62 protein-coding genes and 1 tRNA gene (1 of these 63 cut by a window edge) are annotated in these 52,402 nt (G+C 68.1%); 21 read left to right on the forward strand and 42 right to left on the reverse strand.

The annotated features are described in order from the left end of the window. Positions 1-87 precede the first annotated feature (87 nt). A complete protein-coding gene (gene aat / locus HXX10_RS07185; RefSeq protein WP_296521127.1) occupies positions 88-816 on the reverse strand; it encodes a leucyl/phenylalanyl-tRNA--protein transferase in 729 nt (242 codons plus the stop codon). 305 nt (positions 817-1,121) lie between these two features. Here aat and HXX10_RS07190 point away from each other — a divergent pair, with 305 nt between their 5' ends. Further along, positions 1,122-1,502 carry a response regulator gene (locus tag HXX10_RS07190; protein WP_296521129.1) on the forward strand — a complete coding sequence of 127 codons (381 nt, stop codon included), beginning with the start codon at positions 1,122-1,124 and terminating at the stop codon, positions 1,500-1,502. A 385-nt stretch (positions 1,503-1,887) separates the two neighbouring features. Here the strand turns inward: HXX10_RS07190 and accC are convergent, their stop codons facing one another. Genes accC through aroQ form a run of 3 tightly spaced genes read right to left on the reverse strand, consistent with a single transcriptional unit; the run spans position 1,888 to position 4,205 of the window. Next, a complete protein-coding gene (gene accC / locus HXX10_RS07195) occupies positions 1,888-3,243 on the reverse strand; it encodes an acetyl-CoA carboxylase biotin carboxylase subunit (protein ID WP_296521131.1) in 1,356 nt (451 codons plus the stop codon). A gap of 19 nt (positions 3,244-3,262) precedes the next feature. Further along, positions 3,263-3,751 carry an acetyl-CoA carboxylase biotin carboxyl carrier protein gene (gene accB, locus HXX10_RS07200; RefSeq protein WP_296521133.1) on the reverse strand — a complete coding sequence of 163 codons (489 nt, stop codon included), beginning with the start codon at positions 3,749-3,751 and terminating at the stop codon, positions 3,263-3,265. Between the two features lie 4 nt (positions 3,752-3,755). Further along, positions 3,756-4,205 (reverse strand): type II 3-dehydroquinate dehydratase, encoded by a 450-nt coding sequence (gene aroQ, locus HXX10_RS07205; protein ID WP_296521135.1) that lies wholly within the window; start codon positions 4,203-4,205, stop codon positions 3,756-3,758. 386 nt (positions 4,206-4,591) lie between these two features. Between aroQ and HXX10_RS07210 the strand changes: the two genes are divergently transcribed. From HXX10_RS07210 to HXX10_RS07250, 9 genes are all read left to right on the forward strand, one after another. After that, positions 4,592-5,158, forward strand: a complete 567-nt coding sequence (locus HXX10_RS07210) for a phasin family protein (protein ID WP_296521137.1) — start codon at positions 4,592-4,594, stop codon at positions 5,156-5,158. A 420-nt stretch (positions 5,159-5,578) separates the two neighbouring features. Beyond that, complete coding sequence (locus tag HXX10_RS07215) at positions 5,579-7,600, forward strand: acetyl/propionyl/methylcrotonyl-CoA carboxylase subunit alpha (RefSeq protein ID WP_296521139.1); 2,022 nt, start codon at positions 5,579-5,581, stop codon at positions 7,598-7,600. 273 nt (positions 7,601-7,873) lie between these two features. Beyond that, on the forward strand, positions 7,874-8,728 hold the full coding sequence (locus HXX10_RS07220; RefSeq protein ID WP_296521141.1) for a MaoC family dehydratase N-terminal domain-containing protein: 855 nt from the start codon (positions 7,874-7,876) through the stop codon (positions 8,726-8,728). A gap of 189 nt (positions 8,729-8,917) precedes the next feature. After that, complete coding sequence (locus HXX10_RS07225; protein WP_296521144.1) at positions 8,918-9,841, forward strand: CoA ester lyase; 924 nt, start codon at positions 8,918-8,920, stop codon at positions 9,839-9,841. 256 nt (positions 9,842-10,097) lie between these two features. After that, positions 10,098-11,315, forward strand: a complete 1,218-nt coding sequence (locus HXX10_RS07230; protein WP_296521146.1) for a CoA transferase — start codon at positions 10,098-10,100, stop codon at positions 11,313-11,315. A 206-nt stretch (positions 11,316-11,521) separates the two neighbouring features. Then, entirely contained in the window at positions 11,522-12,604 is a 1,083-nt protein-coding gene (locus HXX10_RS07235) for a hypothetical protein (RefSeq protein ID WP_296521148.1), read from the forward strand. A gap of 235 nt (positions 12,605-12,839) precedes the next feature. Further along, complete coding sequence (locus HXX10_RS07240) at positions 12,840-13,937, forward strand: DUF2336 domain-containing protein (protein WP_296521149.1); 1,098 nt, start codon at positions 12,840-12,842, stop codon at positions 13,935-13,937. A 49-nt stretch (positions 13,938-13,986) separates the two neighbouring features. Beyond that, positions 13,987-14,451, forward strand: a complete 465-nt coding sequence (locus HXX10_RS07245) for a gamma-glutamylcyclotransferase family protein (protein WP_296521151.1) — start codon at positions 13,987-13,989, stop codon at positions 14,449-14,451. Then, positions 14,448-14,756, forward strand: coding sequence for an acylphosphatase (locus HXX10_RS07250; protein WP_296521153.1), 309 nt, complete (start codon positions 14,448-14,450; stop codon positions 14,754-14,756). The genes HXX10_RS07245 and HXX10_RS07250 overlap by 4 nt, the downstream gene beginning before the upstream one ends. A 130-nt stretch (positions 14,757-14,886) precedes the next feature. Here HXX10_RS07250 and lipB read toward each other — a convergent pair whose 3' ends face one another. Beyond that, positions 14,887-15,663 (reverse strand): lipoyl(octanoyl) transferase LipB, encoded by a 777-nt coding sequence (gene lipB / locus HXX10_RS07255; RefSeq protein WP_367141940.1) that lies wholly within the window; start codon positions 15,661-15,663, stop codon positions 14,887-14,889. Between the two features lie 80 nt (positions 15,664-15,743). Here lipB and HXX10_RS07260 point away from each other — a divergent pair, with 80 nt between their 5' ends. Continuing rightward, on the forward strand, positions 15,744-15,986 hold the full coding sequence (locus tag HXX10_RS07260) for a FliM/FliN family flagellar motor switch protein (RefSeq protein ID WP_296521155.1): 243 nt from the start codon (positions 15,744-15,746) through the stop codon (positions 15,984-15,986). A gap of 293 nt (positions 15,987-16,279) precedes the next feature. Here HXX10_RS07260 and HXX10_RS07265 read toward each other — a convergent pair. From HXX10_RS07265 to HXX10_RS07275, 3 genes are all read right to left on the reverse strand, one after another. Then, positions 16,280-16,364 (reverse strand) — tRNA-Leu (locus tag HXX10_RS07265). Between the two features lie 494 nt (positions 16,365-16,858). Beyond that, complete coding sequence (locus HXX10_RS07270) at positions 16,859-18,388, reverse strand: polysaccharide deacetylase family protein (protein WP_296521157.1); 1,530 nt, start codon at positions 18,386-18,388, stop codon at positions 16,859-16,861. Between the two features lie 121 nt (positions 18,389-18,509). Further along, complete coding sequence (locus tag HXX10_RS07275) at positions 18,510-19,316, reverse strand: polysaccharide deacetylase family protein (RefSeq protein WP_367141938.1); 807 nt, start codon at positions 19,314-19,316, stop codon at positions 18,510-18,512. Positions 19,317-19,528: 212 nt separating this feature from the next. Here HXX10_RS07275 and mgtE point away from each other — a divergent pair, with 212 nt between their 5' ends. Together mgtE and HXX10_RS07285 are read left to right on the forward strand one after the other, a co-directional pair. Further along, entirely contained in the window at positions 19,529-20,938 is a 1,410-nt protein-coding gene (gene mgtE / locus HXX10_RS07280) for a magnesium transporter (protein WP_296521159.1), read from the forward strand. Positions 20,939-21,062: 124 nt separating this feature from the next. Further along, positions 21,063-23,357 (forward strand): bifunctional diguanylate cyclase/phosphodiesterase, encoded by a 2,295-nt coding sequence (locus HXX10_RS07285; protein ID WP_296521161.1) that lies wholly within the window; start codon positions 21,063-21,065, stop codon positions 23,355-23,357. A 104-nt stretch (positions 23,358-23,461) separates the two neighbouring features. Here HXX10_RS07285 and HXX10_RS07290 read toward each other — a convergent pair whose 3' ends face one another. After that, positions 23,462-25,081, reverse strand: coding sequence for an inorganic phosphate transporter (locus HXX10_RS07290; RefSeq protein ID WP_296521162.1), 1,620 nt, complete (start codon positions 25,079-25,081; stop codon positions 23,462-23,464). Between the two features lie 257 nt (positions 25,082-25,338). Here HXX10_RS07290 and HXX10_RS07295 point away from each other — a divergent pair, with 257 nt between their 5' ends. From HXX10_RS07295 to HXX10_RS07320, 6 genes are all read left to right on the forward strand, one after another. Next, positions 25,339-26,163: an aldo/keto reductase gene (locus HXX10_RS07295; protein WP_296521164.1), complete on the forward strand. Its 825-nt coding sequence runs from the start codon at positions 25,339-25,341 to the stop codon at positions 26,161-26,163. Positions 26,164-26,241: 78 nt separating this feature from the next. Next, positions 26,242-27,060, forward strand: coding sequence for an aldo/keto reductase (locus HXX10_RS07300; protein WP_296521167.1), 819 nt, complete (start codon positions 26,242-26,244; stop codon positions 27,058-27,060). A gap of 226 nt (positions 27,061-27,286) precedes the next feature. Next, a complete protein-coding gene (gene queC, locus HXX10_RS07305) occupies positions 27,287-27,994 on the forward strand; it encodes a 7-cyano-7-deazaguanine synthase QueC (RefSeq protein ID WP_296521465.1) in 708 nt (235 codons plus the stop codon). After that, positions 27,991-28,563: a VUT family protein gene (locus HXX10_RS07310; protein WP_296521169.1), complete on the forward strand. Its 573-nt coding sequence runs from the start codon at positions 27,991-27,993 to the stop codon at positions 28,561-28,563. The genes queC and HXX10_RS07310 overlap by 4 nt, the downstream gene beginning before the upstream one ends. A gap of 157 nt (positions 28,564-28,720) precedes the next feature. Further along, complete coding sequence (locus tag HXX10_RS07315) at positions 28,721-28,915, forward strand: hypothetical protein (RefSeq protein WP_296521170.1); 195 nt, start codon at positions 28,721-28,723, stop codon at positions 28,913-28,915. 47 nt (positions 28,916-28,962) lie between these two features. After that, positions 28,963-29,688: a YdcF family protein gene (locus HXX10_RS07320; RefSeq protein ID WP_296521172.1), complete on the forward strand. Its 726-nt coding sequence runs from the start codon at positions 28,963-28,965 to the stop codon at positions 29,686-29,688. On the opposite strand, the gene HXX10_RS07325 is transcribed toward HXX10_RS07320, so the two are convergent. The 17 genes from HXX10_RS07325 to HXX10_RS07405 form a co-directional block, all read right to left on the reverse strand. Beyond that, positions 29,689-30,609: a tyrosine-type recombinase/integrase gene (locus tag HXX10_RS07325; protein ID WP_296521174.1), complete on the reverse strand. Its 921-nt coding sequence runs from the start codon at positions 30,607-30,609 to the stop codon at positions 29,689-29,691. It abuts the gene before it with no gap. Between the two features lie 154 nt (positions 30,610-30,763). After that, entirely contained in the window at positions 30,764-30,940 is a 177-nt protein-coding gene (locus tag HXX10_RS07330) for a hypothetical protein (RefSeq protein ID WP_296521176.1), read from the reverse strand. After that, on the reverse strand, positions 30,937-31,374 hold the full coding sequence (locus HXX10_RS07335; protein WP_296521179.1) for a deaminase: 438 nt from the start codon (positions 31,372-31,374) through the stop codon (positions 30,937-30,939). The genes HXX10_RS07330 and HXX10_RS07335 overlap by 4 nt, the downstream gene beginning before the upstream one ends. Then, the gene (locus HXX10_RS07340; RefSeq protein ID WP_296521180.1) at positions 31,371-31,571 is read right to left on the reverse strand and encodes a hypothetical protein; all 201 of its coding nucleotides are present in this window, start codon (positions 31,569-31,571) and stop codon (positions 31,371-31,373) included. Before HXX10_RS07340 ends, HXX10_RS07335 begins: the two co-directional genes overlap by 4 nt. Further along, positions 31,568-32,050 (reverse strand): TIGR02594 family protein, encoded by a 483-nt coding sequence (locus tag HXX10_RS07345; protein WP_296521181.1) that lies wholly within the window; start codon positions 32,048-32,050, stop codon positions 31,568-31,570. Before HXX10_RS07345 ends, HXX10_RS07340 begins: the two co-directional genes overlap by 4 nt. After that, on the reverse strand, positions 32,041-32,403 hold the full coding sequence (locus HXX10_RS07350; protein WP_296521183.1) for a helix-turn-helix domain-containing protein: 363 nt from the start codon (positions 32,401-32,403) through the stop codon (positions 32,041-32,043). Before HXX10_RS07350 ends, HXX10_RS07345 begins: the two co-directional genes overlap by 10 nt. 115 nt (positions 32,404-32,518) lie before the next feature. After that, positions 32,519-32,878 carry a VRR-NUC domain-containing protein gene (locus HXX10_RS07355; RefSeq protein WP_296521184.1) on the reverse strand — a complete coding sequence of 120 codons (360 nt, stop codon included), beginning with the start codon at positions 32,876-32,878 and terminating at the stop codon, positions 32,519-32,521. Then, positions 32,865-33,377, reverse strand: coding sequence for an HD domain-containing protein (locus HXX10_RS07360; RefSeq protein WP_296521186.1), 513 nt, complete (start codon positions 33,375-33,377; stop codon positions 32,865-32,867). The genes HXX10_RS07355 and HXX10_RS07360 overlap by 14 nt, the downstream gene beginning before the upstream one ends. Beyond that, positions 33,374-33,643, reverse strand: coding sequence for a hypothetical protein (locus HXX10_RS07365; protein WP_296521189.1), 270 nt, complete (start codon positions 33,641-33,643; stop codon positions 33,374-33,376). The genes HXX10_RS07360 and HXX10_RS07365 overlap by 4 nt, the downstream gene beginning before the upstream one ends. After that, positions 33,640-34,122 carry a hypothetical protein gene (locus HXX10_RS07370; protein ID WP_296521191.1) on the reverse strand — a complete coding sequence of 161 codons (483 nt, stop codon included), beginning with the start codon at positions 34,120-34,122 and terminating at the stop codon, positions 33,640-33,642. Before HXX10_RS07370 ends, HXX10_RS07365 begins: the two co-directional genes overlap by 4 nt. Beyond that, positions 34,119-34,685: a hypothetical protein gene (locus HXX10_RS07375; protein ID WP_296521193.1), complete on the reverse strand. Its 567-nt coding sequence runs from the start codon at positions 34,683-34,685 to the stop codon at positions 34,119-34,121. Before HXX10_RS07375 ends, HXX10_RS07370 begins: the two co-directional genes overlap by 4 nt. A gap of 273 nt (positions 34,686-34,958) precedes the next feature. Further along, the gene (locus HXX10_RS07380; protein ID WP_296521195.1) at positions 34,959-37,133 is read right to left on the reverse strand and encodes a DNA polymerase; all 2,175 of its coding nucleotides are present in this window, start codon (positions 37,131-37,133) and stop codon (positions 34,959-34,961) included. A gap of 46 nt (positions 37,134-37,179) precedes the next feature. Then, on the reverse strand, positions 37,180-38,022 hold the full coding sequence (locus HXX10_RS07385) for an ssDNA-binding protein (protein WP_296521197.1): 843 nt from the start codon (positions 38,020-38,022) through the stop codon (positions 37,180-37,182). Positions 38,023-38,073: 51 nt separating this feature from the next. Continuing rightward, positions 38,074-38,703, reverse strand: coding sequence for an FAD-dependent thymidylate synthase (gene thyX, locus HXX10_RS07390; RefSeq protein WP_296521199.1), 630 nt, complete (start codon positions 38,701-38,703; stop codon positions 38,074-38,076). A gap of 199 nt (positions 38,704-38,902) precedes the next feature. Next, positions 38,903-39,448 (reverse strand): Lar family restriction alleviation protein, encoded by a 546-nt coding sequence (locus tag HXX10_RS07395; RefSeq protein WP_296521201.1) that lies wholly within the window; start codon positions 39,446-39,448, stop codon positions 38,903-38,905. Next, the gene (locus HXX10_RS07400; RefSeq protein ID WP_296521203.1) at positions 39,448-40,560 is read right to left on the reverse strand and encodes a DUF2800 domain-containing protein; all 1,113 of its coding nucleotides are present in this window, start codon (positions 40,558-40,560) and stop codon (positions 39,448-39,450) included. Before HXX10_RS07400 ends, HXX10_RS07395 begins: the two co-directional genes overlap by 1 nt. A gap of 73 nt (positions 40,561-40,633) precedes the next feature. Further along, a complete protein-coding gene (locus tag HXX10_RS07405; RefSeq protein WP_296521205.1) occupies positions 40,634-41,293 on the reverse strand; it encodes a hypothetical protein in 660 nt (219 codons plus the stop codon). A gap of 97 nt (positions 41,294-41,390) precedes the next feature. Between HXX10_RS07405 and HXX10_RS07410 the strand changes: the two genes are divergently transcribed. Both HXX10_RS07410 and HXX10_RS07415 read left to right on the forward strand, forming a co-directional pair. After that, on the forward strand, positions 41,391-41,780 hold the full coding sequence (locus tag HXX10_RS07410) for an Arm DNA-binding domain-containing protein (protein ID WP_296521208.1): 390 nt from the start codon (positions 41,391-41,393) through the stop codon (positions 41,778-41,780). A 127-nt stretch (positions 41,781-41,907) separates the two neighbouring features. Further along, positions 41,908-44,577, forward strand: coding sequence for a VapE domain-containing protein (locus tag HXX10_RS07415; RefSeq protein WP_296521210.1), 2,670 nt, complete (start codon positions 41,908-41,910; stop codon positions 44,575-44,577). On the opposite strand, the gene HXX10_RS07420 is transcribed toward HXX10_RS07415, so the two are convergent. The 16 genes from HXX10_RS07420 to HXX10_RS07495 all read right to left on the reverse strand — a co-directional run. Continuing rightward, entirely contained in the window at positions 44,560-44,829 is a 270-nt protein-coding gene (locus tag HXX10_RS07420; protein ID WP_296521212.1) for a hypothetical protein, read from the reverse strand. The two genes, HXX10_RS07415 and HXX10_RS07420, sit on opposite strands and share 18 nt — an antisense overlap. 10 nt (positions 44,830-44,839) lie before the next feature. Next, entirely contained in the window at positions 44,840-46,465 is a 1,626-nt protein-coding gene (locus tag HXX10_RS07425; protein ID WP_296521215.1) for a helicase-related protein, read from the reverse strand. Positions 46,466-46,801: 336 nt separating this feature from the next. Beyond that, the gene (locus HXX10_RS07430; protein WP_296521217.1) at positions 46,802-47,410 is read right to left on the reverse strand and encodes a 3'-5' exonuclease; all 609 of its coding nucleotides are present in this window, start codon (positions 47,408-47,410) and stop codon (positions 46,802-46,804) included. 11 nt (positions 47,411-47,421) lie between these two features. Next, entirely contained in the window at positions 47,422-47,802 is a 381-nt protein-coding gene (locus tag HXX10_RS07435; RefSeq protein WP_296521220.1) for a hypothetical protein, read from the reverse strand. Next, positions 47,799-47,996: a hypothetical protein gene (locus tag HXX10_RS07440; RefSeq protein ID WP_296521222.1), complete on the reverse strand. Its 198-nt coding sequence runs from the start codon at positions 47,994-47,996 to the stop codon at positions 47,799-47,801. Before HXX10_RS07440 ends, HXX10_RS07435 begins: the two co-directional genes overlap by 4 nt. Further along, a complete protein-coding gene (locus HXX10_RS07445) occupies positions 47,993-48,328 on the reverse strand; it encodes a hypothetical protein (RefSeq protein ID WP_296521224.1) in 336 nt (111 codons plus the stop codon). Before HXX10_RS07445 ends, HXX10_RS07440 begins: the two co-directional genes overlap by 4 nt. A 388-nt stretch (positions 48,329-48,716) precedes the next feature. Beyond that, on the reverse strand, positions 48,717-49,997 hold the full coding sequence (locus HXX10_RS07450; protein WP_296521226.1) for a site-specific DNA-methyltransferase: 1,281 nt from the start codon (positions 49,995-49,997) through the stop codon (positions 48,717-48,719). Next, positions 49,997-50,350, reverse strand: coding sequence for a hypothetical protein (locus tag HXX10_RS07455; protein WP_296521227.1), 354 nt, complete (start codon positions 50,348-50,350; stop codon positions 49,997-49,999). The genes HXX10_RS07450 and HXX10_RS07455 overlap by 1 nt, the downstream gene beginning before the upstream one ends. Beyond that, the gene (locus HXX10_RS07460) at positions 50,347-50,487 is read right to left on the reverse strand and encodes a hypothetical protein (protein ID WP_296521229.1); all 141 of its coding nucleotides are present in this window, start codon (positions 50,485-50,487) and stop codon (positions 50,347-50,349) included. The genes HXX10_RS07455 and HXX10_RS07460 overlap by 4 nt, the downstream gene beginning before the upstream one ends. Further along, the gene (locus tag HXX10_RS07465) at positions 50,484-51,119 is read right to left on the reverse strand and encodes a hypothetical protein (protein ID WP_296521230.1); all 636 of its coding nucleotides are present in this window, start codon (positions 51,117-51,119) and stop codon (positions 50,484-50,486) included. Before HXX10_RS07465 ends, HXX10_RS07460 begins: the two co-directional genes overlap by 4 nt. 109 nt (positions 51,120-51,228) lie before the next feature. After that, a complete protein-coding gene (locus tag HXX10_RS07470) occupies positions 51,229-51,417 on the reverse strand; it encodes a hypothetical protein (protein ID WP_296521232.1) in 189 nt (62 codons plus the stop codon). Continuing rightward, complete coding sequence (locus HXX10_RS07475; RefSeq protein WP_296521233.1) at positions 51,414-51,650, reverse strand: hypothetical protein; 237 nt, start codon at positions 51,648-51,650, stop codon at positions 51,414-51,416. Before HXX10_RS07475 ends, HXX10_RS07470 begins: the two co-directional genes overlap by 4 nt. Next, positions 51,647-51,940: a hypothetical protein gene (locus tag HXX10_RS07480; protein WP_296521236.1), complete on the reverse strand. Its 294-nt coding sequence runs from the start codon at positions 51,938-51,940 to the stop codon at positions 51,647-51,649. The genes HXX10_RS07475 and HXX10_RS07480 overlap by 4 nt, the downstream gene beginning before the upstream one ends. Continuing rightward, positions 51,937-52,182, reverse strand: a complete 246-nt coding sequence (locus tag HXX10_RS07485) for a hypothetical protein (protein ID WP_296521238.1) — start codon at positions 52,180-52,182, stop codon at positions 51,937-51,939. Before HXX10_RS07485 ends, HXX10_RS07480 begins: the two co-directional genes overlap by 4 nt. Before the next feature lies 1 nt (position 52,183). Beyond that, positions 52,184-52,351, reverse strand: a complete 168-nt coding sequence (locus HXX10_RS07490; protein WP_296521240.1) for a hypothetical protein — start codon at positions 52,349-52,351, stop codon at positions 52,184-52,186. Further along, positions 52,348-52,402, reverse strand: partial view of a hypothetical protein gene (locus tag HXX10_RS07495; protein ID WP_296521241.1) — the 3' end only. The gene runs 227 nt beyond the window's last position; the window shows 55 of its 282 coding nt (coding positions 228-282); its start codon lies off the right edge, out of view; the stop codon is at positions 52,348-52,350. Before HXX10_RS07495 ends, HXX10_RS07490 begins: the two co-directional genes overlap by 4 nt.

The following is a 52,402-nucleotide window of genomic DNA, read 5'->3' on the forward strand; positions in this document are numbered from 1 at the left end:
CGAAAGAAGCTCTTCTTTCAAGCGATGGATGCGCGGGTCGAGCCCGCGCATGACGAGTCGGAGCTTCTGAAGGCCGGTATCAGCCGATCAGACGGCGGGCCCGCCCGTCCCGGTCCCGCCGGGCGGGGCCGCTGCGGGGGCCGTGGCCGGCCGCGCCAGCTCGAGCACGCGCGCGCCGGCAATCGGCTGGTCGACCGGCAGTGCCGCGAAGTCGGCCTCGCCGACCAGCGCCGCCGCCAGGAGCTTGTGATAGGCGCGGCGCGACACCTCGACGGCGCCGAAGCGGCGCAGATGGTCGGTGACGAACTGGGTGTCGAGCAGCCGGAAGCCGCCGGCGCGCAGCCGCGCGACGAGATGCACCAGCGCCACCTTGGAGGCGTCGCGGCTGCGGTGGAACATGCTCTCGCCGAAGAAGGCGCAGCCGAGACTCACCCCGTAGAGTCCGCCGACCAGCGTGTCGCCGTCGTAGACCTCGACCGTGTGGGCGCGGCCGATCTCGAACAGCCGGCCGTAGAGCTTGCGGATCCGCGTGTTGATCCAGGTGCGGGTGCGGCCGGGCCCCGGCTCGGCGCAGCCGTCGACCACGGCCTCGAAGTCGCGGTCGGCCACCACCCGGAACCGCTCGGACCTGATCGTGCGGGCGAGCCGCGAGGAAATCTGCAGGGCGTCGAGCGGGATGACGCCGCGCTGCTCCGGCTCGATCCAGTACAGCGCCGGATCCTCGGCGCTCTCCGCCATCGGGAAGATCCCGCAGGCATAGGCCTTGAGCAGCACCTCGGGGGTGATCTCGACCGATGCGGTGTCGCGACGGGCCATGGGTCGATCAGCTCGGGTTTGCGGCTCGGGTTGGCGGCACGGTCTGTCGATTCGTTGCGGCTCGGTCGGTCGACTCGATGTCGTAGCGCGATGCGCGCGGCTCGTCTCGTGTCGTCGCGCGGCGCGACCGATGCCCGGTGGATACGCCGACGACCGCACCCGCACACCGTGCTTCACCGGTTCGTGAACACCTGGGCGTTAGCGCGTTAACGGGTCGGTAACCGGCCGATATGTAACCTTTTCATAGCAATTGAATCAAATCGTCGACACCCCGGTCGGCAGGTTCGAGGGGCAGGAGTTTGGCCATGAGTGCAGGTGGTTGCCGCAATCGTCCGCCCCGTGTGCTGCTGGTCGAGGACGAGGTGCTGATCTCGATGATGATCGAGGACGCGATGGTCGAGCAGGGCTTCGAGGTCTACACCGCCACCAATGCCGGCGACGCCCTGCAGGTCCTGTCCGACGGGACCCCGGTCGACGTGCTGTTCACCGACATAAACATCGACGGCGACGTCGACGGCAGCAAGCTCGCCCTGCTGGCGCGCGCGCTGCGGCCCGAGCTCGCCGTGCTCTACGCCTCCGGAACCATGCGGGCCGTTCCCGACGCGGTGCCGGGCTCGACCTTCGTGCCGAAGCCCTATGCCCCCAAGGACGTCTGCGCCATGCTGGCCTCGCTGACGCCGGCCTGAGGATTCACCGTCGACTGAAGCCTCGTGCCCCGGGCGCGGCGCAATGCGATGCCAAGCATCGTGATGCGTCGCCGACCCGGGGCCTTTCTTTTGCGCGTCTGCTGTTCGGCGATGGGTTGCGGGGCACCGGGTGCCGAGCCTGCGCCTATGGGCGCTCACTCGAGGCCACAGCGCGTCCGTCGCCATGCGCCCGGCGAAGGCGGGGCATCCGGTCCGCCCGGAGAGATTGAAGAGCCTCGCTGACCCCGGTGGTTACTGGATCGCCCGCCGACGCGGGCGATGACGACCGAAAGCCCTGTGCGCGGCACTTGTCTCAGCGCCGATGAGGCGGCGCAGGCACGACGACGGACAGTGCGTCGTCCGACGCCTCACCCGTCGAATCGTTTCACCCGTCGACGCCGCCGCCGCGGGCCAAAAACTGCTCGAGCCAGTGGATGTGGTAGCTGCCGTCCAGAATGTCCTTGTCGCGCACCAGGGCGCGGAACAGGGGCAGGGTGGTCTCGATGCCGTCGACCACGAACTCGTCGATGGCGCGGCGCAGCCGCATCAGGCACTCGGCCCGGGTCTTGCCGTGGACGATCAGCTTGCCGAGCAGCGAGTCGTAATAGGGCGGAATGACGTAGCCGCGATAGGCCGCCGAATCGATCCGCACGCCCATGCCGCCGGGCGGATGGTAATGCCGGATCTTGCCGGGCGAGGGCCGGAACGACACCGGGTTCTCGGCATTGATGCGGCACTCGATGGCGTGGCCGTGATAGGTGACGTCCTCCTGCCGCAAGGTGAGGCCGGCGCCGGCGGCGACGCGGATTTGCTCGAGGATCAGGTCGATGTCGGTGATCATCTCGGTCACCGGATGCTCGACCTGGATGCGGGTGTTCATCTCGATGAAGTAGAACTGCCCGTCCTCGTAAAGGAACTCGACCGTGCCGACGCCGAGATACTGGAGCTCCTGCATCGCCTTGGCGACGACGCCGCCGATCCGGGTGCGGGCGTCGGCGTTGAGCGCGGGCGAGGGGCTCTCCTCCCAGATCTTCTGGTGGCGCCGCTGCAGCGAGCAGTCACGCTCGCCGAGATGGATGGCGTTGCCCTGGCCGTCGCCGAGCACCTGGAACTCGATGTGGCGCGGCTGCTCGAGATATTTCTCCATGTAGAGGGAGTCGTCGCCGAAGGCGGCCTTCGACTCGGCGCGGGCGGTGGCCAGCGCGATGCGCAGGTCGCCCTCGCTGCGGGCGACCTTCATGCCGCGGCCGCCGCCGCCGGCCGCCGCCTTGACCAGAACCGGATAGCCGGTCTCGGCCGCGACGGCGCGCGCCTCCTCGTCCGACGTGATGGCGCCGTCGGAGCCGGGCACGCAGGGGATGCCGAGGCGCTTGGCCGTGCGCTTCGCCTCGATCTTGTCGCCCATCAGCCGGATATGGGCGGGCTTTGGGCCGATGAAGTGCAGCCCGTGCTCCTCGAGAATCTCGGCGAAGCGGGCGTTCTCGGAAAGGAAGCCGTAGCCCGGATGGACCGCGTCGGCGCCCGTGATCTCGCAGGCGGCCAGCAGCGCCGGGATGTTGAGATAGCTGTCCTTGGCGGGCGGCGGGCCGATGCAGACGCTCTCGTCGGCGAGCCGCACATGCATGGCGTCGGCGTCGGCGGTGGAGTGGACGGCGACCGTGGCGATCCCGAGATCCTTGCACGCGCGAAGAATGCGCAGCGCGATCTCTCCGCGATTGGCGATCAGGATTTTTTCGAACATCGCGTGCCCGGCGTCCGCGTCATTCGATGATCATCAGGGGCTCGCCGAACTCGACCGGCTGGCCGTCCTCGACGAGGATCTGGGTGACGGTCCCGGACTTCGGCGCCGGGATCTGGTTCATGGTCTTCATCGCCTCGATGATCAGCACGGTCTCGCCGGCCTTGACGACGGTGCCGACCTCGACGAAGGGCCGCGCCTCGGGCTCCGGCGCCAGATAGACGCTGCCGACCATCGGCGAGGTGACGACGCCCGGATGCTTGGACGGGTCCATCGGTCCGTCGGCGACCGCGTAGACGCCGGCGACCGCGGCGGCACCCGCCGCCGGGGCCGCGACGGTCGTGGCGACCGCGATCGCCTGGCGGGCGACCCGCACGCGCAGGCCGGCGCGCTCGATCTCGATCTCGGTCAGGCCGGTCTCGCCGAGCAGGCGCGCCAGCGTGCGGACGATCTGCTCGTTGACGGCATCAAGGCCGGGCGCCGGCTGCGGCGCGTCCTGGTCGGCTGTCACGACTTCAACTCCCCTTCACTGCGAGTCCCGCGAGGCCGGCGATGGCGAGCGCGTAGCCTTGCGGGCCGAGCCCGCAGATCACGCCCTTGGCCGCCCGCGCCACATAAGAGACATGGCGGAAGGGCTCGCGGGCATGGACGTTGCTGATGTGGACCTCGATCACCGGCACGGCAATGGCGGCGACCGCGTCGAGCAGGGCGACCGAGGTGTGCGTGTAAGCGGCGGCGTTGAGCACGATCCCGGCCGCGCCCTCGGCCCCGGCCTCCTGGATCCAGGAGACCAGATCGCCCTCGTGGTTGGACTGGCGAAAAACGATCTCGAACCCGTGGCGGTCGCCGGCCTCACGGCACAGCGTCTCGACGTCGGCCAGCGTGGCGCGGCCGTAGGTGGCCGGCTCGCGCGTGCCGAGCAGGTTCAGGTTCGGCCCATTGATGACATAGACGGTGGGCGCCATGAATTGTCCACCGGGGTCGGTGCGCGGCCCCGCGACTGGCGGGTGCGCGGAAAGTCCGGCGCCCGTCTTATAGGGGGCTGCCGGCGGAAGGGGAAGTCTTTCAAGGCCGGCTTGGACGGGTCGGCGGGGCCGGCGGGGGCCGGCGCGGCCGTGCGGGCGGGCGCGGCCGTGCGGGCGGGCGCCCACCCGAACCGAGGCGGGAACTTTTCTGTCTTTCGCGTGTCAGCAAAGCCGGTACACTGTGTCCGAAAGAGGCGGGGTGTCCGAAAGAGGCGGGGAGGCATTGGCCCCCACCGTCCTGGCGGCCGGACCGGTTCCGAGTCCGGGTGAACGACCATTTTCGCGTGTTTCCTGTTCGCGTGTTTCCTGTTCGAAGGATTGTCGGCATGCACGACCAGCATGACTACGGAGCCAACATCGCCGACAAGGCGATCGAAGATCTCAAGAAGAGCATCGACCAAGCGATCACCCAGACCGAGGATGCGATGGAAAAGATGGGCTACGACGTTTCTGCGGCGACCCAGGTGGCAGACGATTATCGCGCCAAAGTGTTCGACTACATGCGAGGGAACGTGAATGCGGCGCTCGACTACGCCGCCAGCATGGCCACCCTGAAGACCCCGGCGGATCTCGCCGGCCTCGCCTCGCGCGACGGGCCGGCCGCGGTGCCGCAGGAGCTGACGGCCGCCGCCACCGCGGCGGAGGAGTACCGCCAGCGGATGTTCGAGTTCATGAAGGCGAACCTGAACGCCGCGCTCGACTACGCCCAGCAGCTCTCCACCGTGAAATCGCCCTCGGAGCTGGTCGAGCTCTCGACCAGCCACGCCCGCAAGCAGTTCGAGACCGTGACGGCGCAGTCGACCGAGCTCGGCATGCTGGCCCAGAAGCTCACGACCTGGAACACGGACACCTTCTCGGGCTTCTCGAAGCTGTTCAATCCGCCGCGGAGCTGAGGCGGCGCGGGCGCGAGGGCGCCCGTGTCGAACGCCCGAAACGGCAGAGCCCGGGGAGAGAGTCCCGGGCGAGCCGGCGGCACCGGTTCGCCACGGCGGAGCCGTCCGCAGGTCTCGACGGGCGCGCCCGTCACCATTTCGGCGCGCGCGTCCCGGCCGGCCGGCTGTCGCGGTGCGGACGGACCTGCGTGACGTGCGCTTCCGCCGGCGTTCCCCGCGCCGGCGGGCTGCCGCCCATTCCCACACCGCTCGACCGAGTTGCGGTGGCGTGGCGATTTTCGCAGGCTTTCCGCGCGATTCCGGGCTCTCCGGAGAACTCTCGGTCACACCGGACGGATAAGCGTTGACTTTTTTGCGGTGCGGCTAGAACGTGAGTTCGCCCCCCTTCACCACCGTTTTTTCGATGCGGACGGCGTGCACATGTTCAAGCGGATCCTGATCGCCAATCGCGGTGAGATCGCCTGCCGGATCATCAAGACGGCACGACGGATGGGAATAGAAACCGTCGCCGTCTACTCCGATGCCGACAAGGACGCCCTCCATGTCGAGATGGCCGACATGGCGGTCCATATCGGGCCCCCGCCGGCCGCGCAGAGCTACCTGGTGATCGAGAAGATCATCGCGGCCTGTCGACAGAGCGGCGCCGAGGCCGTGCATCCCGGCTACGGCTTCCTGTCCGAGCGCGAGGCCTTCGCCGTCGCGCTGGAGGAGGCCGGCATCGTCTTCATCGGCCCGAATCGCGGCGCCATCGCCGCGATGGGCGACAAGATCGAGTCCAAGAAGGCGGCGGCCGCCGCCAACGTGTCGACCGTGCCGGGCTTCCTCGGCACCATCGAGGACGACGCGCATGCGGTGAAGATCGCCGAGGAGATCGGCTACCCGGTGATGATCAAGGCCTCGGCCGGCGGCGGCGGCAAGGGCATGCGCATCGCCTACGACCGGTCCGAGGTGGCGGAGGGCTTCAACCGCTCCAAGTCGGAGGCGAAATCGGCCTTCGGCGACGACCGCGTCTTCATCGAGAAGTTCATCGTCGACCCGCGCCATGTCGAGATCCAGGTGCTGGGCGACAAGCACGGCAACGTCATCCATCTGGGCGAGCGCGAATGCTCGATCCAGCGCCGCAACCAGAAGGTCGTCGAGGAGGCGCCGTCGCCTCTGCTCGATGCCGCGACGCGCGAAAAGATGGGGAGCCAGGCGGTCGCGCTCGCCAAGGCGGTGGGCTACGATTCCGCCGGCACGGTCGAGTTCGTCGCCGGCCAGGACAAGAGCTTCTATTTCCTGGAGATGAACACCCGCCTCCAGGTCGAGCATCCGGTCACCGAGCTGATCACCGGCATCGACCTCGTCGAGCAGATGATCCGGGTGGCGGCCGGCGAGACGCTGTCGATCGCCCAGAGCGACGTGAAGATCTCCGGCTGGGCCATCGAGTCGCGCGTCTATGCCGAGGATCCGTCGCGCAACTTCCTGCCGTCGATCGGCCGCATGGTGCGCTTCCGCGCGCCCGTCGAGCGGACCGCCGACGGCTTCGACCAGGTCACGGTGCGGGTCGACACCGGCGTCTACGAGGGCGGCGAGATCTCGCTCTTCTACGATCCGCTGATCGCCAAGCTGGTCACCCATGCCAACACCCGTACGATCGCCATCGACGCCCAGGCGCGCGCGCTCGACCGCTTTTATGTCGAGGGAATCCGCCACAACATCCCGTTCCTCTCGACCCTGATGCAGCACGAGCGCTGGATCGCCGGGCGGCTGTCGACCCGCTTCATCGCCGAGGAGTGGCCGGACGGCTTCCATCCGCTGCCGGCCGGCGGCGACCGCAGCAAGATCATTGCCGCGGTGGCGGCCGTGATGGAGTTCCAGACCACCGAGCGCAAGCGCAAGATCAGCGGCCAGATGCCGACCCCGCACGTGCCTCACGATCGCCGCCGCATCGTGCTGGTCGGCGATACCGAGATCGAGCTCGAGGTCGAGCGCGAGGGCAACGGCATCGACGTGCACTTCATCGAGAACGGCAAGCGCGGACCCAAGCGCTACACCGAGTCCTCGTGGAAGCCCGGCGATCCCGTGTGGCTCGGGGTGATCGACGACGATCCGGTCGCCGTGCAGGTGCGCGACATCCCGAACGGCCAGATGATGGCCCACCACGGCATCGAGGTGAAGGTTTTCGTCTACAAGCCGTGGGAGGCCTTCGCGATCCGCCTGATGCCGACCAAGGCCAAGCTCGACACCGGCAAGAAGGTGCTGTGCCCGATGCCGGGCCTGGTGCTGTCGGTCGAGGTCACGGCCGGGCAGGACATCAAGGCGGGCGAGACGCTCGCCGTGATCGAGGCCATGAAGATGGAGAACGTGCTGCGCGCCGAGCGCGACGGCGTCGTCGCCAAGGTGCACGCCAAGAAGGGCGACAGCCTGCCGGTGGACGCGATCATCCTGGAATTCGCCTGACGGCGGAGAGGTGGCCGCGGCCTCGCGCCGCGGCGGCGCGCCGCGCCGCGGTGCGATATGACCTTGTCATGTCGGGCGAGGATCGCTCACAATACCCTCATTGATGGACATCTCCGGCGGGACGCCGGAGCATTTGGGCCGGTCCGGGCCGCCGGACCGCGTCGTCGGGGCGTTGCGTGCGTTTGTCGCCGGACGCCGGTCCCGTTGCGGGACGCCAGTCCTATTGCGGGGCCGGCGTCCCGCCAGGGACGCACGCGGCTGGGGGCATGCACGATGGACGGCATCAATCTGCAGGACTGGGTCGGCCGCACCGAGGAGCTGAGCGACCAGGCCTATCCGACGCCGGCGCGCGCGCTCGCCGCGACGCTCGACGATGTCGGCACTGAATTCGCCATCGGCAAGCCGCTGCCGGAGCTGTGGTACTGGCTCTATTTCCTGCCCGTCGTGCCGATGGCCGAGATCGGCAGCGACGGCCACCCGCGGCGCGGGGGCTTCCTGCCGCCGATCTCGCTCGAGCGGCGGATGTGGGCGAGCGGCCGCCACGTCTTCCACGATCGGCTGCGGATCGGCGACGTGCTGCACAAGACCTCGGAGATCACCAAGGTCTCGGCCAAGGAGGGCAAGACCGGATCGATGGTGTTCGTCACGGTCCGGCACGCGATTCGCACCGGGCGCGGCCTCGCCGTCGAGGAGGAGCAGGACATCGTCTACCTGCCGATGCCGAAGGCCTTCACGCCGCCGGCGCCGACCGCGGCGCCCGAAAGCCCCACCTGGAGCGAGCCGTGTCCGATCGATCCGGTGCTGCTCTTTCGGTTCTCGGCCCTCACCTTCAACGGCCACCGCATCCATTACGACGAGCCCTATGCGACCGGGGTCGAGAAGTATCCCGGCCTCGTGGTGCACGGGCCGCTGCAGGCGCTGCTGCTGATGCAGTCGGCCAGGCGCCACAATCCGGGCCGGGTGCCGGCGCGCTACACGTTCCGGGCCGTGCGGCCGCTGTTCGCCTTCGACCGCGTCAGCCTGATGGGCGTCGCCCGCGACGACGGCGGCCACGACCTCTTCACAGTCAACGGCGACGGCCATGTCGGCATGCAAGCGACGGTGGCGTGGGCGTCTGAGGAGCCGTGATCCACTGCCGCGCAGCCCTCTCTTCACCTCCCCCTGGAGGGGGGAGGTCGGCGGCCAAAGGCCGCCGGGAGGGGGTGATCGGCAAAGCCGAGCTTTGCGGCTTCACCCCACCCCGGTCGTCCGTTTCACGGACGCCCGACCCTCCCCCTCCAGGGGAGGGTGGAAGACCGAAACGGAATTGCGCCCGCCATGCCCGAACGCCTCGAACGCTCCGTCCTTCTCGTGCCGGCCTCCAACTGGAGCATGATCCAGAAGGCCGCGGCCGCACCCGCCGACGCCGTGTGCATCGACCTCGAGGACGCGGTCGCGCCCGCCGAGAAGGAGGCCGCCCGCGCCAACGTCGTGCGCGCCTTCAAGGAGCTCGACTTCGGCCGCAAGCTCAAGCAGTTCCGCATGAACGGGCTCGACACAAGCTTCGCCTATCGCGACCTGATCGAGGTGGTGGAGGAGGCGGGCGACCGGCTCGATCTCGTCGTCGTGCCCAAGGTCAGCGCTGCCTCGGACGTGCATTTCGTCGCGACGCTTTTGACGCAGATCGAGGCCGCCATGGGCATCACGCGGCCGATCGGTATCGAGGCGCTGATCGAGACGGCGCTCGCCTGCGTCAATATCCGCGAGATCGCATCGTCGTCGCCGCGGCTCGAGGCGCTGATCTACGGGGCAGGCGACTATGCCGCCTCGTTGCGCATGCCGATGGCCTCGATCGGCGAGCCGGACGAGCACGACGCGCTCTATCCCGGCCACCGCTGGCACCACATCATGCACACCATCGTCAGTGCGGCGCGCGCCTTCGACAAGCGTGCGATCGACAGCCCGTTCGCCGGCATCCGCGACCCCGAAGGGTTCCAGAAGGCCTGCGCGATCGGTCGCGCCATGGGCTTCGACGGCAAGTGGTGCATCCACCCCGGCCAGATCGCCGCCGTCAACGCGACCTTCGTGCCGCCCGAGGCGGAGCTGCGCTGGGCTCAGCGCGTGCTCGACGCCACTGCGGCCGCGACGGCGGAAGGCCACGGCGCCATCAGCCTCGACGGCCGCATGGTCGATGTCGCCTCGATCCGACTGTCGCAGACCATCGTCGCGCGGGCGAAGCTGGCGGGATTGCTGGCGGAGTAAGTTGTCGTGTCTTGGGGCGGTTTGTTGCAGGCCAAGACGACGTTTCGTCGTGAGGCCCCCCTCCCTGTCCCTCCCCCACAAGGGGGGAGGGAACGCAGGAGCCGCAACGGTTTTCGGGCTCGGACTGCCGAGCTGTCGATCGTTGACGGAGTTTCCCCTCGCCGCAACCGGATCCCTCCCCCCCTTGTGGGGGAGGGGCGGGGAGGGGGGTAGTCATACGGAAGAGCGTTCGCGTTTCAAAAAAAGGATTTCGGTCATGGTCAAGGTCTTGGAGGGAATGCGCGTCGTCGAGGGGTCCGCGTTCGTGGCCGTGCCGTTCGCCGGCATGACGCTCGCCCAGCTCGGTGCCGACGTGATCCGGTTCGACCGCATCCGCGGCGGGCTCGACTATCACCGCTGGCCGGTGACCAAGGACAATCGGAGCCTGTTCTGGGCCGGGCTCAACAAGGGCAAGCGCTCGCTCGCCGTCGACATGGCGACGCCGCGCGGCCAGGAGATCGTCACCCGGCTGATCTGCGCGCCGGGGCCCGACCGCGGCATGTTCCTCACCAATCTGCGGGTGCGCGGCTGGATGGACTACGAGTCGCTGAAGAAGCACCGCGAGGACCTGATCATGGTGTCGCTGCTCGGCGACCGGCACGGCGGTCCGGCGGTCGACTACACGGTCAACCCGGGGGTCGGCTTTCCGTCGGCCACCGGCCCGGAGGGCTGGCAGGACCCGGTGTGCCACGTGCTGCCGGCCTGGGACCTGATCACCGGGCAGAAGGCCGCGCTCGGACTGATGGCGGCGGAGCGCCACCGCCGCATCACCGGCAAGGGGCAACTGGTCGAGCTGGCGCTCAAGGATGTGGCGCTGGCGACGCTCGGCCATCTCGGCATCATCGGCGAGGTGCAGGTCAACGGCTTCGACCGACCACGCTACGGCAACGCACTTTACGGCGCCTACGGCCAGGATTTTGAAACCGCCGACGGCCGGCGGGTGATGATCGTGGCCCTCACCAATCGCCAGTGGGACGGGCTGAGGCATACGACCGGGCTGCACGAAGAATTCGATGATCTCGGGGTGCGGCTCGGCCTGCGGCTCTCCCGCGAGGGCGACCGCTTCAAGGCCCGCAAGGAGATCACCGAGCTGCTCGCCCCCTGGTTCCGCGCGCGAAACGTCGAGGACTTCGCCGCCGCGCTCGACGAGCACGGCGTCACCTGGTCGGTGTTCCGCTCGTTCCGCCAGGTGATCGAGGAGGATCCCGACTGCTCCCCCCAAAACCCGATGTTCGTCCGCCTCGAGCAGCCCGGCATCGGCGAGTATCTGGTGCCGGGCACGCCGTTCGAGTTCTCGGAGCTCGACCGCGAGCCGCCGCGCCGTGCCTCGCAGCTCGGCGAGCACACCGACGAGATCCTCTCCGAGATCGGCTATGTCGATCACGAGATCTCCTCGCTGCACGACCATCACATCGTCGCCGGCCCGCGGCGGTGATGTTCGTTCACCCTCCCCTGGAGGGGGAGGGTCGGGCGCGTGCGAAGCACGCGCGCGGGGTGGGGTGAAGCCGCAAAGACCGGCTTCGCCGATCAATCCCTCCCGGACCGCTTCGCGGTCCGACCTCCCCCCTCCAGGGGAAGGTGAAGTGCAGCCGGCGCCTCGCCCGTTGCCTTACGGCCACTCCCTCGCCAAAGTGCGGCCGCATGCGAATCCTCGTCGTCATCGCCCACTATTTCAAGCACGACAGCAGCGCCGATCTGACCAGCGGGCTCGGCAGCGGCCGCGCGCCCTTCGCCAAGATCGCGGCGCTGAACGCCCAGCTCGTCGCGCTGCATCGCTATTTCGGGCCGCGCCGCGCCTCGCTCGATCCGGACGATCCGCAGGGGCGCGGAAAGCCGGCCGACCGGCTCGATATCGTCGTCGTCACCAAGCGCGACGCCAATCTCGTCGACTTCATCGGCCTCGACGCATCGGCCTACACGGTCGAGCACGCCGAGGTCGAGCCGATGATGCTGGCCTTCGAGGCGCAGCGCATCATGCGCGAGCGCGCCGGCGGCTACGACCTCTACGCCTACATGGAGGATGACCTGATCGTCGACGACCCGGCGTTCTTCGACAAGATCGCCTGGTTCGCGCAGACGTTCGGTCCGCAGGCCATGCTGCTGCCGATCCGCTACGAGATGGGCTGGACCGGCACGCCCGCCAAGGTCTCGATCTCGGTGCGGCTGTCGCGCGACGGCGTCGCGCCGTTCCGCCGGCCCGAGCTGGCGCCGTCCGTCACCGGCACCTGGAACGGCCGGGCGCAGACGTTCCGGCTGCCCGGCAATCCGCATGCCGGCTGCTTCGCCGTCACGGACGCGCAGCTCGCGCTGTGGATGGCGCGGCCCAGCTTCTACGACCGTGACGCCTCGTGGTGCGACCCGCTGGTCAGCGCCGCGACGCTCGCGCCCGGAAAGGTGTTCGGCCTCTATATGCCGGCCGAGCCCGATCCGTGGTTCCTGGAGATCGAGCATTATGGCACCCGCTACGCCTCGATCGTCGCGCCGGCCGGCGAACGCTTCGGCGAGCCGCCGCTGCTGGCGCTGGTCGAGGCGGCCGGCCGCGACGGCCCGGGTGCGCTCGCCGACATCGCGGCCAAGACGGGGATGCGGGGCGACACCATCAACGCGCTGATCGCCGAGGCGGGCGAGCTGCGCTGGCGGCTCGGCCGCCTGGAGCGGTCGCGCTCGACGCTGTTCTGGGCGCTGCTCCGCGCCATCGTCCGTCGGCCCAGATCGCCGCGATAGCGTCTTGCGTCGGTCGGTTGCGGTAGCATTGCACGGCATTTTCACGGCCGGCTTAATCTTTTCTTCGTAGTAATACGTGCCCGTCGCGCGCAGATCGTCCGAACACTGGCCGTTTCTCCGTTCAATTCTGTCCTGCATGGCGGATTCTTAGATTTCGACATGCTCCGATTAACCGCACTTTCAGACGTCCGGGATGTACTGGCCGTGGGTGGACCTTGCGGACTTTGGAACGGGCATGGCGGGCGTACCGTCGCTGATCGTCGAACTGGAGCAGACGCTGAGCAGTGGCTCGAGCGTGCAGCGCGCCGATATTCTGCGTCGGGTCAGCGACCTGTTCCTGATGAACGTCGAGAGCTACAGCGACGACCATGTCGCGGTGTTCGACGACGTGATGTGCCACCTGATCGACAAGATCGAGCGGGACGCGCTGATCCGGCTGAGCAAGCAGCTCGCCCCGGCCGCCAATGCGCCGGTGCGCACCGTCCATCGGCTCGCCGAAGACGACGACATCGAGATCTCCAGGCCGCTGATCGAGCGCTCGAAGATCCTCTCCGACGACTTCCTGGTCGAGCTGGCGCTGACCAAGAGCCAGGCCCATCTCGCCGCCATCGCGGGCCGCGAGACATTGCCCGAGAAGGTCACCGACGTGCTGGTCGAGCGCGGCGACGACGAGGTCACCCTCAAGGTCACGGGGAACCACGGCGCCCGGTTCTCCCGGCCCGGCTTCATGAAGGTCGCCGAGAAGGCGCAGTCGGATGGCCGCCTCGCAGAGCGGTTCATCAGCCGCACCGACGTTCCGACCGACGTGTTCCAGCATCTGCTCCGCAAGGCGACCGAGGTCGTCAAGAACCGGCTGCTCAAGAACGCCGACCACGACATGCGGGTGACGATCACCCGCACGCTCGCCGACATTGCCACCGAGGTGGCGCGCGAGCGGGCCGAGGTCGACAAGAGCTCGTATTCGGCCGGCACCGTGATGAGCATCGACCCGGGGCGCCTCAAGGCGCGGATCGGCGAGCTCGCCCAGGCCGGCAAGCGCACCGAGACCATCGAGGCGATGGCGGCGCTGAGCAAGCTGCCGATCTCGACCGTGAAGAACGTGATGCGCCAGGGCGCCACCGATGGGCTGTTGATCCTGTGCAAGTCGATCGCGCTCGGCTGGCCGGACGTGAAGCGGGTGCTGGCGACGGTCGGTGGCATCGAGTCGGACGCCGAGACCAAGAAGGCGTTCGAGCGCTATCTCGGTCTGACCGCCGAGACGGCCAACCGGGTGCTGCGCTTCGTCAAGTCGTGCAAGGCGATCTCCAAGGCCGATTTCCAGCGCATGCTGTGATAGAAGAAGCAGCTCGCGCACCCGCTCGACCGTGCTGGCCGCTTTCGCCATGACGCTGTATTTCGCGTACGGATCCAACATGAGCCGGGCGCTGATGCGCCGGCGCTGCCCCGCCGCCCGCGAGCTCGGGTCGGCGGTGCTGGACGGCTTCCGCCTTCTCATCAACGACGACGGCTACGCGACCGTGGTGCCGTCTGCGGGCGGCCGGGTGGAGGGCGTGCTGTGGCGCCTGTCGCCGCGCGACCGCGCCGCCCTCAACGCCTATGAGCGCACCGATATCGGCCTCTACCGGGCCGTGCCAATGGCCGTCCGGGCCGGTGTCGCGCGGGTGCGGGCGCTCGTCTATGTCGCCCGGTCGCGCCGGGAGGGGCGGCCGCGTCCCGGCTACCATGCGCTGGTCGTCGAGGCCGCCCGCGCCGCCGGCCTGCCGGCGCCGTATGTGCGAACGCTCGTTCGGCTCGCGCCCGGCGGATTTTGCGGGGTGCGGCCGCGCGAGATCGGGGAGATCGCGTGAGCGGGGCTTCGACCGTCGTGCGCCACCTCTTGGTCCGCGGCCGGGTGCAGGGGGTCGGCTATCGCGGCTGGGCCGACGCCGAGGCGCGTCAGCGCGGTCTCGACGGCTGGGTGCGCAACCGGGTCGGCGGCGCCGTCGAGATTCTTGTCGCGGGGCCGCCGGACCTGGTCGCCGATTTCATCACGGCCTGCCGACGCGGTCCCTGGCGGGCCCGGGTGGACGACATCGCGGTCGCCGAGGCGACCACCCGGGAGTTGGACCAGCGCCGCCCGGGAGAGAGCTTTTCGGTGCTGTCGACCGTGTGAGCAAATCGCCTGGTCATTCCGGGACGCACGCGCGAGCGTGCGGATCCGGAATCCAGACGCGAGCACGGCATCCTGGGTTGGATTCCGGGTTCGCGGCTTCGCCGCGCCCCGGAATGACCGCGGCGTTTCCTCAATCGCCGTCCGTCTGTGCGCCCGCCGAAGGCTCCGGCGGCGGGCCTGGCAGGCGCCGCACGGGCCCGAACTGCGCCTCGAACTCCGCCTTCAGGAGCGAATCGACCTCGGGCATGTCGACCAGGTGGCCGAGGTCCCACAGGCTGGTGACGCCGAAGCGCGGGTCGGCGATGCCGCAGGGCACGATCCCGGAGAAATGGCCGAGGTCGGGATCGACGTTGAGGCTGATGCCGTGCAGGCTCACCCAGCGCTTCAGCCGCACGCCGATCGCGGCGATCTTGTCCTCGCGGCCGTCGCCGCGCTCGGGTCGCGCCACCCAGACGCCGACCCGGCCGTCGCGTCGCTCGCCCCGGATGTTGAGGCGCCCCAGCGTGCCGATGATCCAGGCCTCGAGCGTCGAGACGAACCAGCGCACGTCGGGCTTGCGGCGGCGCAGGTCCAGCATCGCATAGGCGACCCGCTGGCCCGGCCCGTGATAGGTGAACTGGCCGCCGCGTCCGGCCGAGAAGACCGGGAAGCGCGCGTCCAAAAGATCCTCGGCGCGCGCGCTGGTGCCGGCCGTGTAGAGGGGCGGGTGCTCGAGCAGCCAGACGAGCTCCGGCGCCGTGCCGGCCGCGATCGCGGCGACGCGCGCCTCCATGACGGCGAGCGCCTCCGGATAGCCCACGGGCTGGTCCGAGACCCGCCATTCGACGGGCGGGAACGCGGCAGCGGCGCGGGTCGCGTCAGCGCCGAGCGCGTCAGCGCCGAGCGAGCCGGTCGGCGGCACCGTGATGACAGGGGCGTTAATCACTTCCTAACCATACCCATGCTGTGTTGGTCCGCAACGGACGACGTCCAGGGAAAGTCATCACAGTGGCCACGCTCAACAGTGTTTCGCTCGACATCGCCGTCGTGCTCGGCTCCACTGTGATGCCGGTGCACCAGGTTCTGCGGCTCGGCCGCGGCGCCATCATCGAGCTGGACACCCGCGAGAACGACGCCGTGCGTATCCTGGTCAACAATCACCCGGTCGCCGAAGGCGCCGTGGTGGTGAGCGGCAGCCGCATCGGGGTCGAGGTGCGCCGCATGCTGCCGCGCGCGCCAGAGTATCGCTGAGGCCCGGCTCGCTTCCATCCCTGTGCGATTCGTCGAGCAGAGGCTGTGTCCCGGCTCGGCATCGCTTTGGTCCGCTCGTCTCCGCGAAAGGCGGGGACCCGGCAGCCACGAACGGATCTGGAGGCCCGCTTGGGCGGGAACGTGCGGAGGGGGCGGCTCTCCGGCACGACGACCATCATGCCGGGTGCGCCGGCATTGCCGACGCGGTCCCGAAAGAAGCGACGATATCGTCGTCTTTTCAGAAGGATGCTTCGCCTTGTTGAAGCCGGCCATGAAGCCGGCAGCGAAGTAATTGGTGCGGTCGAGAGGACTCGAACCTCCACGGGTCGCCCCACTAGCACCTCAAGCTAGCGCGTCTACCAGTTCCGCCACGACCGCATCGGGGATCGATGCCGGCCGTGGACGGCACAGGCATCGAAGCGACGGCGAGGGTGTAACAAATCGATGATGCGGCGACAAGACCGCCGGCGGCCAGGCGGCGGGTTTTCCCGACCGGGTCCGGTATGCCGCAGCGGGGCCTTGCTCGCGACCGTCCCGGCCGGCGGTCGACGCGGCCGTCGTCGACCGGGGAGCCCGCGGCCCGGTCGCACTGCTCGCCGAAGACGCGCCGGGATTGCCGCTTCGGCGCGCTCCGGAATGACGGCGACCTGATCAGCCGGATTTCGGATCAGTCATCTGTCCGGGCTGAGCAGGATGGGCCGCGCATCCATCAACTGACCGGAACGACCGTTGTTTCGGTTGGATGGATTGCCGGGTTAAGCCCGGCGACGCCGCCGAGAGGCGTACGGCCGCAAACGAACATGGCCGGAGAGAGCCGGCCATGACGACGAAAAACAGGTCGTTTCGTGAGGCGAGGGGCCTCACCCCGATCCTTACTGCGAGCCGCCCAGTCCGGGCAGGCTCGAGGTCGAGAAGGGCCAGCGGCCGAGCAGGCCGGGACGGCGGATCGCGCCGGTCGATTCGCCGGCGGCCGGCGGGATCGGCGCCGGTGGCTGCAGGGTCGTCCCCGCGGCCGGAGCCGGCGCGATCGAGATCGGCGCCGAGGTGTGCGGGGCCGAGATCGGGGTGGGCGCCGGGCGCGGCATCGGGGCCGGCTTGAGGGCGGCGACGCGCGGTCCGGCCGCCGCCTTTGGTTCGGCCGGAGTAAAGATCGGCAGCGCCGGCAGCGCGGCGGCGTGGCCGGCGGTGCCGAGGATCGAGCTCGCCGGGGCAAAATCGTTGTCGCGGCCGAAGCTGCCCATGCTCGGCACCGGCAGAACGATCGGCAGCGTCACGGCGCGGCCGCTGGCCTCGTCGTCGGAGTGGCGCGGCCACACCGGCTCGGGCGGCAGCGGCACGGCGTTCCCATGGGCCCGGTAGCTGCGCAGGCGCGAGCGTGCCAGCACGGGCGAGGGGCCGAGCGCATCGACCACGCCGACGCTCTGCGGGTCGTAGGTCGGCAGGATCGGGTCGTCGAGCAACATCTCGATGGTGAATTGCGGAGTCGGCCAGCCGGCGCCGGCCGTCTGGCCGCGCACCAGCCACTGCTCCGGCGAGGTCGCGGTCTTCGGCTGGTCGACGCTCCCCGGCACCACGTGGACGATCTTGTAGCCGCGTGCCTTCAACTCCTTGAGGAGCCCGGGCAGCGCCAGCACGGTGGCGGGCTGGATGTCGTGCAGCAGCAGCATGCCGCGGCCGCGCGCCTCGATGCGCTGCAGGGCGCGGTGCATCACCTCGCTGGCCGGGATGTGCTTCCAGTCGTCGGCCGGGAAGTCGGCGCTCCAGGTCATCAGGCCGCGGGAGGCGAGCAGGCGCTCGACCTCGTCACGCCGCAACAGGCCGGGGACGCGGAAGAACGGCGCTACCGCGGCGCGGTCGCCGAGCGCGGCGCCGACCGAGGCGATGCCGCCCTCGATCTCCTGCTCGGCCTGGGCGATCGGCATCTTGTGGAAGGTCAGCGGGTGGCTGAAGCTGTGCGTGCCGATGGTGTGGCCCGCCGCCTGGATCTTGCGCACCGAGTCCGGATAGGCGCGGGCCATCTTGCCGACCAGGAAATACGTCACCTTCACGCATTCGGAGGCGAGGATGTCGAGCGCCCGGGTGGTGTAGGGCGGCAGCGGCCCGTCGTCGAAGGTGATCACCACCTCCTTGGGCCCGAGCGGCAGCGTCTCGCGATACTGCATCATGCCGAGCCGCATGTGCTCGGCCGGATCGATCACCAAGGTCCGGCTGGTGCCCAGCGCGTTCGGGTTGCCGGGGCAATCGGCTTGCGTCGTCGGGCCGGCCGCGGCCGCCGGGCCGGTCGCGAAAAGCGCGAGCAGCGACAGCACCATCGACGAGGCCGACAGCTTCGCCAGGGCCCGCTTCGACCCTGCCGGCCTCGAAACGGCCAAACTCGGAACCACGACGCGCAACGGGCGCATGATCCTGCCCCTTCCCCCGATCAGTCGGACGGCAAACGTTTTTTTCCCACAGCCACGTGGAATTGGTAACCGCCGAATGGGTAAAATATCGTGTACAGGTGATGAAATAGTGGCCGCGTGCCTATCGGGCATCAGCTCTGTCCGCGGCGGCCGTCCGGGACCGCGGCGGAACCATGTGCACGACCTTGAAACCCCGCGATTTCAAGGCTCTGAGGAAAGCGGGCAGCATCTGCACGGTCTGCTGCCTGGTATCGTGGAAAAGTAAAATACCACCATGGGTCGCCTCCAGGCGGGCCATCACCAGGTCGAGCTGCTGGCCGGGCGCCATGTCGTTCCAGTCGCTCGCCCACAGATCGGCGCCGAACACCGCGATGCCGCGCTGCTCCAGCCGCTGCAGCAGGGCCGGGGTCGCGGCGAAGCCGGGGAAGCGGAAGAACGGCGTGGTCGGCCGGTCGGTGGGCTGTCCGTGCAGCACCGTCTCGACGGCGGCGAAGCCGTGGTCGATCTCGCGCTCGGCGGCGGCCGGCGACATGCGGTCGAGCAGCGGGTGGTCGAAGGTGTGGTGGGCCAGCGTGTGGCCGTCGGCGACGATGCGCCGGAGCAGGGCCGGGTAGGTCTGCGCCTGGCGGCCGAGCACGAAGAAGCTCGCCCGCACGCACTCGCGCGAGAGGGCGTCGAGCACCTTCTCGGTGCGGCCGGCCCGCGGCCCGTCGTCGAAGGTGAGCACCACCTCCATGTCGGCGAGCGGCAGGGTCTGCGGAAAATGCTTGCGGCCGACGCGCGGATAGGTCGCCGGATCGACGGTGAGGACGCGGGCGGTGCCGAGCGCATCGGCGCGGCCCGGGCAGGCGTCCGCGGCCTGCGCGATCGCCGGCCGCGACGCGAACGCGCCGGCCAGAAGGAGGAGCACCAGGACGTGACGAATCACTCGCATCTCCTCCGCGTCTCGCGGCGTCCGCGTCGCGCCGGATCCCGTGCCGGAACCCGTCCGGGACGTCGCCGCAGCGCCGCTGTCTTGGCGTCTCGTCGCACCGTCATAATGGCGTCGCGAGGGATTTGCCACCTCTCCAACCCGCGCGTACAAGCCGAACCGGTCGCGCGCCCCGTTTCTGCGCGTGCGGCGCGATCGCGAGACCCCTGATGCTGGACCAGCCCGAGACGACGACCGAGGCCGGTGCGGCGGCCACATTGCGCGACGAGGACGGCGCCATCCGCGACGACGTCGTGGCACGGGTGCGCGAGGCGATCGAGAGCGTGGACGCCGCGGCGCTGCACGCCCTCGTCGGCGATCTCCACGAGGCCGATGTCGGCGATCTGCTGGAGGCGCTCGATCCCGAGCTGCGGCCGCGCCTGATCGGCCTGATGGGCGCCGATTTCGACTTCACGGCGCTGGTCGAGGTCGACGACACGGTCCGCGAGGAGATCCTCGACGAGCTGCCGCCGCAGACCGTCGTCGAGGGCGTGCGCGATCTCGACAGCGACGATGCCGTCTACATCCTCGAGGACCTGCCCGAGAAGGAGCAGGCCGAGATCCTCGAGCAGCTTCCCTCGCTCGACCAGGTCGCGCTGAGGCGCAGCCTGCAGTACCCGGACGACTCCGCCGGGCGGCGCATGCAGTCGGAATACGTGGCCGTGCCGCCGACCTGGACGGTCGGCCACACCATCGACTACCTGCGCGAGAACGAGGAGCTGCCCGAACGCTTCTTCGAGCTCTACGTGGTCGACGGCGACTACAAGCTGCTCGGCGCCGTCGCGCTCGACCTGCTGCTGCGCACGCGGCGGCCGACGCGGGTCTCCGAGCTGATGGACGCCGGCCGTCGCCGCGTGCTGGCGACGGCCGATCAGGAGGAGGTGGCGCGGCTGTTCGAGCGCTACAATCTGATCGCGCTGCCGGTGGTCGACGAGGCCGACCGGCTCGCCGGCGTCATCACGGTCGACGACGTGGTCGACGTGATCGAGGAGGAGGCCGAGAAGGACATCAAGGCGCTCGGCGGCGTCACCGGCGACGAGGAACTGTCGGACTCGGTCTGGACTATCGCGCGCGGCCGCTTCAACTGGCTCCTGGTCAATCTCGCCACCGCGTTTCTCGCCTCCTCGGTGCTCGGCCTGTTCGAGGGCGAGCTGCAGAAGATGGTGGCGCTCGCGGTGCTCGCCCCGATCGTCGCCAGCCAGGGCGGCAATGCCGCGACCCAGACCATGACGATCGCGGTGCGGGCGCTGGCGACCCGCGAGCTGCACGACGGCAACGCCATGCGGATCGTGCTGCGCGAGCTGCTGGTCGGGCTGGTCAACGGCCTCGCCTTCGCGGTCATCACCGGCATCGCCGCCGCCGCCTGGTTCCGCACCGCGGATCTCGGCATCGTCATCGGGCTCGCGATGGTCTGCAACCTGGTGGCGGCGGCGCTCGGAGGAATTCTCGTGCCGCTTGTCATCGAGCGTTTCCGTCTCGATCCCGCCGTCTCGTCGGGTGTGTTCGTCACGACCATCACGGATGTCGTCGGCTTTTTCTCTTTCCTCGGCATCGCGAGCCTTTGGTTCGGCCTGCACTGATCAGAAGAGCTCCGCCGCGGTCATTCCAATCGTCTGAAATGATCACCAATAGGGCCTATGCTGACTAAGTCTTAACTCGCCGTCTGTTAGGATTGTGGGTCTGAACGACCGCGAAGGTGGTTTTATGGGTTCCGCTGGCGGCAGCGGCGAAAACGTTTCGGACCGTTCGAACCAGCGCGCCGCCGGAGAGGCGGAGCGGGGAACGGCGCCACGTGCCTGGGCGCGGGCGGCGCGGCCGGTATCCGGATCCCTTCTGGCGCTGGCCGCTGCGCTGGCCTGCGGGCTCGTCTCGGTCGGTGCGGTGCTCTATCTGGTCGCCGGGCCCGACGAGAGCGTGGCGATCGAGCGGACGCGGGCCGGCGTGTCCCGGGCCTTCGGCGAGTTCCGTACCGTGTTCGGCGACCACGCGCTGCGCCGTGCCCAGTCTATTTCGGCGTCCGGGGCTTCCGACGTGCTGCCGCTCGACATCGAACGGCAGCTCGCGCCGACCGGCCTGCCGCGCTTCCATCACCGCGCCGCCTATCTGATCCGCAACGACGGCTCGCTGGCCGCCTCCTATCCGTCGGAGCTGCGCCGGGTGCCGGCCGCGCTGACACCCGTGGTCGAGACCTTCCGGGCGGAAACCCGGCCGTCGCGCCCCGGCTCGCGCGCCGAGGTCGCCCTGGTCGACCGGACCGTGCCGGTCCACACCGAGATCGTCCTCATCGAGCAGCAGCCCGCCGTCGCGGCCGTCGCTCGGGTCGGGCGCGGCACTGCCGGCGGCACGCCGTCGCTCACGCTGGTGCTGGTGGCCCCGATGGACGAGACCCTGGTCTCCGGGGTGGGCGAGACCGCCGGGGTGCGCAGCCTGCGTTTCGAGACCGAACCGGGCGCGGTGCGCGGCCCACTGCATTCGCAGACGGATTCGCGCGGCCGCATCATCGGCTGGTTCGGCTGGGAGGCGCCCGTCGAAACCGGCGCACCCGGCTGGTTGTGGCTGCTTCCGGCCCTCGGCGGGTTGGCCTTCCTCGGCTTCGCCGGCCTGTCGCTCTATCAGATCCGCCGTGCCGCCGGCGGGCTCGAGCAGATCGAGGTCGAGCTGCGCCGCATCGCCCAGGAGGACCCTCTTACCGGCATGCCGAACCGGCGCAAGATCATCGCGCTGCTGGGGCACGCCCTGAAGGCGCGCGAACCGGACCAGAGCGTCGTCTTCGCCTGCATCGACCTCGATTCGTTCAAGGAGGTGAACGAGGTTCTCGGCCACGACATCGGCGACCGGCTGATCGCCGAGGCGTCCGATCGGCTGCGTGCCGCGCTGCCGGAGGGCGCCGAGATCGGCCGCATCGACGGCGACGAGTTCGCCGCCGTGATGACGGTGCGGAACGGCGCTGCCGCCGTCGAGGCGGCCAACGCCTGCGCCCACAGCCTCGCTGCGCCGTTCCACATCCGCGGACAGCTCGTCCGCGTCACCGCCAGCGTCGGTCTGGCACTGGCGCCGCGCGACGGCGACAGCCCGCACGAGCTGATCCGCCGCGCCGACCTCGCCGCCCGCGCCGCCAAGAAGGTCGGCCGCGGCCGCGTCCTCGCCTTCCATCACGGGCTCGAGGAGGAGATCAACGAGCGCCGCTTCATCGAGCAGGAGCTGCGCCGCGCGCTCGCCCAGGGCGGGCTGTCGGTCTACTACCAGCCGATCGTCGCCGGCGACGGACTGCGCATGGTCGGCGCCGAGGCGCTGCTGCGCTGGCGCCATGAGCTGCGCGGCAACATCCCGCCGAGCGTCTTCGTCGCGGTCGCCGAGCAGGCCGGCCTGATGATCGAGCTGGGCGACTTCGTCCTCAAGCGGGCGCTCGCCGACGCCCACGACTGGCCAGAGCTGTTCATCGCCATCAACCTGTCGCCTATCCAGGTGCGCGACCGCGGGTTGTTGCGCTCGGTGTCGAGCGCGCTCGCCGAGAGCGGGATCGAGCCGTCGCGGGTGGTGCTGGAGATCACCGAGGGCGTCCTCATCGACAATCCCGAGGAGGCCAAGCAGCGGCTCAAGGAGCTGCGCGCCCTCGGCGTGAAGATCGCGCTCGACGATTTCGGCTCGGGCTATTCGAGCCTCAGCTATCTGCGCCGGCTGCCGATCGACAAGCTGAAGATCGACCGCGAGTTCGTCGCGCCGCTCGGCCGCTCCGCCAATGGCGGCGTGATCCTGCAGGCGATCGTCGCGCTCGGGCGCGCGCTGGGCTTGAGCGTGCTGGCCGAGGGCGTCGAGACCGAGGAGCAGCGGCTGTTGCTGCGGCTCGCCGGCTGCGACGAGATGCAGGGCTTTCTGTTCGCCCGGCCGATGCCGGCCGAGGCCTTCTTGGAGATCACCCGCCGCGGCAGCTCCGGGACTTCGGACGAGGCCAACGAGAGTGACGAGGGCGACGACCTCGCCAACGGCGTGGATCCTTGACCGGGCCGCGTGTGTTCCCCGACGGCAGGTCGGCTCGCGGTCGTATCGCACCCCGGCGAGCGGAAGGGTGACGCGGCGCCGGGCGGCGCCGCGCCGCCTCATTCTCAGAAGATGTTCAGGAACACGATGTAGAGGGTCGCCGACAGCGTGATGGCGGCCGGCAGGGTCAACACCCAGGCGAGCAGCAGGTTGCGCACCGTCGCCATCTGCAGGCCGGAGCCGTTGGCCGCCATCGTTCCGGCGACGCCGGAGGACAGCACATGGGTGGTCGACACCGGCAGGCCGAACATGTCGGCTGCCGCGATGGTGCCGGCCGCCACCAGCTCGGCCGAGGCGCCCTGCGCATAGGTGAGGTGGCTCTTGCCGATCTTCTCGCCGACCGTCACGACGATGCGCTTCCAGCCGATCATGGTGCCGAGCCCGAGCGCGATCGCCACCGCCACCTTGACCCAGAGCGGGATGAACTTGGTCGCGTCGTCGAGGGACTTCTTGTAGGCGTTGAGGGTCGCGACCTCCTGCTTGGAGAGATCGTTCTCCTTGTCCTTCATCAGGAACCGGATCGCCTCCGAGGCCAGATACATGTCGTTGCGGGTGTTGCCGACCGCCTCGGCCGGCACCTTGGCGATCGAGCCGTAGGTCTCCACCTGCTGGCTGATCTCGCGCACCAGCACGGCGAGCGATGGATAGGTACCCTCGTTGATCTTGCGCTGGGCGACGAAGAGCGTCACGGCCGGGCGCGGATTGCCGAGAACGCTGTGGCCGGCCGCCTTGGACTGGATGACGGCCGCAGCCGCCGCCGAGGTGGTGCGGAACTCGACCATCTGGCTCGCCGGCATGGCGCGGTTGAGCGCGTAGGCGGTCGGGATCGTGCCGATCAGGATCAGCATGATCAGGCCCATGCCCTTCTGCCCGTCGTTGGAGCCGTGCGCGAAGCTCACCCCGGTGCAGGTGAAGATCAGGATGCCGCGGATCCACCAGGGCGGCGGGGCGGCGCCCTTCGGCTCGGCATAGAGGCTCGGGTTGCGGACGACGAATTTGAGGACCAGCAGCAGCAGCCCCGCCATGACGAAGCCGAACAGCGGCGACAGCAGCAGCGACCAGCCGATCTCGGTCGCCTTGGTCCAGTCGACCCCCGAGGTGCCGTCCTGGCCGCGGGCCAGCGCATTGGCGATGCCGACCCCGATGATCGAGCCGATCAGGGTGTGCGAGCTCGATGCCGGCAGGCCGAGCCACCAGGTTCCGAGGTTCCAGATGATGGCGGCGATCAACAGGGCGAACACCATGGCGAAGCCGGCGCTGCTGCCGACCTGCAGGATCAGCTCGACCGGCAACAGCGACACGATGCCGAAGGCCACGGCGCCGGACGACAGCAGCACGCCGAGAAAGTTGAAGGCGCCCGACCACACGACCGCGACGTTTGCCGGCATCGAATGCGTGTAGATCACGGTCGCCACCGCATTGGCGGTGTCGTGGAAGCCGTTGACGAACTCGAAGCCGAGGGCGATCAGCAGGGCGACGATGAGCAGCAGATAGGGCAGGTAGGTGGTGGTTTGGGTGCCGGACTCGCCGACGTCGACATAAAGGCTGTAGGCGACGAACAGGAGGCCGGCCGCGAGCGCCCCGAAGAACAGGATCGCCGTGAGCGGGTTGAAGCCGCTGTCCAGCTTCGGCTTGACGGTGGTTTTCGGGAGGTCGGATGTACCCGAGAGTGCGAGATCGGCCATGTCGGTCCTCTGCTGCAGAATGGTTAACCCATTCTGGCGGGATCGCTTTGCACTTCCGTGACAGTCCGTTTTTCGGTGATATCCGCTTGGCGATGTCACGATGCTACCGGCAAGGGGCTTTGCGGCTGCGCGCCGATCTGCTCTCCTTCGCCCAAGGGGAAGCGCCGGCTTCCCCCCGGCCGCGACGCCGTCGCCAGGGGTCGTCCCGGGACGGTGCCCCGACGACGGCCGGTCGCTGACATCCAGGGAGTGAAAGCATGCAGGTCGTCGAAGCCAACGGGGCGCGCATTCCAGCCATCGGGCTCGGGACCATGACGCTCAAGGGCGATGTCTGTGTCGAGATCGTCTCCGCCGCGCTCGGATTGGGCTATCGGCACCTCGACACGGCGCAGATGTACGGCAACGAGGCGGAGGTCGGGCAGGGCCTGAAGGCCTCCGGGCTGAAGCGCGAGGACGTCTTTCTCACCACCAAGGTCTGGCACAGCAATCTCGCTCCCGGCGATTTCGAGCGCTCGTTCGACGAGAGCCTGAAGAAGCTCGACCAGTCCTATGTCGACCTCCTGCTGATCCACTGGCCGAACGCCAATGTGTCGCTCGCCGGCACCATGGCGTCGCTGTGCAAGGCGGCGGCCGACCGGCGCGCCCGCCATGTCGGCATCGCCAACTTCACCATGCCGATGATCGAGGAGGCGGTGCGGCTCGCGACCGTGCCGCTGGTCACCAACCAGATCGAGGTGCACCCCTATATCGACCAGCGCCGCGTGATCGACACCTGTCGCAGGCACGGACTGGCGGTGACGGCCTATTGCCCGCTGGCGCGCGGCGGCGTCCCGTCGGACGAGACGCTGCAGCGGATCGGCGCGGCGCACGGCAAGAGCGCCTCGCAGGTGGCGCTGCGCTGGCTGGTGCAGCAGGGGATCATCCCGATCCCGCGCACCGCGAGCCGGGCGCGGCTGCCCGAGAACCTCGCGGTGTTCGATTTCACCCTGAGCGACGGCGAGATGGCCGAGATCGCCGCGCTGCGCAAGCCGAACGGCCGTCTGGTGAGCCCGCCCCATGCGCCTCAATGGGATGCCGCCTGATCGGCGCGCCCAGGACGTTCGCGGCGGGTGCACCAGCGGATCCTGGCGCAGGTGGCCTCGCCGGAAGGAAGGTACGGAATGGAGTTCGTCTCTGCCAACGGGGCCACCATCCCGGCCGTCGGTCTCGGCACCTGGGAGCTGAAGGGCCGAAGCTGCGCACGCACGGTCGAGCAGGCCCTGCGGGCCGGCTACAAGCTGATCGACACGGCCGAGGTCTACGAGAACGAGCGCGAGGTCGGCGACGGCATCCGCTCTTCCGGGCTGCGTCGCGCCGAGGTCTTCGTCACCACCAAGATCTGGCCCGATCATCTCGCTCCGCGCGAGCTGGAGCGCGCCACCAAGGCGAGCCTGGCGCGGCTGCGCCTGTCCGAGGTCGACCTCCTGCTGGTGCACTGGCCGAACCCGCGCATCTCGCTCGCCGAGACCATCGGGGCGCTGTGCAAGATGAAGCAGGTCGGCTTCGCCCGGAACATCGGCGTGTCGAACTTCACGGTGGCGCTGCTCGACGAGGCCGTGAAGCACGCGAGCGAACCGCTGGTCGTCAACCAGATCGAATGGCACCCGCATCTCGACCAGTCCAAGGTGGTGGCCGCCTGCCGGCGCCACGACATGGCCGTCGTCGCCTACAGCCCGATGGGGCGCGGCGCCGTCTTGTCCGATCAGGTGATGCGCGACGTCGCGGCGGCGCACGGCAAGTCGCCCGCCCAGGTGAGCCTGCGCTTCATCGTCCAGGAGGGCGGCGTCGTCATCCCGCGCACGGCCCGGCTCGACCGGCTGACCGAGAACCTGGACATCTTCGACTTTGTCCTGACGGACGACGAGATGGCGGCGATTCGCGCGCTCGCCCGTCCGGGCGGCCGCATCGTCGACTGGAGCGGGGCGCCGAAATGGGACTGATGGCGTCCGGCCGGGACGACGCGGGCGGTGCGAGCAGACAAACGCCAGCGTGGAGCCGAGCCGTGAAGACCCTGATCGCGGTCTCGATCCCTCCGGGCCTCATGGTGAGGAGCGCTCCCCAGGAGCGCGTCTCGAACTATGGGGCCGCCCCCGCCCTTCGAGACGCGGCCTGCGGCCGCTCCTCAGGACGAGGGCGGTGGCCGGCGGCGGGATCGCGGCCGAGCCGATGACCGGGACCGACGAGACCGCCCTGGTGCTGTTCTCCGGCGGGCAGGATTCGACCGTCTGCCTCGCCTGGGCGCTGGCGCGCTTTTCGCGGGTCGAGACCATCGGCTTCGCCTATGGCCAGCGCCACGCCGTCGAGCTCGATGTCCGCCCGCGCGTGCGCGAAAAGATTGCGGCGCTCGACCCCGTTTGGGCCGAGCGGCTCGGCGAGGACCACATGGTCCCGCTCGACGGGCTCGCCGCCATCTCGGAGACGGCGCTGACCCGCGAGACCGCGATCGAGATTTCCACCGACGGCCTGCCGACCACCTTCGTGCCCGGCCGCAACCTGGTGTTCCTCGCCTTCGCGGGGGCGCTGGCCTATCGGCGGGGCGCCCGCCACCTCGTCGCCGGCATGTGCGAGACCGACTATTCGGGCTATCCGGACTGCCGCGACGACACCATCAAGGCCATGCAGCTCGCGCTCAATCTGGGGATGGCGCGCCGCTTCGTCCTCCACACCCCGCTGATGTGGATCGACAAGGCCGCGACCTTCGCGCTGGCCGAGCAACTCGGCGGGCAGCCCTTCGTCGACGTGCTTCTCGAAGACACCCACACCTGCTATGTCGGCGACCGCTCGGTCCGCCACCCCTGGGGCTATGGCTGCGGCACCTGCCCGGCCTGCCGGTTGCGGGCCGATGGTTTCGAAAGATGGATGTCCAGCCGTTGACGCCGTTCACCCCCGATCTCCGCCGCCGTACCGAAGGCCTTGTCTTCCTTGCGCTCTTCGCGTTGACGATTCCGCTCGCCAACTGGCTGATCCAGCACGCCGGAACGACCTGCGTGCCGCACGGGCCGTGCCTGGTGCCGGTGCTGCCGGGCCTTTCCGCGCCCTCCGGCGTGCTGATGGTCGGCGTCGCCCTGGTGCTGCGCGACCTCGTCCAGCGCCGCCTCGGCGTCCTCGTCTCGGTCGTCGCCGTGCTGATCGGGGCGCTGCTGTCGGCCCTGCTGGCGCCGCCCGCCCTGGTGATCGCCTCGGCCGCGGCGTTCCTCGTCTCCGAGATGGCCGACCTCGCCGTCTACACGCCGCTCGCGCGGCGCCGCATGGTCACGGCCGTGATCGCCTCCGGCCTCGTCGGCCTCGTCGTCGACTCGCTCCTGTTCCTCTGGCTCGCCTTCGGCTCGCTCGATTTCCTGGCCGGCCAGGTGGTCGGCAAGGCCTGGATGGTGCTGCTGTCGATCCCGTTCGTGATCTGGCTGCGCCGGCGCGACGAGCGCCTCGGCCTCTCGCCGGCGTGAGGCTTCCGGCCGCCATTCCGGGGCGCACCACCCGGATCGGCGCTACGCGCCGTCCGAGTGCAGGCTCCGGTGCGAACCCGGAATCCAGCGGCAGGCTCCGGGATCGCGTCTGGATTCCGGCTGCGGCGGCGTCGCCATCTTCCCGGACGACGTCATCGTGGTGGACGAGGACGGCGCCGTGGTGATCCCCAAGGAGCTGGTCGAGCTCGTCGCCCACGAGGGCGCCGAGCACGAGCTCCACGAGAGCTGGGTGTTCACCGAGGTGGAGCGCGGCGTGCGGCTGCCGGGCCTCTCTCCGCCCGACGGCGAGGCCGAGGCCCGCTACGGCGCCTGGCGATCGCGCGCCTGCTGAACGATCACGCGGCCGGCCGGCCGGCGGCGCCGAGCGAGGAGGGGGCCATGTTCTTCCCGGTGTCGAAGCTCCTGGGCTTCTTCGCCCTGCCGTCGAACCTCGTGGTCGTGCTCGGCCTGGTCGGTGTCGTGCTGCTGGCGACGCGCTGGCAGCACACGGGGCGCCGGCTCGTGGTGGCGAGCCTGCTGCTCGTCGCCGCGCTCGGCTGGTCGCCGGTCGGCAACGCGCTTCTGGTGCCGCTCGAGGGGCGCTTTCCGCAAGCAACGGATACGGGCGAGGTCGCCGGCATCGTCGTGCTGGGCGGCAGCGTCTCGCCCGACGTCGCCGAGGCGCGCGACACCGTGGTGCTCAACGAGGCGGCCGAGCGGCTCACCGCCACGGCCGCGCTGGCGCTTCGGCATCCCGGCGCCCGCATCGTCCATTCGGGCGGCGATGCCGGCTTCCTGCTCGCCGAGGGCAACGAGTCGACCGTGGCGCTGCGCCTGCTCGCCGATCTCGGCGTGCCGCGCCAACATCTGATCGCCGAGGATCGCTCGCGCAACACGGTGGAGAACGCGGTGCTCTCCAAAGCGATCGCCCAACCGAAGCCGGGCGAGCGCTGGCTCTTGGTCACCTCGGCCTATCACATGCCGCGCGCCATCGGCGTGTTCCGCAAGGCGGGGTTCGATGTCGAGCCTTACCCGGTCGATTTTCGCACCCGCGGCGCAAGCGATGCCTTACGGCCGTTCCCGTCGGTCGGCGACGGGCTGCGGCGCACCGACACGGCTTTATAACTAGTTGTTTTCGTTGATATTTTCGGCGTCGCTCCCGCACTTTTGGGGGGGTGCGGGAATAGCGCGGGCGGATCCGGACAGCCCGAGGCGCTCGCGATCGGCGCTACGGGTATAGTGGTTGGCCATCTTTTCAGTAGTCCAGCCGCAGGCTGCCTGCAGCTCACTGGTGGTCGCGCCTCCATTAGCTAGATGCGCAGCATACCATTTGCGGAGTCCGTGCGCGGACTTCTCAACGCCCGCATCTCGGCAGGCTTTGGTAAAGCGGTTGCCTGCCCCAATCCTAGACATAGTCTCGCCATGTAGCCCGGCGAAAAAGCTCTCTTTACCCAAGGGGCCGGCTGCCAAGGTCTCGGCCAAGGCCGGGTGTAGGTTAATTGTAACGTCCTCGTGAGTTTTTATTGTCGTGAGTCGAATCACGCCCCCTTGGACGTGTTGCGGCCCGAATAGCACCGCATCGGAGCGCCGGAACCCGGTGTATCGGAGGATGTCAAAGAGTACGCGCTCTCGGGTGCCGAGCGGCCAGTGCTTCGCAAAGGCCGCCACCTCGTCATCCGTCCACGCGGGGAATCCGCCCTTGCGAGTCGAGGGGGGCGCCACCACGCCCGCGGTGGGGTTAACGACGAGGTGCTCCGCGTCGATCGCCCATTTGAACAGGCCGCGCATCGCGTTGAGATAGTGGCGGCCTGCCGATGGGCCTCGCCGGTCACGACCAGCCACGACCTCTTTGCGCCCGATTGACTTGGCCGGGTGGTGCCCGGCAGAGTCGACGACGTGCTGCAGCACCAGCCCATATTTCTGGCGAGTGACGGGTTCTAGGTTTGTCCAGGCGGGCGCCTCGCGGTAAAGGCCGATCAGCCACGCGAGCGACCCCGGCGTCACTGATCGCTTGCCGCGGGCGGAGGGTGCCGGGGTACCCGCCATGGCGGCTTGGTATTCGGCCTTAAACTCCGGGGTTCCGAATTCAGCACGGAGGCGAATCCGGGCGCCCCTATCGGGGCGCACGTACCATACGGTTCGGCCGTGGCGGGTGGTTTCTTTGTGCAGATTAGGCGATCGAGGACGGGGCATGCCCTTACTATAGTACGATCGGCCCGAGATCGTCCACGGGCGGCGCTGCCGCTGGGCCGGCTGTCAGCATGATTTCGATCGTGCCGTCCGGCCGCACCAGCACGGACCCCGCGCCCGTCTGCATCGCCGCCCGCAGCGCGCGGGCGACGTCGGCTTGCGTGACCTTGGCCGGGGTGCGGCTCACTCGGCGGTCCGGACCACGACGCCGGCCTCCCTATAGAGCGTCATTGCCGCCATGAAGCTGTCGCCCCACCGGGTCCACTGCTCATCAGAATAGGTCGGCGCGACCACGCGGACGATCCCGGCCTGGATGACGTGGGCGGCGCACCGGGCGCAGGACAAGAACGGGTGGACGTAAAGCGTGCAGCCCCGCACCGGCCCGGAGGCCGACAGGATCGCGTTCATTTCGGCGTGAACCACCCGCTCCAGCTTCGCGTCCCGGTCCGCGTAGAGCCGCGGATCATCATCGCACCCACGGGGGAATCCATTGTATCCGAGGCCGGCGATCGTGCGATCCGGCCGGACGAGCACGGCGCCGCACTTCGTGCTCGGATCCTTTGACCAGCCCGCGACGTGCGCCGCGAGCGCGAGGAATCGGGCGTCCCAATCGTGCGTCATCGGACGGCCTTCCGCTCAAGGCACGCGCGAGCGCGCCGGATGAAATCGCTGTCCGCGCCGTTCGCGCGGGCGAGATCCTCGGCCGCCGACTGAGATCCGACCTCGGCGACGAAGGCGCGTACCGCGGTGCAGAACTGACTCGGCGGCACGATCGGGGCCGCCGCGAGGCTGGCCACGACGAGCAGGACCGGGGTCATGGCACCCTCCAGGCGATCACGCCGGCTGTCGATCGCACACGCTCGCGGACGCGGCGCCCGTCGTTGCCCGAGATCATTCGGATCCGGCCGCCCTCCACGGCCGTGACGACGCCCACGTGGTGGGGCCACACGGCGATGACGCCCGGCGCCGGGCCGGCAGCCGGACGACCATAGCTCGCATACGCGCGAGCGACCGGGGAGCCGGGCGCGTGGCCGGCGCTGCGCAGCGCCATGTCGAGCATGCGCCCGCACCACACGCGCGCCCACCCGGTCGGATTGCTGCCGAGGTGCCGGCGCATCGCGTCGACCACCCCCAGCCCCGTGCCGTAGGCGGCGCCGCCGGTGGTGGTATCGAACGAGCGCGGCGCGTGCGCATGGTGCCGGTGGTGGATGTGGTGCGCATGGTGCCGGGGCCGAGCGTCCACGGGCGTGGCGGCGAGCACGGTGGCCGCAAAGGTGGCGGCGAGGATCATTCGCATGTCGGGGCTCCGGTGTTGGGATTGCCGGCGACCGGCCGGGGCTGTGCGATGAGGGTGCGCAGGATGGCGGCGCTCTCGGGGGTGACCTCGTATCCCCACCCCCACACCGTCGTGATCGTGCAGCCCTCGGGGAGCTTCTTTCGAATCTTGCACACCATCACGTCCACGATCTTGGGGTCGGGCAGATCGTCCGCATCGATCCGGCTGCGATACATGGCGGCGTGAAGTTGCTGCTTCGTCGCTGATAGTTCCTTCGCCAGCGTCGCGACGATCGGGGCTTCGGTGCGAGTGAAGCCGCGAGGGTCGATATACGAGTGCGCCGACGCGTAGAGCGCCGCCGACAGTTCGGTCACCCGAGCTTGTGACTCGGCGAGCTGACTCCGGAGGTTTGCGACTTCCAACCGCAACGGATCGCGGTCGCTTCGGTGTGTGTCGGGCATGGATGCGCCTTTCTCGTGCTGTCTATTATTACAAATGCGGATTGTCAACAATGCCCCAAACAAATAGCTGCATGCGGGCAGCGGCGAGATTGTCGACGGTCGCGATACCCGCCATCCCGGATGCGAGCAGTTGCGGATGTAACGCCACCTGCGAGGGGGATAGGTGGCCGCCCGGCTGTTTAAGCTCCAGGCCATAGAGCCGACCTTGGCGAAGCAAGAGCAGATCCGGGACGCCCGCCCGAACACCCATCTGCTTAAACCGCTTCGCCTCCTCGGCGCCGCGCAGCCCGCCGTTTGGTGTGTGCCACCAGACAACGTCTGGACGTGCATGCTTCGTGAGAAAGATGCAGACCGCGCGCTGGATTTGGAACTCGTCAATCTTCGGCATAGACTTGATCCATCGCCCGACACCACAGGACAGCGTCGCCCATGGTCAGCACCCGCAGAAGCGCCCGCTTTTCCTCGCGGTAGACTTTCCAGAATTCCGGATCGCGGGCGGCGATCGATCTCGTGTTGTCGATCAGGTCCGCGAGCTTGACCGTCTTCACGCGCGGGTCCGCCTTCGCGAGGTGCTCCAAATCGATCGCCATCCGGACAGCGCGGTTGCCGTCCTCGGGTTTCGATCGTTTGGTGAGCTGGTCGACGTATCTCGCGACCGTCCCGCCGAACAGGTGCACGATCAGGGAGAGCGAAACCTGCGTGTCCTCGACGACGTCGTGCAGCCACGCGGCGGCGACCATCTCGGGAGTGTGAGGGACGCTCTCCACCAGCGCGGCGACCGCGGCGGGGTGGAGAGCGTAGGGCTCGTGGGTGTACTTCCGCCGCTGCCCGATCGCCGCATGCGCAGCGTGGGCGAAGATGCGGGCGTCGTTGACGAGATCGGTCATGTGTGGGGAGTCCGGTTGGGGGAGGCGCGCAGTTCAAAGAAACCATCAGCCTCCGGGTGTTTGCGCATGAACCACCGCGCCAAAACGGACGTCCAATTGTTGTTGCAAACAAACGCCCGGTTGCCGCGCTCAATCTGCGCCTCCCACCGGACGCGGTGCAGCACCGCGTCGGCAGAATATCGAGAGTACCCCGCGGCTCTCGCCGCCAAGGCGAGCCGCTCGAACGCGCTAAACACGTCGAGCGGTATATCGCGATACTGCTTCACGCGGCCCTCGCCGCCGCGACGCGATTCCATAGGTTCGTCAGGTCACCCTCGGTCAGCTTTTTGCCGACGATCTCATTCGGCCGACCGTGCTTCGAAACTTCGCGCAGGAATCCGCTGTGCCGGGCACAGTCGCCGAAAGTCATGGAGAGTGTGCGATCCATCAGCGCACGAAACGCCGCCTTGTGAGAGTCCATCGCGGCCCGGCGCTCCGCCGGCTTTTCGGCGGGGATTGCGCGAGTCGCAATGGGGCGCGGCTCGTAGACGACGGTGTTTGGCTTAGGTTCGACCACCGCGGCCCGCCGGTAGTGGTTTGACCACCAATAGGTGAAAATCTGGCCGAGGAATCCCGGATCGCGCTCGATCACCTCTATCATCGCGTCCCGCACTGCTCTTTCCGAAGCCCGAGGCTCTGAGAGGCGAAGGTCCCGCAACAGCCCTTGCGGGTCTTTATTGAAAGTGAGTTTGATGGCGGGGCTCATGCTGTCTGCTCCATGATGTGTGTTTTGCTCATCTCATTCAGTAGTTCATACGCGGCACGCTCGGCGTTGCGACGGTCTCGGCGCCGGAGAACGCTAGCCTTGCGCCCTTCGTCCTGCAGATTCCTTTCGGAGTAAAATTCTCCACAGACTAGTGTGGCCCGTGGTGCGCCCGACAGTGGGCGGCCCTGAACGCCGCGGCCCCACACTCTTGCCATCTTGTAGTGGGGCACTTGCCGGGTCTCATTCTCAAACCCCATGCGCCGCAGAATCTTCCCGGCACACATCGACGGGATCGAGTAGCCGATCTTGGCGCGAACAAACGATTGAATATCAGCAGCCGTGGCCCATACGGGGCCGTCAATCGCGGCGAACGCCTCGGCGAGGATCGACGCAAGATCCTTGGATGCATGTCCCACGTCTTTTGCCGGGACAGCATGGAGCGGCTTCGGGCAGATTCTGGCGCCGTGGGGTACAAAGAAGCCTGTAGTTGAGAGGCGCCACCACATGCGAGTACGCACCCCGTTGATGGGGGTTTTTCCTGGGCGATAGTGCAGCTTATGCATAGCGTCACCAAGCGTGGAGTCGTTGAAACCACACCCGGAGGCTAGCAATGCCTCTTGGATATCGTCCGACGAAGCCCAGTAACTCGTGCTCGCAGCGGGGATCCCGAACCACGCCCGAGTCAGTAGCTGTATGCACTCCAGAGGCTTTGCGCGTTTGGGGTCAGACCCCTCTATCGCCTTGGCGTATGCCACCCCAATCCTCCTCACTGCCGATTTGATCGTTTCCATATCCCGCAGACTGCCCGAACGAATGCCGATTGTCAACAAATAAATTCAGGAATATCGACGCTTCGGCTTGCCCTCGACGCCGAGGGGGAAATCGTGTGCCCACGCGGGCGGCGTGGTCATGACCTTCATCATCCGATCGCACAGCTCGCCGGCCCGGGTCGCGTCCACGAGCGCGGTCAACGAATCGTAGCACTGGAGGATCAGCTCGTATTCAGGCATGGCCGCGATCTGCATCTCGAAAAAATACATCAGATCGCGCATGCCGCCCTGAATCACGAAGTTGATCAGAACGCCGCCCCAAATCGACACCTCGCGCCACGCGCCCTTGATCCACGAGTGGTAGAACAGTCGGCCCTCGTCATCCACGCCGGCCTCGGGCATGTAGAGCCACCGGCCGGACGGAAGCCACATCTTGAGCCATCCGGCCTCAAACAAAAATCCGACTCGGCCGCGGCACGTGGTGACGTAGCGGCCCGGATATCTGATCGCCTCTACGGCCGCGTTTTCCAGGCCGTTCCACCCGTTGTTCCTCACCTCGGGGTACTCGTCGCGGTAGCCGTAGACGATCGACTTGGCCAACTCCTCGGGGATCTTGTTTGCTTCCGCGACGCGGGACGGGCCGGCGCCGTAGCCGCACGAGAGGACTCCGATTTTCCCGTTCTGGCGCTCCTCGGGGTGGTCCTTTTTGTTGACCTTGAACCCAAAGATTTTGCTGGCCAGCGCGCAATACAGATCCTCATTGCGTCGGTACGCGTCGAGCGCCTTGGTGCAGTCCGAAATCCAGAACACGCCACGCGCCTCGATCGCGGACAGGTCGGGCGATGCGATCAGCTTGCCGGCAGGCGCCTCGATCATGCTGCGGATGTTGTCGGACAGGATCTCTTCGGGGTCGCCCATCTCGCGCAGGGCGTCAAGGTCGGCCGACCGAATCGCGTGGAGCGCCTTCTCCGGGTCGTATCGCATTTTCCATTCGGGGATACGCAGCGGTCGGCCCGCTTTGATGTCCGCGGTTCCGGCGCCCTGGTCGGCCATGAGCTTCGGCCTGAACAGGTTGAGCGGCTGCACGCCACGGCCCGCGAGGCGCAGCGTGGAGGTGCCCGCATAGACGATCTGATGGCGCAGGCGGCTGTCGGGCGACACCATGGCGCGAGCCGTCTCATATTTGGCGACGGACCCCCGGCCCGCCTCCTGCCGAGCGACCGCCACCACGCGCACGGGCTCGGGCAGCGCCGGGTTCGCCAGCGCGGCCGCAACGTCATCCTTGGCCCACGACGGGAAATAGACGCCATACCGCTGCGCCCATTCGACGAGCTGGCCGGGCGCCTTGAGGCTGGTCACGAGCCCGCCGGTGTAGCTCGCAATCCGCTCTGTCACGTCGCTGATGGCGCGGTCGCTGATCGAGATCGCGCCGTTGATCAGGGTCATGTCGAGCGGGATGCCGCGCTCGTTCATCTTCCACACGTGATGCCAGATCGCCCACTCTTCGGGCTCAAGCTCGGGCAGGGCCGAATCCATCATCTGCGAAACGCGCACGTCGGCCGCGTTGTAAACCGCATTGCGAGTGAGCCGGTCCGCATCTTCGAACCATTTGGGGCCTCGAAACTCCTCCAGGCTCGGCAGGGGCAGGGGCGGCAGCTCTTTGAACGGAGCGCCTGACACGACGGCCCACGCGCGCCGCTCCTCATACGCTTTCACCTTGGCCGGATACGCCGCCACCACGGCAGGGTACCGCCGAGCCTTGCTGCTCCACGCGGATCGCGGCTGCCATAGCTGGCGCGACAGGCGGTTGCCCTCTTTGTCCTTGCCCTCGGGCAAGCGCATCACGGCAGCGCCGGCCTCCAGGCTGCCCGGCAGCCCGTGGCGCATCGCCCGCGCCATCGTGCAGGACCACCGCTCGCGTTCGATCGTGACGCCGAGCAGCACCCTGGAGGCAGCCTCGTCGAATGCGCAGTTGCTCGCCACCACGGTTTCGCTCGCGCGCAGGATCGACACGAGCACGGCCGGCGACACGACATTGAGCCCGGCGGCGCGCATCCGCGATTCAAGCACCTCGCGGCCGTCCGACGAATCGACAAATGACGCCGTGCCGTGGAAGCGATCCGTCGCGACCGTCGCGCAGAGCATTTCGGTCGACGGGTGGTGAATGTAGACGTCGAGCCCCCGCTCCCGAAGGTCGATCTCGGATCGCGTCTCGACGTCGAAAATCGTGCGCTTGATCATGCCCGCCCCTCAGAAGGGACCGGGGGCCGAAGCCCCCGGCCGTTCGTCACCGCGGGAACTGCGGCAGGGCAGGACCGGCCGGCGGGGGCGGCGCATAGCCCGGGGCAGGACCAGCCGGCGGGGGCGGCGCGGCAGTGCTGTAGCCCGGAGCGGCCGGCGGCGCGGCAGTGCTGTAACCCGGAGCGGCCGGCGGGGGCGGCGCATAGGCCGCACCATATCCCGGAGCCGGCGGGGTGCCGTACGCGGCCGGGGGTGGAGCCCCGTAGCCTGGAGCGGCAGCCGCAGGCGGCGCCCTCCCGACGACCCCCTTGAACATCTCGGCCGCGCTGCGCTGCGCGCCGCCGATCGCCTCGCCGGGACCGACGAAGCAGACCCCCTCGATCCCGAACTTCACGCCCCGCGACTTATTGTCGTAGCTGAGTGCGTAGACCGATGCCTGCAGAAAGTCGCCGCTCTTGTACTGAGCGACGCCGCCGATGTCCTTGGTCAGCAGATCGACCGCAACGCCGTTTTGCCAGATCGTCACCCGGGGAGGGAACTTCTCGGTGGCAGAGAATTTGATAACCCACTTCCCTTTGCGCCACGGCGACTTGACCAGCTTCGCCGGATCGTCACCATCCTGAATCGGCCACGAGGCGCCGGCCGGGTAGCTGCCGCCGAACTCCGGAACCTGCAGCGCCACCCCCATCGCTGCTGTGGCGAACATCCTGTAATTCTCGCAGAGAGTTGGATCGGGGTTCAGCTTCTCGACCAGCCCGACGAATTCGTAGTGAGGCGAGGCGAGCGGCTGCTTATTGCCGTCCGTGGTCCGCAGCGTGTGCAGGAAGAAATACGCGCCGCGCATCGGCGGTGTCAGGAACGTATCGGACCGGATCGTGTTGTGTGCCATGTCGAAGGTTTCCTTGGTGTCGCTGTCGGCAGTAGTGTTGATTGTCAACAATCAGGCAGAATCAGAATCCACCCCCGTTCCAAAGATCGCCGGCCACGTCTCGGCGAAGTAGGCGCGAAGCGGGATCATCACCTCGCGCATCTGCGGGTGCGCCGTGGGGGCGCAACGGAGCTTGAAAACGTGCAGCCACTCGCGCGGGTTCGCGGTCATGACCAGTTCCGTCTTGAGCGAATTCGGAAGGACGCTGCGGGCCTCTTGGGGCGTGGCGCCAGCCCTGAGCAGTGCGTGATACGTATTCTCGGCCGATTGGCACGCAGCGCCCCAATGAACGAATTGAACGGACGCAAGATCCCAAAAACACGGCTGGATAACCGTGATCTCCGCGCCGAATTTTCCTTTGCTGTAGTTGCAGTATCGCGTCGACTCCTGACTGAACGACGCGATGCGGTGCCGGACCAGTTCGTGAGAGACGCCGCGATCAACAACGAAATGCACCGAGATTGAGCCGTGCTCCAGCACGGACTCGTGTTTCGATTGGGCGAGCCGGGCGAGGAATCCGACGTGGCTGTCATCGGTGATCTTGTCCTCTGATTTGTAGCAGACACGGCCGGCGCGCTCGATCAGCCGCTCCAGGCCGGGCGTGGACGCGATCACCGTGGCGGACGCCGAGACGATTTTCATATTCCGTCCTTTCGTTTGAACGCCGAGCATCGGAACCGGGAGTCCGTCGTCATGCCGGGCTCGATTGAGTCGGACGAATTGCAGACGCCGACCCATTTCTCAGCCTCGTGTCGCTGCCACCCGACACAGCTCTCACAGCAGTTCGGAGGCCACCGCAGCCATGAGGGGATGTATGGCTTCGCGCCCGCGGGGTTGGCGGTCATGGCGAGACTCCAGGGAGCGGGGAGCTTTTCGGTTTGGTCGCCTGCTTCGCGCGGATGCTCTCCATCTTTGTCCAGATGCGCCGCAGCTCAAAGGCGCCGGCTGCGCGCATATCGATGCCCTGCGCAAAGCACAGCGCGGCGAGCGTGACCGCGACCCCGCCGACCTCTTGGACCTTTTCACCAAGAGGGCGACCAAACACGTAGTCCACGAGTTGGTGTGCCTCGGAGGCCGTGCAGCCGCACGCCTGGACCAGCTCTAGCGACTCCTCCACGAACCGATGATTGCGTTCGGCCGTATCGAGTGCGGTATCGCGCCCGAAGCACGCGATGATCCACCGGCCGACTTCCGCCTGAAACGCGCCGGCGGCGCGCTGATTCCACTGTTCGGGCTCGGCCATCGCGCCGCACGTCTCGCACTCGACGTGATGCCGCTGCGTGCCGTCGCCGTTTCGGCCAATCGAGTGAGATACATCTTCGTTGCCACAGAACGGGCAAGGCAGATAGGTGCTGTGCGCGGCGGGCGCTTGGTACTCTGTCGGCATCACTTCACTCCTGTGACGCCCGCGAACATCTCGGCGCTGGTGCGCGTCTTCCATGCGGGGCGGTTGTCGTTCTCGAATGCGAGCACCGGCGATCCGGGCGGGGTGGGGGCGAGCACCTTCAATTCCGCTGCGGTCATGCCGAGCTTCTCGGCCTGCGCCGGGGCTGGCGGATCGAGCGCCTCGATCCCATACCGGACATAAATCAGTTCGCGAGCAGCGTCGGGATCCGCCCACGCGCGGTGTTTGTTCGCGGTCACCAGCTTCATGCCGTCCGGCACGTGGCCGCTGATCGCGAGGTTCGTGTGCGTCTTTTCCAGCGTCTTGAACCAATCGGCGATCGGCTTTTTCATCGCGAGGAAAAGCGCCACCTGATAGTCCGGCACTACCCGGGCGTCTCGGGCGAACGCGACGCCGATGCGCGAGAGCACGTCGGCGGACGCCGGGCAGCGACCGAACAGCGGGCAATATTTGCACTGCTCACCCGCCACGAAACGGAGCGGCTGGTGGGGGATCGCTGCCACGCGCGTGGCGAACGTGTGCAGATCGGCGGCGCTCACAATCCATTGTTTGACGCGGGGGACGGGCAGGAAGCTGTTCGGCTGCACGATGACGATGCGGACCCAATCGACCCGCAGCCCGTGGGTGAGGATCGCCGCCGCGGCGTAAATCATCGGCTGGGGGTTGCTTTCGGCCTGGACGTCCACGAACCCGTTTTTGTAGTCGAGAATCGTCAGGACACGGTTGCGCTCCTCGTAATGCGCGACGTCGCACCGCCCCCAAATTTGATCGGTGAGCCGCACGGTCTGCTCGACCCACAGCCGGCCCGGCGGCAGTTGGGCGACGAAATCGAGCGCGAGCGCGATGCCGTATGCGGCGGGGTGGTCGGGGTCGATCACATCGCGGAAATACTGGCGGAGGTGATCGCCCTTTCGAATCTCGGTGAGAGGAATCAGGCGCTCGATCTCGTCATGCGCGGCTGTGCCCTCGTCGGCCTCCTCGCCGGACTCTTCCGGGGGGAGCGCCGCAATCGCCATCGCGCTCGCGGTGCATCCGCCTTCCTCGGCCCATCGGTGCGACGAGCTGGGGGCATAGATTGCGTGGCCTGCGGACATGGTGGACCCTTGGTAGAGTCGGACGCCGCACCGCGGCGCCCGATCTGTCAGTATAGATGCCGACAATCAACGTTCAGTGAACGCCGATCTGGCCACAGACGCCGGCCAGATCCTTGTCCGGCATGAACTGCACCGAGCAGATCGCATCCGCGAGGCTGGCGCCCTTGGCGATCACGCCGGCCTCGGCCAGCCACGTTGCGTACGCCGCGCCATCGGCGCCGCCCGCCGTCAGCTCTTGCAGCTTGGCCGCGAGCGCCGTGCCGAGCCGAAACTCCGGAGTCGGCACCGGCGGGGGCGGGGGCGGCGGGGGCGGGGGCGGCGGCGGAGGCGGCGGGGCGGCGGCGGCGCCCGGGACCGGGTAGCCGTTGGCCGCATTGACCCGGTTCGCCGCGATCAGCTCCGGGGGGATGCCATGATCGCCGGTCGGCGGGGCGACGAAGGGCGGCGGCACGATGCCGGGCACGCCGGGCGCACTGGCGGCGGCAGCCGGCGGGGTCGGCATCGGCGCGGGGGCGGCGGCAGCCGGCGGACGGCCCCGGCGCTTGGCGGGGGCGGCGGGGGCAGTGGCGGCCTCGCCGGCCGGCGATTCGGGCGTCGCGGTGCCATTGATGAGCGCAGCGAGCGCCACGATCGCGGCGCCCTCGGCCTCCCATATCGACACCAGCTCGGCGGCGGACCCGGCCTCGAACCCGAATTCGGCCGCTCCGATTCGAGTATTAAAATTTATCGTCATAATTGCGGTTCCTGTATTGCGTTGGTGGTGGGAGCGTCTATAATCCGCCTGCGTGCAGATTGTCAACACGCTTGTAAACTGGAGTGGGAGAATTGTCATGGCCACGCGCCCCCGTAAGACGAGTCAAGATCAGGACGTGTTCAACGGAGATATGTTTGAGCGACTCGCCGACGATCTGAAAAGCGGCCACATCCCGAGCAAGAAATACACCCTGTCCGACACGGTCGTGACCGGCCTGCGGGTCATCATTCGCAACACGGGCGGGATCTCGTATCACGTGCAATATACGGTCGGCGACGATCGGCCCTACCTCAAACTCGGCGATTACCCGGACATGAGCGTGTCCGAGGCCCGCAACCTAGCACGCACCGTCACCGGCCTCGCCGGGATGGGAATCGACGTGCAGGACGGCCTCCACGAGCGTCTCGTTCGCGAGTTGAAGGCCGAGGGGTTGAAGTGGCGCGTTGGGCGCCCCCGCCGCCCGTAGTAGCGCGTCGATCGTGGCGCGCTTTATCTAGCGGTTGTGCAGACAATCGGCATGGTGGTTGACAATAAATAGTCAGGCGGCGCAGTATCCAGCCCTTGCGCCCACCAGCGCCGAGGATTGCCCCGCAATGCCGGAAACCAACACGCTACTCGCCGCCCTGCGCCCGTACGCTGCCATGGGGGCGGCACTGTTCCCAATCCCCGCAGGGTCCAAGGATCCCACCGGCATCGTCGGATCGTTCGCGGACGATTGGTCCCCCGATCCGGCGCAGTGGATGCGGTGGGCGGCCGAGCACCCAGGTTGCAACTTCGGGATCGTCGCGGGCCCGTCGAATCTGATCATCGCGGACATTGACGTCGCCGAGCTTGGACGTGATCGGGCATGGCAGGTGTGGGCCGAGTGGTGCGCAGCCAACGGACTGCCCGCGCTCGCCCCGCACGTCCAGTCTGCGCGTGGCGGGTGGCACGTGCTTTTCCGGCTGCCCGAGGGCGTAGAACCGAGCGCACTGAAACAGGTTGTGCTCGTCGGGCGCACGGACGGCAGCAAAAAGGCCGTGATCGATTTGCGCGTAGGGAACGGCTACGTCGTCGCCGCCGGCAGCTACTACAACGGCGAGCCGAAGGGCGAGCAGAGCGGCAGTTACGTTTGGCTGACCGAAGCCCCGCCACACCCGGCGCCCGCGGCCTTACTGCAGCACTGCGCCCGCGTGGCGCGGACGCCGAGTGCCTCCACGGTCAAGATCGGCACGCGCGAGCCCGCGGACGTTGCCGCCCTGGTGCGGTGGCTGAACGAGCGCGGGGTATTTGTCGCCTATGACGAATGGATCGGCATGGGGATGGCCCTGCGGATCGAGTTCGGCGACGACGGAATCAAAATCTGGCGCCTCACCCACGACGCGAACGTGACGGCCGAGGCCGAGGCGTCGCATTGGGACAGTTTCGCCACCGAGCCCGTCGCCGATTCGCAGACGCTCAGCACGTGGTTGCAAAAAGCCAACAACATGGGATGGACGGGCAGCGTTCGGCGAACCGCGGCGGCCATGTTTGCGGGGATCACCGGATCCGGCATGCCCGGCCCGGCGCCGATCGCCGCGGCCGTCACCGGCGCACCGGCGCCCGCCGGCTATGAGGACGCGACCGCGCTCATGGCCGCCCGCGGCACGAAGCAGGCGGCGCTATGGGCGCCGATCGTGGAGGCGGTGCCGCGCGCCGAGCGGGCGCCCGAGCACCCGACCATGCCCGACAGCGGCCACCCGCTGCGCGACGCGATCAATGCGGCGATCCCCGGGATCCTCGCCACCGGCGATCTCGACGCGCTCGCCGTGGTGCGCAACGTCCACCCCGAAACGGCCGCCGCCCTGGTGGGCGCCCTGGAGGCGGCCGGCTCGCCGGTGGACGCCGCTGAGCTGTCGATCGCGGCGCTCGCGCTGCAGGACGACGTTGAGCACGGGCTCAAGGCGTTCGCGGATTTCCAGCGCGACGCAAAAACCGGGCTGCCCGAGAACGACAACAGCGACAATGTGGGAGTCTTCCTGCAGTTGATCGGCGCCGAGGTGCGGTGGAACGGGTGGCTCGATCGCCCTGAGATTCAAGGCTTCGGATACCGCGAGTGGACGTTCATGGACGACTACGTGGTGGCGCGGCTGCTGACTCGCGCGTGCCGTACCGGGATGCGCTTTCGCCCGGCCGAGAAATTCTTCTGGAATGCCGCCGTCACGCTCGCGCGGGAGAACCACGTCGACCCGGCGCTCGATCTGCTCGCCGATCTGGAATCGAAATGGGACGGCGTGCTGCGGCTCGACACGTGGCTGTCCGTCGTGTGCGATGTGACGGATGACGCCTACCACCGCGCAGTCGGCGCCAACGTGATCGGCGGCATGGTCCGCCGGATGCGGCACCCCGGATGCAAGCACGACACCATGGCGGTGTTCATCGGTCGGCAGGGTAGCGGCAAGTCGACCATGGCCTCGATCCTCGCGCTGCGGCCCGAGTGGTTCACGGACGCGATCTTGTTCGGCACGGAATCAAAAGAGCTGGTCCTCGCGCTCGCCGGCAAATCGGTGGTCGAGATTTCCGAGATGGGGATGCGCAACGCCACCGGCGTGACGCACGTCAAGGCGATGTTGAGCCGGCAGGTGGACGAGGGCCGGACGGCATACGCGCGCTCAGTCACCACACGCCCGCGCCGCAACGTGATGATCGGCACCACCAACGACGAAAAGCCGCTATCCGACCCGACCGGCAACCGGCGATTTCTTCCGGTGTGGGTCGGCGCCGAGCAGAATCTCGATTGGCTGCAGGCCAACCTCGCGCAGATCGTGGGCGAGGCGGCCGTGCGCGAGTCGACGGGCGAGACGTTCGCGATCCCGCGGGACACATGGGCGCGGGCGTCGGAACAGCAAGAGCGAGCCCGGGGCGAGAGTGACATGGACACGGTGCTGCAGGATCATTTCGGGCTGACCAAGGAATCCGAGATCGCCTATGTGTCCGCCAAGGATCTGGTGGACGTCGCCAAACTGTACGGCTGGCGATCCACGGACGCGGCCACGGCAGCCCGGGGGGTTGCCATGGAGCGCATGGGGTTCCAGCCCGTGAACGTCTACCTCGACGGGAAGAGATCGCGCGGGTGGCTGCGTGGGCGGGGTCCAGGGGAAAAGCTCGCGCGGACCATGCAGGCGGCGCGCTTCTATGAGATAGGCGCGGACGGCCGTGGGCGTCCGACCGTGCAGCTAAAAGCCCGATCGACGACGGCCGCCCCGACCGGGCCGGCGATGCTGCCGCTACCGCGCCCCGCTTAGGATCTGATAGACATAGGATCGGGTGATGCCGAGGGCGCCCGCGATTTCGCTGGCGCTCTTTTTGCTGCTCATGGCGAGCACCCGCGCCGGCACCTGAGTCGTGGCCGCCCGTGGCTCGCGCGGACGGGCGGGGCGGTGCACCTTGAGCACCTTCTGCACGTAGGAAAGCGACACCTGCATGCGGGAGGCTATTTCGCTGGGGTGTAGGCCCCCATCGGACATGATCACGATATCGGCGGCGACGGGGCTCATGGCGTGGTCCTCAGACAACGTACGGCATGGGGATGATCAGCTCGGATCCGTTCGCCATGATCTGGCGGGCGCTCGATCGCGAGTCGCCGTTGGGCAACAGCATGGCGGAGACACCATCGGCGCCCATGCGCAGCCACCGCGCCGTCGCGGCGAAGGGCGCCAACGCTTCGGGCAGCCCCACGCGTGACTCGCAACCGTCGTCCTCCACCAGCACGATCGGCTGGCCGGTCTCGGGCGCCCACACCTTGCGGATCGTCAGCCACCCACCGACGCGCGCCTTGCCGGGGCGATAGCCGGCGATCAGTGACGCACCGGAAGGCGTTTCGAGGAGGCCCGCCCCGGGCTTGTCCTCGCGCGGCCCGGCCCGCATGTCGTAGGCGCACAGCGGGCAAACAACTTGGTGCTTCGCTATCGCCTCCAGGCACGCCGGGCAATTTTTGAGGAGCGGAGAATCGCATCTCCAGCACGTCCGCGCGGCGGCGCCGTTGCGGGTGCCGCAGTGGTCGCACGACACGAGCCGCGACTTGCTCTCCTTGGGCTGCAGGAAATCCAGCGGGCCGTGCTGATCGATATTGCCGGCGAAGTCGATCACCAGCCCGTCCGCCTTGCCGGCGGCGATCGACGACGCGATGGTGCCGCCGATCGTGCGCAGGAGGCGCCCGGTCATCTGGACGTAGAGGCCGAGCGATTTGGTTCGGCGGCGCATGATCAAAAAATCGACGGTTGGCACATCGAATCCGGTGGTGAGCGCCGCGACGTTGACGAGGGCGCGCAGCCGCCCGGCGCGGAACGCCTCGATCAGCCCCTTGCGCTCGGCTGCGGGCGTGGTGCCGAGCACGAGCCCGGTAGGGATCTGCCACTCGTTCATGCGAGCGCACATCGCCCGCGCCGCCTTGGTGCTCGCCTCGAAGCACAACCACGCCCGGCGCTCGCGGCCGTAGTGGATGGCCTGGGCAATGTGGTTGTCCATGGCGGCGATCATCTGTGCGTCTTGCGAGTCGCCCGTGAACTCGCCTTGCCGCACCTTGAGCTTTGAGACGTCCAGCTTGTCGTCCGCCTGCACCGAAAAGGCCGGCACGAGGTAGCCGTCGCGGATCCCGTCCAAAATCGAATAGCGGTAGACCACAGCGTCGAATGGTGCGCCCTCGCCTTCGACGAGACTGCCGCCCTGGAGGCGGTAGGTCGTGCCCGAGCCGCCGGCCATCTTCGGATACCCGAGCGCGCGGTCAAGCGCCCGATACATTCCCGATTCAGAATGTGGAATCAGGTGCGCCTCGTCCACGCCGAACAGAGAGATCGGACCGAAGCTCGGTGCGTATTTGTGCACAGACTGAATCGCCGCGCTGATCACTGGCGCCCGCCAACACCGCTCGTCGAGAGCCGCGGCGTTGATCCCCACGTGCAGGCCCGGCATAAGGTCGCGGCACGCCTTGGCGTTCTGCTCGACCAGCTCGCGGGTATGGGCGCAGATCAGGACGGTGCCGCCACGGGCGATCTCGCGTCGCGCAAGCTCGGCGAATACCAGCGACTTACCGGACGCGACGCACGAGTCGACGAGCGGCCGTCGCATGCCGGCGGCGTGCGCTGCCTCGACAGCGTCGACCGCGTCTATCTGATTCGGGCGGAGCGTGATCACGGGCAAAAGACGATCACTTCGCCGATGATTGCGCCCCACGCGATCAGCTCGACGATGGTGCGCCAGCGGAAAAGTTCGGCGAGGGATTCGGTCATTTCGGGCTCCTCTGTTCAGGAGTCCACCGTGCGCTTCGAAACGCAAATTGTCAACAAAACTACGGACAGTCGTCGAATAAATCCGGCTGGGGGATGAAATGCTGCTCGGCCACGGCTTGCTCGCACGCGTCGCGCGGGCCGATGCCGCAGCACCGTCCCGTCGCGTCGTGCACGAGCCAATAATCCCCCCGCGACCACTCGGGCGAGGCGCGCAGGGGGAGCACCGGAGGGGGTAGCGGCATCACGCAGCCACCGGCCCGGCGAGCATCCGCAGATCGGCGGCCATCTGCTCGGCCTGTCGGGCGAGCGATCTGATCACGGCATCCTGCCGGCCCTGACTCGGAGTCAACAGCTTAGTGATGGCGGCGATGGCGGCGCTCGTCTGCGCCATGGCATCGGACAGCGCCACGTGCATGGTGCCCTGCCCGTAGTGGTCGGACAGGTTGATGCCGGCCAGATCGTAGAGCGTCCGGGTGTCGCGCTCGTCCCGGTAGCCCCACGGCTTCGGCACCCCGGCACGGCGGAATACTTCGCCGAGCAGGGGCGCGTCAAAGCTCGCGCCGTGCCCCCAAATCAGCGGCGCTTCGCCGTTGCTCGCCCACGCGATCCACGCGGCGATGTGCTCCAGGGCGGCGCGCAGGGGCAGGGGGTTTTGCGTGGCCGCGGCCCATGCCGCCGGATCCTGCTTCCCCCACCACGCGTGAGTCTCGGGATCGATCTCCAGGCCGAGCGCCTGCTGATCCGGCACGCTCATGACGAGCGACACGGACGCGAGATCGCTGAATCGGACGAATGCGGCCGAGAGCACGACAGCGCCGGGGCGCGTGCCGAGCGTCTCGATATCGAGCATGAGGTGAGTTGTCACTGTCCAGGATCCTTCGGTTTGATGCATGCAAGATCGACCCGGAGCCTCGTGCGGCCATCCGGCTCCGGAGTTTCGGTGATGATCACGTAACCATCGCGGGCCAACACGACGGCGATGCGGAGCAAGGACGCCTCCAGCTCCTCGGCCCGCACCCACGCGGCGAGATCCGGCCTCGCCGGGATGGGAATCGACGTGCTGATGGTGATTGGCGCGATGCGCTCTTTCTCGTAAACCGCGAGGCCGCCCTCGCGCAGGTGCCGGATGACATCCGACGTCAGCACGGTCCCGGGCGGCAACCTCGTGGGTGTGGTGGATCGCACAGCGCCGACGATGCGGCACGCCTTGTCGATCAGATCGGGATCGCTGGTGCGGGTCATTTTTTCTCCAGGGTTTTGCCGGTGGTTTCGCCGTCCTTGGTGATCCATGCGGCGATCACGTCGCCGTCCTTGAACACCGCATTACGGTCGCGGATCGCGCTATGCCGGTAGTCATGCGGACCGCTTCCGTGGACCCACACCGTCCCGTCATGGGTTTGATAGTGGGCTCGGTACTGCGGGCATTCGGTGCTCACAGGTCGCCCTCCTTGACCATGGCGAGGAAGGGGGCGATCTCGTCGTCGTGCCGTTTGTTCATCGCCTCCAGGGTGCGCGCGACGCCCTGAATCGTGATCATGGCCGCGCCGTAGGGTGACGTCGCGCCGACGTTCTTGGCGACCGCGATGGCCTGCGCACGGCCCGCCCGAAGGCAAGCCTTGGCGAACCAAATCAGCGACTCCTCGCTGCAGCGATACTCGGTGACCCCGTCGTCAAACGGGATGAAACCGCACTGCTCGGCGGCTTCGATTCTGAAACCGTCCTCTTCTGATATTGTGGGCTCGCGCGGCGTGGTGGTGATCGCGTCCATGTGGTCGGCTTTCGCTGGGGTGGGAAAAGTTCGCGGGGCGACGCCCTTGTCCGGCAATGGCCTGATCGCGCAGAGAGGCCCGGAGGGCGCCTTTCTGAAACCCGAGGCCCGCGAGCCCCAAGCGGCCCGGAGGGCGCCTTTCTGAAACCCGAGGCCCGCGAGCCCCAAGCGGAGAACGCCTCTCGCGCGTGATTGGATCTAGCCGGCGCTGTAGGTGACGGCGCGCAGCCCGGCGAGCGACGCGCGAACCGAGGGCGAAAATGCATCCCACCGGAAGTGAGACTTCACGCGACACACGGGATTCGATCTGCACCACGTCTTTGCGACTCGGGCGGTCATCGGCGGTTCCTTCGTGAACAAACAGACAGTAAACATAGTATGCCGATTGTCAACGCGCAAAACGGCTCACAATGTCCTGTACGTATTCGGCCTCACGCTCGATCAGAATGCAGCGTAGCCCCTCGGCCTGCGCGGCGGCGCCGGTGGTGCCGCTGCCGGCGAACGGATCGAGGATCACACCGCCCGGCGGCGTCACGAGGCGCACCAGCCACGACATGAGCGCCACCGGCTTGACAGTCGGGTGTTTCGAGCCCGCACGGTCCACGGCGGATGCCTTGGCGGAATAGAAAAAGCGGGCGGCTGACCCGGAGTTGGCGGCGAACTCGCGCGTCGCTTCCTCTCCGGAAAAGCCGCCATATATCCCGGCGGCCTTCGGGCTATTGCGCGCCCCGCCGCCGCTTGTCGTCTCCGGAAACGCGCCCAGCACCTCGGGCGAGCCGTCGTGCAGCGCGTTCGCCGGCCAGCGTCCCGCGGGGTGCTGCTCGGTGCGCGAAGCGTCCTTGTGCCCCCATCCCGTGCCCGTAAGGTCGTTTTTGCCACCTGTCGAATAGTCGCCCGGGGTGGCCTCGATCCGACACGCCCCGATATTCAACGCGCCGGTGCGCCAGCGAATCACATTCGCGGCCACCGTCTTTTCGCTGCACGACTTGCGCGCAAGGACGATCGGCTCGAATGCGGGTTTCAGGGCCGTGCCCCAGCCTTCCCATTCGGCAGCCTCGTCGCACAATTCACGCTCAACTTTCACACCCTGCTCGCGCATGAACTGACCGGGGCCGGAACCAAATCCTTGCCCGCGATCATTCTCGTCTGAACAGCCGCCCTTATACTTCCCGTGGTTCGGCGAGAATGGATCAGAGCCACCATGCGAAACGCCACGAGCGGCCTTATCAATGGCAACCGCCACGTCGTGCGACTTTGGAAATCCCGTGCCGTAAATCCACATGAGCGAATCGCGGATCTCGAAACCGGCATCCTCGATCGCACACGCCATCCGGTGGTAGCCGCGCGAACCGCCGAACGCCACCATGTGCCCGCCCGGCTTTAGGACGCGCATCACCTCGGCCCACGTCGCCGCCTGGAAAGCGATGTCCCCGCCGTCCCATTGCTTGCCCATAAACCCGGCGCTCTGCCGGGCGTAGAGCCCATCGGTGCCGTGCTTTGCGGGCGCCGCCCCCTCGCCGCCGAATCGCTTGACCACGCTCGTGAGGTGATAGGGCGGGTCCGTGACGACGGAGTCGATGCAGGAGTCGGGCAGCACCCGGAGCGCCTCGCGCATGTCCGCGTGAAACAGCGTGACGGCGTCCGTCAGCGTGTGCGTGGAGGCGGTCATCACAGGATCCCCAATGCGGCGCGGAATTTGTAGTGGCACGCTTGCGTGGCCGCGTCGTCACCCCGGCCGTTTGCTCGCGGCCATGCGGCGAATCTCGGGTCCGCGGCGCACAGCACCTCCATGGCTTCCGCGGCCGTGCCCCACGTGTGCCCGCTGAGTCGAAACCCCGTCGGCACGTGGGTGATGCGCCACGGCTTTTTGCGGACCGGGTTCACCCACTGTTTTGTCGCGTCGTCGAAAAACGCGCACTTGGTCACGGCAAGCGGGCTGCCAACAAACGGGACGAACGCCTGCTGCTCGTTCGGCGGCGCGTGGTCATACAGGCACCGCACCGTCACCGTGGTGGGGATCACTCGGCCGGCTCCATGCTCAGCAGCACCCACGGCATGTGGGGGCTCTTGAACCACGTGAGCAGATAGCGGCCTGGGTACATCAGCGTCCCGTCCTGCCACCGCGACGCCGTCAGCGTCTGAATCGTACGCTTGATCACAGGATCACCCGCGGGCACAGCTCGTGGAGGGCGACGAGGAATCGCGAGCGCGCATATCGTTCGCTGCACGGCGCGATCGACAGATCCTCGATCGGCTCGGCCTGCTCGACCGCGTCCACCCACGGCTGGGGCGGCGTGGAGAGCAGCGCATCGCGCTCGGTGCGCAGCATGCGCAGATCGTAGCGGCGCACCACCGCGGACGTGTCGGGATCGAGCGGGAATGCGTCGAATCCTGCCGCGTAGTGAATCGCGACGTCGAGCCGACGCTTTAGCTCGCGGAACACGCCCTTGACGATCTCGCCCCCGTGGTCGCACGGGAACATCTCGTCCGCCATCGCGGCCAGCGCGGACACCTTCGGGTTCGCGTCGTCGCCGATCACATATTCGTGGACGTCGTGGAGGAGAAACGCCGCGGCGTAGTCGCGCCGGCCCGTGTCCCGCACGATCGCACGCGCGCCCTGCTCGCAGTGCTGCGCCACCGAGTAGGTGCCGCGCTCGGTGTGCCCGGCATAGCGGGGGACGCGGGCGAGCACCGTGGCCACGGTCGGCCAGTGGATCGCCTCGGGCCGCGGGTCCAGATAGTCCAGTTGCCGGCCGCCGAGAGTCTGAATCCAGTGCGCATGTTCGATCATAGGATCACCGAAAAAACAGAGAATGCGGACACGACGAGAATCAGGACGATCACGGCGGCGAGCACCACCTCCGGGATCATCATGACGAGCAGGGCGAGGCGAAGGGCGGTCATTTGAAGACCCCATAGCGGCTGTCGACCCAATCGACGGCGGCGAGAATCTTGTTGGTGCCCCACCGGCCGATGATCAGCCAATCGATCAGATAGAGGGCGCCTTGCGCGACAATCTCCACGGCGCGCAGAGGCATGAACGGCAGCAACAGGATGCCGATCAGGATGGTGCCGAAGAGCCGCCTCATCGGAGTGACGCCCGGCCGCGCAGCGTGATCGCGCAGCCGCCCGCATGCCCGACCGCGATTAGCTCGGCCGCCTCCAGGCGGGCGCGGCCCGCGGCCGAGATCGTGGCGATGTGCCCCGACTTCGTCATGACGCGGTACTGCGCGCCGGGCACCACCCACACGAAAGCCATGGGCGGGTCCAGCGGGCGGCAGAGCGCGGCGAGAAACTCCAGCTCCTCGCTCGCGCCGTTCATGACGCGTAACTCAGCTCGTCGAGCTGGCAGGTGATCAGCCCCGGGCCGAGGATATCCACCCACGCGGCGTGCTCATGGATCGCGAGCAGCGCGCCGGGGAACACCCCGGCATAGAGCACCGAGTCGCCGGCCTGCAGCGCGCGGCGCTTCACGAGCGTGAGCACTTCGGGCTTGGCGAATAGCGTGGGGCCGTGCTCGCTTCCGAGCCGCAGATCCCCCTCGTTGTCGGGGATGGCGTTGACGATGGTCGCCGTGATGGTGACGGTGTCGCCGTTGCGGAACGGGGTCATGCGGAGATCCTCAGTTGACCGGCCGCGATCTGGCGCAGCCGGCGCGCGACTTCGCGCTTTCCGTTGGGGTGGTAGCTGGCGGTCATGCGCTCGCGCTTGGCGGCGCGGTCGCGGCGGCGGTTCTCCCGCTCGGCCCATGCCTGTAGTTGCGCGAGCAGGATTGCGGAGTCGGGGGCCGATTGCGTGCTCGGCCGGCGCTTGGTGCTGCCGAGCGGGCGTCGTGCGGGGCTGGGGCGCTCCATGTCAGCCCTGCCGCGACTTGGTGGCGGCGATCAGGGCCGCCTCGATCTTGTCGAGCGCGTCATTGTCGACGCTGTCGATCCGACCCATGGCGCGCGGGCCGATATCCGCGGCGTCGAGGATGTTCTTGATCGACTCCCACAACTTGGTGGCGCGAGTGCGGGCTTTCATCGTGCGATTCCCTTGAGCTGTTCGGTGATGGTGGCGATGCGCGTCTGCGCC

Source organism: Rhodoplanes sp. (assembly GCF_013377085.1).
Taxonomy (GTDB): Bacteria; Pseudomonadota; Alphaproteobacteria; order Rhizobiales; family Xanthobacteraceae; genus Rhodoplanes.

Excerpts from the sequence above, each read along its gene's own strand:
- aat (WP_296521127.1), bottom strand. The coding sequence starts at position 816 with ATGGCCCGTCGCGACACCGCATCGGTCGAGATCACCCCCGAGGTGCTG.
- HXX10_RS07190 (WP_296521129.1), top strand. The coding sequence starts at position 1,122 with ATGAGTGCAGGTGGTTGCCGCAATCGTCCGCCCCGTGTGCTGCTGGTC.
- accC (WP_296521131.1), bottom strand. The coding sequence starts at position 3,243 with ATGTTCGAAAAAATCCTGATCGCCAATCGCGGAGAGATCGCGCTGCGC.
- aroQ (WP_296521135.1), bottom strand. The coding sequence starts at position 4,205 with ATGGCGCCCACCGTCTATGTCATCAATGGGCCGAACCTGAACCTGCTC.
- HXX10_RS07210 (WP_296521137.1), top strand. The coding sequence starts at position 4,592 with ATGCACGACCAGCATGACTACGGAGCCAACATCGCCGACAAGGCGATC.
- HXX10_RS07215 (WP_296521139.1), top strand. The coding sequence starts at position 5,579 with ATGTTCAAGCGGATCCTGATCGCCAATCGCGGTGAGATCGCCTGCCGG.
- HXX10_RS07220 (WP_296521141.1), top strand. The coding sequence starts at position 7,874 with ATGGACGGCATCAATCTGCAGGACTGGGTCGGCCGCACCGAGGAGCTG.
- HXX10_RS07225 (WP_296521144.1), top strand. The coding sequence starts at position 8,918 with ATGCCCGAACGCCTCGAACGCTCCGTCCTTCTCGTGCCGGCCTCCAAC.
- HXX10_RS07230 (WP_296521146.1), top strand. The coding sequence starts at position 10,098 with ATGGTCAAGGTCTTGGAGGGAATGCGCGTCGTCGAGGGGTCCGCGTTC.
- HXX10_RS07235 (WP_296521148.1), top strand. The coding sequence starts at position 11,522 with ATGCGAATCCTCGTCGTCATCGCCCACTATTTCAAGCACGACAGCAGC.
- HXX10_RS07240 (WP_296521149.1), top strand. The coding sequence starts at position 12,840 with ATGGCGGGCGTACCGTCGCTGATCGTCGAACTGGAGCAGACGCTGAGC.
- HXX10_RS07245 (WP_296521151.1), top strand. The coding sequence starts at position 13,987 with ATGACGCTGTATTTCGCGTACGGATCCAACATGAGCCGGGCGCTGATG.
- HXX10_RS07270 (WP_296521157.1), bottom strand. The coding sequence starts at position 18,388 with ATGCGCCCGTTGCGCGTCGTGGTTCCGAGTTTGGCCGTTTCGAGGCCG.
- mgtE (WP_296521159.1), top strand. The coding sequence starts at position 19,529 with ATGCTGGACCAGCCCGAGACGACGACCGAGGCCGGTGCGGCGGCCACA.
- HXX10_RS07285 (WP_296521161.1), top strand. The coding sequence starts at position 21,063 with ATGGGTTCCGCTGGCGGCAGCGGCGAAAACGTTTCGGACCGTTCGAAC.
- HXX10_RS07290 (WP_296521162.1), bottom strand. The coding sequence starts at position 25,081 with ATGGCCGATCTCGCACTCTCGGGTACATCCGACCTCCCGAAAACCACC.
- HXX10_RS07295 (WP_296521164.1), top strand. The coding sequence starts at position 25,339 with ATGCAGGTCGTCGAAGCCAACGGGGCGCGCATTCCAGCCATCGGGCTC.
- HXX10_RS07300 (WP_296521167.1), top strand. The coding sequence starts at position 26,242 with ATGGAGTTCGTCTCTGCCAACGGGGCCACCATCCCGGCCGTCGGTCTC.
- queC (WP_296521465.1), top strand. The coding sequence starts at position 27,287 with ATGACCGGGACCGACGAGACCGCCCTGGTGCTGTTCTCCGGCGGGCAG.
- HXX10_RS07320 (WP_296521172.1), top strand. The coding sequence starts at position 28,963 with ATGTTCTTCCCGGTGTCGAAGCTCCTGGGCTTCTTCGCCCTGCCGTCG.
- HXX10_RS07325 (WP_296521174.1), bottom strand. The coding sequence starts at position 30,609 with ATGGCGGGTACCCCGGCACCCTCCGCCCGCGGCAAGCGATCAGTGACG.
- HXX10_RS07335 (WP_296521179.1), bottom strand. The coding sequence starts at position 31,374 with ATGACGCACGATTGGGACGCCCGATTCCTCGCGCTCGCGGCGCACGTC.
- HXX10_RS07340 (WP_296521180.1), bottom strand. The coding sequence starts at position 31,571 with ATGACCCCGGTCCTGCTCGTCGTGGCCAGCCTCGCGGCGGCCCCGATC.
- HXX10_RS07345 (WP_296521181.1), bottom strand. The coding sequence starts at position 32,050 with ATGCGAATGATCCTCGCCGCCACCTTTGCGGCCACCGTGCTCGCCGCC.
- HXX10_RS07355 (WP_296521184.1), bottom strand. The coding sequence starts at position 32,878 with ATGCCGAAGATTGACGAGTTCCAAATCCAGCGCGCGGTCTGCATCTTT.
- HXX10_RS07360 (WP_296521186.1), bottom strand. The coding sequence starts at position 33,377 with ATGACCGATCTCGTCAACGACGCCCGCATCTTCGCCCACGCTGCGCAT.
- HXX10_RS07370 (WP_296521191.1), bottom strand. The coding sequence starts at position 34,122 with ATGAGCCCCGCCATCAAACTCACTTTCAATAAAGACCCGCAAGGGCTG.
- HXX10_RS07375 (WP_296521193.1), bottom strand. The coding sequence starts at position 34,685 with ATGCATAAGCTGCACTATCGCCCAGGAAAAACCCCCATCAACGGGGTG.
- HXX10_RS07380 (WP_296521195.1), bottom strand. The coding sequence starts at position 37,133 with ATGATCAAGCGCACGATTTTCGACGTCGAGACGCGATCCGAGATCGAC.
- HXX10_RS07385 (WP_296521197.1), bottom strand. The coding sequence starts at position 38,022 with ATGGCACACAACACGATCCGGTCCGATACGTTCCTGACACCGCCGATG.
- thyX (WP_296521199.1), bottom strand. The coding sequence starts at position 38,703 with ATGAAAATCGTCTCGGCGTCCGCCACGGTGATCGCGTCCACGCCCGGC.
- HXX10_RS07395 (WP_296521201.1), bottom strand. The coding sequence starts at position 39,448 with ATGCCGACAGAGTACCAAGCGCCCGCCGCGCACAGCACCTATCTGCCT.
- HXX10_RS07400 (WP_296521203.1), bottom strand. The coding sequence starts at position 40,560 with ATGTCCGCAGGCCACGCAATCTATGCCCCCAGCTCGTCGCACCGATGG.
- HXX10_RS07405 (WP_296521205.1), bottom strand. The coding sequence starts at position 41,293 with ATGACGATAAATTTTAATACTCGAATCGGAGCGGCCGAATTCGGGTTC.
- HXX10_RS07410 (WP_296521208.1), top strand. The coding sequence starts at position 41,391 with ATGGCCACGCGCCCCCGTAAGACGAGTCAAGATCAGGACGTGTTCAAC.
- HXX10_RS07415 (WP_296521210.1), top strand. The coding sequence starts at position 41,908 with ATGCCGGAAACCAACACGCTACTCGCCGCCCTGCGCCCGTACGCTGCC.
- HXX10_RS07420 (WP_296521212.1), bottom strand. The coding sequence starts at position 44,829 with ATGAGCCCCGTCGCCGCCGATATCGTGATCATGTCCGATGGGGGCCTA.
- HXX10_RS07430 (WP_296521217.1), bottom strand. The coding sequence starts at position 47,410 with ATGCTCGATATCGAGACGCTCGGCACGCGCCCCGGCGCTGTCGTGCTC.
- HXX10_RS07435 (WP_296521220.1), bottom strand. The coding sequence starts at position 47,802 with ATGACCCGCACCAGCGATCCCGATCTGATCGACAAGGCGTGCCGCATC.
- HXX10_RS07445 (WP_296521224.1), bottom strand. The coding sequence starts at position 48,328 with ATGGACGCGATCACCACCACGCCGCGCGAGCCCACAATATCAGAAGAG.
- HXX10_RS07450 (WP_296521226.1), bottom strand. The coding sequence starts at position 49,997 with ATGACCGCCTCCACGCACACGCTGACGGACGCCGTCACGCTGTTTCAC.
- HXX10_RS07465 (WP_296521230.1), bottom strand. The coding sequence starts at position 51,119 with ATGATCGAACATGCGCACTGGATTCAGACTCTCGGCGGCCGGCAACTG.
- HXX10_RS07470 (WP_296521232.1), bottom strand. The coding sequence starts at position 51,417 with ATGAGGCGGCTCTTCGGCACCATCCTGATCGGCATCCTGTTGCTGCCG.
- HXX10_RS07475 (WP_296521233.1), bottom strand. The coding sequence starts at position 51,650 with ATGAACGGCGCGAGCGAGGAGCTGGAGTTTCTCGCCGCGCTCTGCCGC.
- HXX10_RS07480 (WP_296521236.1), bottom strand. The coding sequence starts at position 51,940 with ATGACCCCGTTCCGCAACGGCGACACCGTCACCATCACGGCGACCATC.
- HXX10_RS07485 (WP_296521238.1), bottom strand. The coding sequence starts at position 52,182 with ATGGAGCGCCCCAGCCCCGCACGACGCCCGCTCGGCAGCACCAAGCGC.
- HXX10_RS07490 (WP_296521240.1), bottom strand. The coding sequence starts at position 52,351 with ATGAAAGCCCGCACTCGCGCCACCAAGTTGTGGGAGTCGATCAAGAAC.